Origin of the sequence: Sphingomonas sp. GV3, assembly GCF_031082075.1 — a bacterium.
Taxonomy (GTDB): domain Bacteria; phylum Pseudomonadota; class Alphaproteobacteria; order Sphingomonadales; family Sphingomonadaceae; genus Sphingomonas; species Sphingomonas beigongshangi.
In genome coordinates, this window is the sequence record NZ_JARWLE010000003.1 from 56,346 (window position 1) to 108,310 (window position 51,965).

A 51,965-nucleotide genomic window follows, 5' to 3' on the forward strand; every position below is an offset into this window, starting at 1 on the left:
GACCGGCTACGACCACGGCATCCCGGGCAATCTGCCGCCGTCCATGGCGCCCGACGTCGTCGGCGCGTTCCGCTTCATCTGCACCGCCGGCCAGATGAACTACGACGACCCGATCCTCTACCCAGGCGTCAAGGGCGGCTCGCCGCACCTCCACCAATGGTACGGCAATACCGCGGGCAACTACGCCTCCACCTATGCCACGCTGCGGGCGTCGGGGGACAGCACCTGTTCGAACATGCTCAACCGCTCGGCCTATTGGGTGCCGGCGCTGATGAATGCCGCGGGCAAGGTGATCCAGCCCGACTATCTTTCGATCTATTACAAGCGGCTGCCGGACGGCGACCCGATGTGCCTCAAGGAATCGGCCAAGGGTTGTACCGGCATCCCCACCGGGCTGCGCGTCGTGTCCGGCTATGACATGAAGCGGATGGGCGAGGCCCAGCCGGAGAACATCACGTTCACGCATCGGTGCATTTCGCCAGGCAAGCCGTCGATCCATCGCCAGACGCTGGCGGACGCGATCAGCGATTGCGGCGGCTCGGGCCAGATCATGACCGCGATCAACTTCGGCAACTGCTGGAACGGCCAGCTCGACAGCGCCGACCACCGCTCGCATCTCGCCCACGCCACTTATCAGGGGCAGGTCTATCCGGAATGCCCGGCGACGCATCCCTACCTCATCCCCGAGCTGACGCAGCAGATCGCCTATACGATCGCGGCCGACGACGGCGACGTCTGGTTCTCGTCCGACCGCATGAACGGCATGACGATGACGGGCGGCACGACCTTCCACGCCGACTATATGGAGGGCTGGGACCCGCAGACGCGCGACACCTGGACCAGCCAGTGCATCGGCAAGATGCTCAACTGTTCCGATGGCGAGCTTGGCGACGGCACGATGCTCAAGCGCGGACCACTGCCGCTCATCGCTTCGCCCAGGCTGGTGACACCGCCCGCACGCTCCTGAGGACAGGATCCGGGCGGACCACGGGTGCGCGGGGGCGGAGCGGTCCATCTCCGACACCGGCCGCCCCTGTCCCTCCAAGGGTCATCCGTCCTCTACCCGGCCCTTTTCCCGCATTGCACGACCCTGTCGAGTGATGATACGGCCGTACCGGCATTTCGGCGCTCGTTGCGCTTCTCCCGCCGAACAGCTTCACTTCACCGGCTTCGTTTCTCGAACGCTGCCACGATCCAACCACGCTGCCTGGCAAGCCGGCGCCACATGCCTCAGCAACGGGCGATCCGGCGATGCACCAGCGGCGCATGCGGTAAGCCGACGCAGGTCCGACTTTGCTGTTTCGCCCTATCGACATCCTGTGCGCCGCCTTCGGTACGGCCGTGATCGCATGGCCGGGCGCCGCTAGAGGCCATCGCCGATGACGACGGCGACAACGACTATGCCGCGCGATAGGCTGCTCGACGGGTTCCGCGGCGTGGCCGCGTGCGGCGTCGTCTTCAGCCATGCGCTCGCCTATCGCTTCGTCAATCTGGGTATCCCGGGTCTGCATACGATCGGACGGTTCGCCGACCCCGTATCCGAGGTGAGCGTCCAGATCTTCTTCGTCATCAGCGGCTATATCATCACCACCCTGCTCCTGAAGGAGGAGGGGAGGGACGGGCGCCCGAACCTGGCCGCCTTCTACGCGCGTCGCATATGCCGCATCCTGCCGCCCTTTCTCGTCCTGGTCGCAATCGTCTGGCTGCTCGACAGGGCGGGACTGGTCCGGCTCAGCGCCATGAGCGCGCTGCAAGCCGTGACGTTCACGTGCAATACCAGCCTTCCCGACTGCGACTGGTGGGTCGCGCACAGCTGGTCGCTGGCGGTGGAGGAGCAATTCTACCTCGTCTGGCCCCTGTTGTTCATCCTCACCCCACCGCAATGGCGCGCCGGATTGCTCGTGGTCATCGTCGGCGTCCTGCTCGGCGTCTTCCTCGCCCGGCCGCCGACATTCCATGCCAATGCGCTCTCGTTCGCCTGCATCGCCACCGGTGCGTTCCTGGCGACGAACGGCCGCGCGATGGCGCGCCTGGAGAAAGCGTCGCATCCGATCGGCTGGGCCATCGTCGTCGTGTTGCTGATCGTCGGGCCGTTCACGGGGATCGCGCGCATCGTGGCGACGACGACGCCCTTCCTGATCGCATATCTGGTTTTCACGGCGCGCCGAATCCCGATCGTGCACAGGGCGCTCACCAGTCGTCCAGTGCTGATCATGGGGGCCGGATCCTACAGCCTCTATCTCTGGCAGCAGGTCTTCTTCGCAAGACAGGACCTGTATCTGCAGGCCCAGTTTTCCCTGGTCCTTCTCCCCGTCGCGGTGGTCGCGTCCGTCCTGCTCGTGGAGAAGCCGTTCATCAAAGTGGGTCAGCGCTGGTCCCGCGCGCTGAAGAGGCGGGATGTCCGATCGACGGCCGAGGCCGAGAGGGTCGTCGGCCCGGGCCTGTAATCCGAGGGGCCACTAGTGTGCGATCCAGCAAAGCTGGATCGGCGCGGTACCGGCCCTCACCCCCACCCGACCGCCCACTCAGCGTATTCTGGATGGGCGGCCGGGTGGGGGTGAGGGCCGGTACCGCTTCCACGCACGTGGATCAGACTATGGGGCAAGACGCGGCAACGCCCAGGCGGCAAGTCATGCCGCCATGCGGGGCGCGGCGCTCAGATCGCCAGCCAGATCAGTCCCAGCACCGTCCACGGGATCACCGCCGCGGCGCCGATCGCCAACAGGCGCATGCGGCCGGACAGCGACCATTCGGGCTCGACCGAAACGCCGGTTCCAGGCTGCTGGACCAGTCCCTGGCCGGGAAAGACGATCGGATCGGGCGGGGTCAGCCCGCCGAGCGCCGAGGCGAGTTCCTCGGCGGTGAGCGGCGCGACGAACTGGCAGCCGTAATGGCCGTCGCCAGCGCGCTGCACGCGCGCCGTGCGCAGGCCGACGCCGAAGATGCCGAGCGTGATGGTGTCGCCCACCGCGAGCCCGCGCGCGGTCGCCGTGCGGAAACCGCTGGCGGACAGATCGTCGATGACGACGTCCTGCGGCTCGGCCTGCGGATTGCGCAACGTGCCGTCCAGCAGCACGGGATACCGTTCGGCCGAACGATCGTCATCATAGAGCTTGGCAACGAACGGCATGCGATACCCCGGCATTATCCAGGGACATGTTCGCCGCAAATGGTTGACAACCGGTTATCGGTCGCGGGGCCGGCACCACCGGTTGGTGTGCGATCCAGCAAGGCAGGATCGGGGCGGGCCGGCACCGCGCCCCGCACGTGGATCAGCCCCTAGAGGAACCGTTGCCCGGCGTGATCCTTGAAGAGCTCGGCGTTGCGGACATAGTCGGACAACACCTGCACCGACTTGTGGCGGCTGACCTCCTGCAGCTTGAAGATCGTCGCACCCTGCGCCGCGCCTTCGGTGATGAAGCCGGCGCGCAGCGAATGGCCGCCGAATGCCGCCGGATCATAGCCCGCCGCGCCGGCACAGGCCTGCACCAGCCGCGCGATCGCGCGGTCGGACATCGCGGCATCGGTCAGCGCGTCGCGCCGCGACAATCGCCGGAACAGCGCCCCTCCGTCATGGCCGGCCGCGGCCATCCAGGCGAGCAGCAGCGCCTTGGGGCGGATGCGCGAGCCCTCCGGAATCGCGATCGTCGCGCCCTCGCCGGCGCGATCGGTCTTCGAACGCGCGATCGTCAGGCGCAGGCCTTCGGGCGCCAGCGCGATGTCCTTGACCTGCAGCGCGACGATCTCCGACCGGCGCAGCGCGGCCGCCATACCGATCGCGAGGATCGCGCGATCGCGCACCGCGCGCAGGCCGTCGCCCTCGATCGTCGCCAGCATGTTGCGCAACGCCGCGGCATCCGCGGGCGCCTTGCGCCGCTTTGCCCGGCCGTGTTCGGCGCGGATGCCGGCGAGCACCTCCGCCAGTCGCCCGGCGTTCGGCAGCGCGGTCGGCGCGGGATACCCCGCTGCACGGTGATGATGGCCGATCGCCGCGATCCGTCGGTTGATCGTCGCCGGATTGCGCCCGGCGACCGCCTGATCGCCCGCGAACACCGCGACGACCTCCGGCGACGCCGGCAGCGCGTCGAGCCCGTGCGCGCGACACCAGTCGGCGAAGATCGCCCAGTCGGACGCATAGGCCCGCCGCGTCGCCTCGGACCGCGCCGCCTTCGCATAGGCTGCCGCGCGCTCGATCTTTTCGTTGAGGATGGCCGGCAGGACCGGCTGCCGCGATGCGACGGGCAAGGCCGGCGGCCGATCGCTCGATAGGTCGGGAGGCACGGACGCGGTCATCGCCCCCCTGTGCCACGCCGCGGCACGTGACGCCAGCGCGACGTCCGAGAATCATTGTTATCGGACACAACAAGGCTACCGGGTGCCATCGCCGGCAGCTTGTGCCAAGTTCGAGCATACCGCCATTGTGAAGAATCGAGGCGGTGAGCGCATACCTGTTCACGGTACAACGGCCATGAAACCCGGCGATTGTGCCATCGCCATGAGTTTCCACTCCTAATGCGCTGACGGACTTGGCAGCATCGACGACGATGCAAAATCCCGTGGCGGTAACGAAACCGGTGAGATCGATACGGGGTGCAGGTGGTTGCATCGTTCCAGTCGGTTGGGTGAGGGCTACGTTGCGTAGTGGTCGGCGTCGGCAGTCAACCCCGTCGTAACACAGCCCGCTTGCTTACGCCTGCATGTACCGTCCCTTCGCAGCGAAATAGGAAGGGCCCCGCCGGTCAGACGATCCGGGCATGGAGCTTCAATATATTCCCGTCCGGCGTCTCGTCATGCGCGCGGGTGGTAACCCGATAGACGACGCCCTCATTGTCGAAGGTCAGGTTAATCTGTGGCTCGCCGTCGAAGTCGTGATCGAAACTCCGGTCGTCGCCTTCGACCATCACGCGATAACGGGTCATAAGCGCCTCCTTATATTGCTCCCAACGCACGATCCTGCAATCCGGATGCAGCTGTTCTCTGCGCTGCGATCACGGCTGGACTGTCTCCTATAATCAACTATCAGCCGACCGACATGGCCACCATTACCTTAAACACCGGGCGCAGTTTCGCCGCGGATTCGGGCATCTCGATCCTCGACGCCGCGCGCAACGCCGGAGTGACGCTTGAGTATAGCTGCCGCACCGGGCGCTGTGGGATCTGCCAGGCACCAGTACTGGCGGGCGAGACGACGGTGCTGCGCCCCGAGGAAAGCCTCGATCCCGGCGACGCCGAGCGTGGGATCATCCTCACCTGCTGCAGAGCCGTGACGGGCGACGTTGTGCTCGACGTCGAGCCACTCGACCGGCTCACCGGATTCGAGATACGGACGATGCCGGCGCGGGTCGTCGCGATCGACCGGCTCTCCCACGACATCGTCAAGGTCGTGCTGAAAACTCCGCCAGCCTCGCCGCTGCGCTTTCTACCCGGCCAATATGTGGACGTCCTCGCCAACGGGGTGCGACGCAGTTATTCGCTTGCCAACGCGCCGCGCGCCGACAACCTCCTCGAATTGATCATCAAACGCTATCCCGGCGGGTGCCTCAGCGAATATTGGTTCGAGCGCGCTCAGCCCAATGACCTCGTCCGGATTGAGGGGCCCTTTGGCACCTTCTTCCTGCGCGATGCGGCGCCGACCACCATCATCTTTCTAGCGACCGGCACCGGGATCGCCCCGGTCAAGGCACTGCTTGAGGAACTGGCCGCCGATCCGACGCGCGCCGCCCAGCATCAAATCAGCGTCTATTGGGGCAACCGCGCGGCGGACAGCTTCTGCTGGGACCCGGTCAACCTTGGGCTCGACGTAGCTTTCCATCATTTGCTATCGGGGCCGGACGCGAAATGGGGCGGCAAGCGGGGATATGTGCAGGAAGCGGCGATACGCCAGGGATTCGATCCCAACGATAGCGTCGTCTATGCCTGCGGGTCCGAGGCGATGATCGCATCGGCGCGCCAAGCGATGATCGCCCTGGGCCTGCCGCCCCTGCGCTTCTTCTCCGACGCATTCGTAAGCTCGAACTAAGGTTTTCCGATCATGAAGGCAGTCATTCTGGCCGGTGGCCTTGGCACGCGGTTTGCCGAGGAAACGAGCCTCCGCCCCAAGCCTATGATTGAGATCGGCGGTCGCCCGATCCTGTGGCACATCATGAAGATCTATGCCGCCCATGGCGTCACCGACTTCGTGATCTGCTGCGGCTACAAGGGCTATGTTATCAAGGAGTATTTCGCCAACTACTTCCTCCACATGTCGGACGTCACCTTCGACATGAAGGCGAACGAGATGATCGTCCACGAGAAGCGCGCCGAGCCGTGGCGGGTAACGCTGGTCGATACCGGCGACGACAGCATGACCGGCGGGCGGCTGCGCCGGGTCGCAGACCATGTCCGGGACGAGGAATTCTTCTTCTTCACCTATGGCGACGGGGTGGGGAACATCGACATCACGGCATCCGCGGCATTCCACCGCGAACATGGCCGCGCCGCAACCCTGACTGCGACCTATCCCCCCGGTCGGTTCGGCGCGCTCCACATGGAGGGGCAGCGGATCCTCGACTTCACCGAGAAGCCGCAGGGCGACGGCGGCATGATCAATGGCGGCTTCTTCGTCCTCAGTCCCAAGGTTCTCGACTATCTGGAAGGCGATGCGACGGTGTGGGAGCAGGAGCCGCTACGCCGCCTCGCCGCAGATAGCGAACTGATGGCGTATGAACATCACGGCTTCTGGCAGCCGATGGACACGCTGCGCGACAAGCAGCATTTGGAGGGGCTGTGGAGCAGCGGCAAGGCGCCCTGGCGGGTATGGTGAGCGGGACTGTCGACCCCGGCTTCTGGGCCGGCAAGCGGGTATTCCTGACGGGGCACACCGGATTCAAGGGCAGCTGGCTGTCGCTCTGGCTTCAGACGATGGGGGCGAAGGTGACCGGGTTTGCGCTTGCGCCGCCCACCACCCCCTCGCTGTTCCAGGTGGCACGCGTTGAGGACGGCATGACCTCGATCATCGGCGACATCCGCGATGCGGCCGCATTGAAGGATGCGCTGGTCGCGGCCGATCCCGAGATCGTCCTACACATGGCCGCGCAGCCCCTCGTCCGCGCAAGCTATGACGACCCGGTCGGCACCTATGCGACCAACGTCATGGGCACCGTCCATCTGCTTGAGGCGGTGCGCGCCGCGGCCGGCGTGCGTGCCTGCGTCGTTGTCACCACCGACAAATGCTACGAGAACCGCGAATGGGCCTGGGGCTATCGCGAGGACGAGGCGATGGGGGGATACGACCCCTATTCCAATTCCAAGGGGTGTGCCGAACTCGTCGTTTCTGCCTATCGTCGCTCGTTCATGACCGCGCAGGGCGTTGCACTCGCCAGCGGGCGGGCGGGCAACGTCATCGGCGGGGGCGACTGGGCAACTGACCGACTGATCCCCGACATCCTACGCAGCGTCGAGGCGGACAAACCTGTCCTCATTCGCAACCCGCTCGCGATCCGGCCGTGGCAGCATGTCCTGGAACCGCTGTCGGGCTATCTGGTCCTTGCCGAAGCTCTGTGCCGCGATCCCAAGGCCGCGGCCGATGCGTGGAATTTCGGACCTCGCGACGACGATGCTCGTCCCGTCCAGTGGATCGTCGAGCGGATGTGCAAGGCGTGGGGCCAGGGCGCCGATTGGACCCGTGACGAGAGTGTCCAGCCGCACGAGGCGCATTATTTGAAGCTTGACATCTCCAAGGCGCGCGCCGGGCTCCACTGGCAACCACGCTGGCCCCTCGCCGAGACGCTCGACGGCATCGTCGCCTGGCACCGTGCCTGGCTGGCCGGTGCCGACATGCACGACTATTGCCAGGGCGAACTGGCGCGCTTCATCAGCGCCGACGCCTCCCTTGCCGCCTAGGCCCCATCTTTCCGTATAGGATCACCCGATGACTTCCCCGACTGCAGACGACCTTCGCCGCCAGATCCGCGCCCTCGTTACCCAATATGCCGAGGCCCAGTTCGCGCCGCGCCCCTTCGTGCCGGGCGAGAGTGTGATCCCCCCCGCCGGCAAGGTGATCGGCGCACCCGAGATTGAGCTGATGGTCGAGGCTTCGCTCGACGGCTGGCTGACCACCGGGCGGTTCAACACCCAGTTCGAGGCGGGACTGGCCAAGATCACCGGCGCGCCCTTCGTCCTCACTACGACTTCGGGCTCGTCGGCGAACCTCCTCGCGCTGTCGTGCTTGACCAGCCACAAGCTCGGCGACCGCCGGTTGAAGCCGGGGGACGAGGTCATCACCGTCGCGGCCGGCTTCCCGACCACGGTCAACCCGTCGATCCAGCATGGCCTCGTCCCCGTCTTCGTCGACGTGGACGTGCCGACGTACAACATCGACGCTAGCCTCATCGAGGCGGCGATCACCGAGAAGACCGGCGCGATCATGATCGCCCACACCCTCGGCAATCCGTTCAACCTCGCCGAGGTTCGCCGGATCTGCGATGCGCACGACCTATGGCTGGTCGAGGACTGCTGCGACGCGCTGGGCGCCACCTATGACGGCAAAAAGGTTGGGTTGTGGGGCGACGTCGCCACCCTCTCTTTCTATCCCGCACACCACATCACGATGGGCGAAGGCGGCGCGGTGTTCACTCAGAGCGCAGAGCTGCGTCCAATCATCGAGAGCATCCGCGACTGGGGCCGCGACTGCTATTGCGCGCCGGGCTGTGACAATACCTGCGGTTCGCGCTTTGGCCAGCAGCATGGAACGCTGCCGTTCGGCTACGACCACAAATATGTCTACAGCCATATTGGCTACAATCTGAAAATCACCGACATGCAGGCCGCCTGCGGCCTCGCCCAGCTCGACCGGGTCGACGATTTCGTCGCCGCCCGCCGACGCAACTTTGACCTTCTGACCCAGCGGCTGAAGGGGATGGAGGAAATCTTCATCCTGCCGGAAGCGACCCCCAATTCGGATCCGTCCTGGTTCGGCTATCCGCTGATGCTGCGCGACGGTGTCGATGCCAAGCGCGTCGACGTCACCCGCTTCCTAGACCAGAACAAAATCGGCACCCGTCTCCTGTTCGCAGGTAACCTAACCCGCCAGCCTTATTTCCAACATGTCGATTACCGGGTCGTCGGCGACCTGACGAATACTGATCGGGTGATGAACAACACCTTCTGGCTCGGCCTCTTCCCTGCGCTTGGCGCCGAGCACTTCGACTACGTCGGGGAAAAGCTCGAGGAGTTCTTCGGCCTCAATTTCTAAGGCACATGACCCGCCTGTCGAATGTTGGCATCGACAAGCGGGTTACCTTCAGCGGGTCACTGGCTGACCCGCGGTGCGCGTCTGCTCATCGGCAACCGCGAAGGGCGAGGCAGCGTCGGCTTGGGGATTGTAGAACCGGTCGATCCGGTTTCGGATGCGTGACTGAACGCGGTTCTGGATCCGGTTGTCGATCCGTGCCATCGGCCGGATCCCGGTCGCCGGATCGGCACGGGTTTCTCGCTGGCCGACCTCTCCGACCGCGCTGTCTGCAATGCGGCCGTTCTGCTAAGTCTGCGCGACAGCTGGGGCGACCAGTGCGACGGAGGCGACCAGCACCGCGGCGCCGGCCCACAGCGTGGCCCCGAACGGATCGTGCGGCCGGTGGATCATCATCGTCAGGCTTCCTGATAATCGGGCCGAGGGTTATCCCGCGTCATGGCGGCTCCCCCTCGAATGGCGGTTGGAGGACGCGCCCTGCGGTTCGATACTGAAGATGACCGGCTCGGTTCCCCGCGCCAGCCAATAAGCGGCGAGCGCGACAAGCCCCATGATGAGCGGGGTGCGTGCTGGATAGTCAACGATGCTCGCTCCCGTCACAAGGAGGATGATCGCCGAGCCGAGTTGGCCGAGGATCACCGTCTCGCTGCGCGCCGCACGCCAGACCCGCACTGAGGCATAGGTCCACCAGCCGAGCGCCGCGACGAGGAGGACGAGTCCCGCGATCCCGCCATCGAGCACCACCTCGATCAGGTCGTTATGGACCCGGTTGAAGTAGGTCGGTTTGAGGAGCCCGAACGGCTCATGAATGCGGAAAGCTTGGTCGAAGCTGCCAAATCCGGTGCCGACGGGAAAATAGCCCTTCACCATCGCGGTCACCGTGCCGAACGCGGCGAAGCGCAGGTCGTCATCCACACTGACCGCCATCGCACGCTTGATAGATTCGGCGCGATTCGCGTGAATGCTGAGCAGCCCAAACAGCACGATCACCGCAACCGCACCGGCCGGTGCCGCGATCCGCAGCCAGCGTGGCAACGCGAGGAGCTGGCGCTTCATGCCGCGCAGTCCAATCGCAACCCCCAACCCGGTTCCGGCGACACCGAGAATCAGCCCTGCGCGCGATCCGGTCGACAAGATGACAAACAAGAACGCGGCGACGAGGCCGAACCCAACCGATAGTCGCCACCCCTCCCACCGGCGCGGGCGGAACGCCCAGATTGGAGCGATAAGACAATTCAGCGCCAGGAACAGCGCGAAGTGGTTACGGTTCGAAAAGATCCCCGCCAATTCGCCGCGGCGGTCGTTGACGAAAGGATTATTGGCATCCGCGCCCGCGAACTGGAGTGCGCCGACCAACATCGACAGCGCGCCTAGGATCAGGATCACTGCGAGCATTCGGTTGTGCTCGCGCGCCTTCACCCCCGTGGCGAGGGTCAAGACAGCGACGGGGACAATCAGCGCGGTCGCGGCGTTGATCGTCGCGCCCGGGGTGATCGACAACGGTCGCCACGGCTGACCGGGAAGCGCGCCGGCCAGCATCGCCCGCCCGGGCAGCGTCTGCCACAGCCTTGGCGGCAGCGGCACAAGCTGGGCTAGCGGCAGCGCGATCGCAGCGAGGAGGAGGATCCAGACCCAGCGCACTTCACCGACCCGGGGCGGGGGGGCGAAGAGCGCGGCAGCGACGAGCGCAATCGTGCTTGCCAGCCGGACCACAACCTGTCCTGGCACATCGGGGCGCGATGCGCCGCCCGCCAACACAAGGATCGCGATGAGGGCACACAGCCCTGCCAGGCCGGCGCTCGGCCGTTCGAAACCGAAGGGACGACGCTGCATCACCAAGTCACTTCGCCCCAAAGCCGTTAAAGATCGTCTTGAACGTCTTGGCTATGATCAGGAAGTCAAGACCCACCGAAAGATACTTGATATAGTAGAAGTCGTAGTGAAGCTTGACGTAGACGCTGTCGATATCGGCAACATGGCCTTGATTTACCTGCGCCCAGCCGGTGATGCCGGGCCTGACGATATGGCGATAAGAATAGAAGGGCAGCTCACCCATGTACCAGTCGGACAGGCTGATCGCCTCAGGCCGTGGTCCAATCCAGCTCATCTCGCCGCGCAGGATGTTCCAGACCTGAGGCAGCTCGTCGATCCGAGTGCGACGCAGAAAAGCGCCGAACCGGGTGATCCGCGGGTCACCGGTCTTGGTGATCGCAGCTAGACGCATCTCCTCGGCAGAAACGACGATTTCTTTCATCGTTCGGAACTTCAAGACGGTGAAGGGCTCGCCCTTGTAGCCGCGGCGGACCTGCCGGAACAGGATCGGACCGGGCGACTGCATCTTAATGACGATGCCCACAACAACCCCGATCAGCACGATGAAGGGAAGAGCAAGAAGTGCAAGGATGAAGTCGATCCCGCGCTTCACCTTATTGTAGCCGTGATTAGGAATAAGGCTGCCGAAGCTGTTTTCGGACAGATGTTCAATCTCGACTCGACCAGTCAGAGATTCGATCACCTGCTTGGCGTGATAGACAGGGATACCCTTCACCGCGGCGGTCGCGATCAGCCGCTCCCACTCGTCATCGAAATCCTCGCGCAAGTCGACGATCAGAACCGCGTGCGAATCCTTAGGAAGCTCGGGTTGCGACAGGCGTATCCACTGGATGCCGGGGACCTCCTCCAGCCGGCAGGTCGCTGGTGAGGCGATGAGGTGGAACGCCTGCCCCATGCTCGCCCGGCTACGCAGCCCCAGCATGAAGCAGAAGATGAGCCCGCCGACGAAGCTGCCGAAAAAGATGCCACGGCTATAGCCAAGACGGAAGGCGAACATGATGGTCATCACCGTGCCGAACGCGATCATCGCGGTCGTCGCAACCTGGCTGATCACCCCGACGCCAGGCAGCGTCTCAGCGCGGCGCAAGAAGACGAGCATGATGAAGAGCGCGGCGCAGCTGGCTAGGACGGTATTCACCCCGAATGGCGAGGACCAGATCGTCGACAGTTCGGTGATGTTGAACAGGATGCTGGGTCCAACAACGACGAGGAGAATACCGAGAAGCAGCCGGTAGCGAAGCCGCGCCAACCCGCGTCGGGGGGTGACGCCTAGCAGATTGCCCGCCCCCGATGCCCCGAGCAAAGCATCACCGAGGCTGGCGTTCAGGCCGAGTGTTCTGGACTGCATATCACCCTCTTTACGCGCGTCTTCACTCACGCTCTTCCTGCCTTCCGGCCCCTCCCTTTCGTAAAACCCTCTGCAACCGATCGTGGTCACGGTCACCACATCCGTTACGGTCAGCTCTCTCCAACCGTGCGGCGTATCCGTTCGGTGCCATCCTTGCGTGTTGCCGGTAGTGCGCAAATCACGATCTTCCTACCGAATTTCGGCAAGGTGTAATATTTCTAAGTCTCTATTCGGCCAAACCGCCGTCCGCAGCAAGCTCGCTCTGTCCCGTCTCATTCTGTCCGGCACCGGAATGCCGCCTGGTGGGCGCGCTAGGTTAGTTGCTTGACGACGCCACGAGCACCACGATAGTTTTCCGACCTTCCGCTACAGCACAACGATCGGGGATACCGGGCGTGATTCCGAGGATTTCCATCGTCACCGTCTGCTTCAACGCGGCTGCCACGATCGGCCGGACGCTAGATAGCGTCGCCATGCAGCAGGGGGTTGAGTACGAGCATTTGGTCGTCGACGGGGGATCGCGGGACGAGACGATGACGGTGGTTGACCAACACCGCCATGACCAGCTGTCCGCGGTCAGCGAACCTGACCGCGGCATCTATGACGCGATGAATAAAGGGGTGGCGCGCGCGCGCGGCGACTATCTCCTGTTCCTTAACGCCGACGACTATCTTGCCCGCCCCGATAGCCTGAAGCTGGCCGCCGACGCGCTCGCCGAAACGGAGGCCGACTGCCTGTTTGCCGATACCCAATTCGTCGGCCCCGACGGCACCACCGCGGGGCAACGGCGCTATTCGGCGCGGCGCTTCGCCCGCTGGTGGCTACGGGTCGGGGCACAGCCGCCGCATCCCTCGATGCTCCTGCGACGCAGCTTGGTTGAAGAGCTGGGCGGCTATGACACTAGTTTCCGGATTGCAGGCGACTTCGATCTCGTCGCGCGGGCCTTGCTCGGCCGGCGCGCCAGCTTTGCAACGCTGCCCGTAGTGTTGACCCATTTCCAGGTCGGCGGGGTGTCGACCGCCGGAATGGGAGCAAAGCTGGCGCTCAACCGCGAGCTTGCGCAAAGCCTGCGCGGGCTCGGCCAGCCCTTCCATCGTGTCGCGGTGCTACTGCGCCTGCCGCTAAAGCTCCTCCAGTACCGCCCCGCCTGATAGCGCTTTGCTCATAGCCCAATATTTGGGCGGGGGCTTTCCAATACTCCCCGAGCCAACTACCGGAGCAGGCAGCGGTCCGGCGACACCGGTACCCAACGATCCGATTAGGCCATGCCCCCTGCATGGCCTGGTCCCCTGAGCTAAGCCGAGGGAAAATGACGGCAATGACCTGCCAAGCGACGTCCACAAAGGCGGCGCGATGACCGCTCCGGTCATCACTCCGGACGCCATGCCCGATGCTAATCCCGGCTGGCTGCCTAACGATGCCTTCGATCCCCGCTCGCTGCGCAAGACAGTGCTGGCGATGGCGCGTGCCGGATCTTCGGGACATGTTGGCTGCGCCTTTTCGATCATTGAGATCATGGCGGTCCTGTACCGCTCGTTCCTGCGCTATCCAGGCAACGATCCGCGCCATCCCGACCGCGACTATCTGGTGCTGAGCAAGGGGCACGGCGTGATGGCGCAATATGCCTGCATGCGCGAGCTCGGCTGGCTCGACGACGAGCGGCACATCCAGCGCTATTTCGGCGATGGCAGCGACCTCATGGGATTGTCGGATTCACGCACCCCGGGGCTCGAGGTGTCGTCGGGATCACTTGGCCATGGTTTTTCGGTCGGGGTCGGGATCGCCGAGGGGCTGCGCCGGCGCGGGACCGACCAGCGCGTCTATGCGATCGTCGGCGACGGCGAACTCAACGAGGGTCCGATCTGGGAGGGGATGCTGTTCGCCGCGCACAACCGGCTCGGCAACCTCCTGCTGATTGTCGACGCCAACGGCTTCCAGGCGATGGGCCGCACCGACGAGGTCATCGCGCTCGGCTCGATCCGGCAGAAATTCGAGAGCTTCGGCTTTGTCACCGCCGAGGTCGATGGCCATGACGAGGCCGCGCTCGACACCGCGATCAGGACGTTGTTCGCCGGCGACCCCGACGCCCCCAAGGCGATCGTCGCGCGCACCACCAAGGGCAAGGGCGTGGGGTTCATGGAAGACGACAACCAGTGGCATTACCGCCATCTGTCGGCACAGGATTACGAGGCCTCGATCGAGGCGCTGCGTGGGGAGAATGCGCGATGAGGAGCGCCTTCTCCGCCGCATTGACCCGGCTCGGCCAGCGTGACCCCAACGTCCTCCTCCTGACCGGCGATCATGGCTATGCACTGTTCGACGAGTTCCGGAAGGGCTGCCCGGGGCAGTTCATCAACGCCGGCATCGCCGAACAGAACATGGTCGGGATGGCCGCGGGGCTGGCGCGGGTCGGGTTCCGGCCCTTCGTCTACGGCCTCAGCGCCTTCGTGCCGATCCGGGTGATCGAGCAGATCAAGATGGATATCGCACATGACGACCTACCGGTCGTCCTGCTCGGCGACGGCGCCGGCTTCGTCTACAGCCATCTCGGGCCGAGCCACCAGTCGGCCGAGGACATCGCCTGCGCCCGCTCGGTCCCGGGGCTCACCGTCCTGTCGCCCGGCGACCGGTTCGAAATGACCGCCTGCATGGACCTCGCCTACGACCTCGCCCGCCCGGTCTATCTCAGGATGGGCAAGGCCGATCGCGGCGACGTCCACGCCGGCGATCTCGCCCCACTCGCGGTCGGCGAGCCGGTGCAGATCCGCGAGGGGTCGCCCGACGCGCCCGCGCTTATCGCGACCGGGTCGATGCTGACCACCGCGGACCGGCTCGCCGCGGAGCGCGGTGGGATGGCAGTGTGGAGCGTCCCCTCAATCAAGCCCCTGTCCGCCGACGCCATCACCGCGATTGCCCGGTCGAGCCGTGGCCTCGTCGTCCTCGAGGAGCATTCGGTCCATGGCGGGCTTGGCGCGGCGGTGACCGAAATCGTCAGCGAAACCGCGCCGTGCCGGGTGCTGCGGATCGGCATCCGCGACCGGTTCTCCGAGCATTGCGGCAGCTACGATTATCTGCTGCGGGAGCACGGCCTCGACCTCGCGGCGGTTGCGGAACGGGTGGATGCCTTCGTTGCAGCCGCCTGAGCTATCGTTGCCTGGGCCGTTGCCGTTGCCGTTGTCACCGCCCCTACCGCTCGCCGGCCGCCGGATCCTCCTGACCGGCGGCACCGGGTTCGTCGGCCGCTCTATCCTTGACTATTGTGCTGAAAGCGCTGTGGGTGATGGAGCGGATTTTTCCGTGACCGTGCCGTCGCGCGCGCCTCACGCCTTCCTCGCCGCACATCCTGGCTATGCAGACCTTGCCTGGCTGCGCCTTGTCCCTGGCGACCTCGCCGCGCTGCCCGACGTCGGCGGATATGACGCGCTGATCCACGCCGCGGCCGACACCCACTGCGCTGGCGATCCGGTCGGCTGGTTCGACCAGCTCGTCACTGGCACCCGCCGGGTGCTCGACCATGCCGTCCGCGCCGGGGCGACCCGCGCGCTCCTCGTGAGTTCGGGCGCCGTCTATGGCGGCGGAGTAGACCGCCCGGCCGAAGCCGACGACGGGCTTGCCCCTCGACCCGGCGATACGAGTAGCGTCTATGCGCAAGGCAAACGCGCGGCCGAGCATCTCTTCGCACTCTACGGCCGCCAGTATGGCATCGAGGGAGTCGTCGCACGCCTGTTCGCTGTCATCAGCCCACACATGCCACTCGATGGCCCGTATGCCGCAGGCAACTTCATCCGCGACGCGCTGGCGGACGATCGGGACGCGATCCGCATTGCTGGCAATCCCGCGACGTTGCGCTCCTATATCGACGGGCGCGACATGGCGCACTGGCTGGTCACTCTGCTGCTGCACGGCGCGGCGGGGGAAGCGTACAATGTCGGCTCCGACCAGGCGATCACGATCCCCGACCTCGCCCGCGCGATCGCCGCGGCGCTTAGGACGGACAAGCCGGTCGTGCTCGACCCAGCGGGCGCTGCGCGGCCCACGTCGAACTATGTCCCCGCGATAGCCAAGGCCGCAAGGCTTGGTCTCAAGATTGAAACTTCGCTACCCGCCGCCATCGTCCGCGCTGCGGCTGGGAGGGGCCGGCGGGATGCAGGGAACGAACCGGACGGAACAGGCGGGGCGGCGCCGCAACGGGTGATCAGGATCGGATGATGGCTGGCAGCAACGACGGTGTCTTCCTTACCGGGGCGACGGGGTTCTTGGGTAGCGCCCTTCTTCACGCCCTCGTCGAAAGCGGGCGCCCGGTTTTTGCAATGGTGCGCCCGCAGTCGCGACTCGATCGGATCGCGGTGCTGCAGGACCGGCCCAACCTGCGACTGATCGACGCCAACCCTGACGCGCTGGAGACAGAGTTCGCGCGCCGGTCGATCGGCACGATCATCCATGCCGCGACCGAATATGGCCGCGACGGGGTGCCGATTGCGACCATCCTCGACGCCAACCTGATCCTGCCGGTTCGCTTGGCAGAGCTGGGTATCACCCATGGCGCGCGCGCCTTTATCAACATCGACTCGTTTTTTAACAAGTTCCATGGGTCCTATTCAAACCTGCTCAACTATTCGCTGTCGAAGCTGACCCTGCTCAACTGGTTGGAGAAGCTGTCACCGCGTATTACCGTCGTTAATGCCGTCCTCGAACACATGTACGGACCGGGGGACAGTGGGTCGAAATTCATCGAGATGATGATCCGGTCGATTGCAATCGACCGGGTCGCGGCAGTCGACCTGACCCATGGCCACCAGAAGCGCGACTTTGTGTACATCTCCGACGTAGTATCCGCCATCCTCGCGATCCTCGCCCATGTCGAAGAGCATGCCCTGCCCTTCAAGACGATTGGAATCGGGACGGGTGAGGCGATGCAGGTGCGCGACATAGTCTCGCTGATCGCGACCCTGTCCGACAGTCCGACCGAACTGCGCTTCGGGGCGGTTCCCTATCGCGCCGACGAGATCATGAGCTCGCATGCCGATACGCGCGATCTCGATGGACTCGGCTGGCGGCCGCGAGTTACCCCGGAAGCGGGGATCGCGGCGATCCTGACCCGCTATCAGGGCCACGGGTCGTGACGTTTGCCACCCGGCTTGCCGACATCGCGGGGCGGCTCGCGGTCAACCCGGCGCTGCGCTACACCGCGCTTAACCAACTCGTCCGGCTGATGCTGGGACCGGCAGTCCTCGTCGCACTGCCGGTGTTCCTGACCGCCGAGGAACTCGGCTTCTGGTATGCAATGACCGGTGTCGCGGCGATCATGGCGTTCGCCGACATGGGGCTGTCGACTGCAGTCCTCCAGTTCAGCGCCCACGAATATGCCGAGGTCGAGGCGGCGCGGGCCGCCGCAGGCGGCGACGCATTTACCGACAGCCGCCGCCAGGATGCGCTGTTCCTGTTCGCAATGCGGCGGATCGGGCGGGTTTGCCTGATCGGCCTGCCGCTAGTCTTCGTGGGTGGGTTGTGGAGCATGGGCAACCACCATGGCGGAGGGGCCGGCGGATCGGTCGGGTGGATCATACCCTGGACCCTATTCTGCCTTGCCTCAGCGCTTGCGCTGATGGTGTCGGTGATGCTCGCTTTTCGCGAAGGGCAGGACGGAGTCTGGCTGGTCCAGCGGCTGCGCGCCGCGATGTCGTTCGTCACGCTGGCCGCTACCATCACCGGCGCGGCATCGGGGCTCGGCATCTGGACTCTGCCGCTCGCCAGCCTGGCGACCTCCGCGGTCGGGTTCGCCGTCCTTGCCCGCGGTCACCTGCCTGGGCCCCTCCGGTTGCGTGCGGTCCCGCAAGAGGCGGTACGCGACTGGTCAGCAAGCATGTCGACGATTCTCAGCCGCTACAGCCTGAGCTGGATCGGCGGTTATGTAATGTTTCAGCTGTTCGCGCCGATCACCATGTATCTGAAGGGACCGGTACTGGCCGGGCGGGTTGGGCTGACCGTGTCGGTGTTCACTGCGATCTTCTCGCTCGCCAATGTCTGGCTCGCCTTCCGGCTGCCGTTGATGTCGATGGCGGTCGCGGTCCGCAACGCCCCGATGCTGCGCCGCGTGTTCCTGAGCGGGCTGGCGGCGGCACTCCTGTCCTATCTTTTCCTCGCCGGGGTCGCGCTCGCTGCCTATTTCACATTCGGCGACATCCCCACGGTCGCGCGCCGCTTGCTCGCTCCGACCTCGGTCGTCCTCCTCGCGGTAGGCTGGGGCCTGCAAGTCGTTGTTCACAACAGTTCATTATTTATCAGGGCATTCAAGGTCGACCCGCTGGTTGTCGTGACCTGGGTCGCGGCGATCCACACTGTGATTGGCACTGCCGCCTTCCTGTATTTCGGCCGGCCGGACCTCATGTTCGTGGCGTTCGTCTCCTCCTATGTCTGGACCTTGCCGGTCGTCTACCTCTTGTGTCGCCGGCGGATGCGCGACATTGCAGCCTGGCCGGACCCTTCGTAACGGCGCGCGACACCTCCGACATACGAGCAGCGATCACGATGGCCATGCTTGCGATCTGTATCCCGACCTTCAATCGTGCCGCCCAACTTAAAGCAAACCTTACACATTTAGCTGATCTGTTGTCGCGCCACGACGTCGAGGTCCATGTCTCCGACAATTGCTCGACCGACGACACCGGGGCGGTGGTGGCGAGCTTCAGGGAACGGTCCCCACGGATATTCTACCACCGGAACGCAACCAATGTCGGGATGGACGGTAATTTTGCGGTCGCACTGGGGCTAGCGAACACGCCCTATGTCTGGCTGCTGGGGGACGACGACGTCGTCTCCGAAGTGACGCTGGGCGGTGTCCTCGAACTTCTAGCTGACGAGACATACGACCTCATCCTGCTCAACGGTGGCCACCCCGATCCCGATCGCGGGCGCGTTCAAGGCGAACCGTCGCGCGATTTCCACGATCCCGAGCGGCTGCTGGTCGAACTCGGCTGGCACGCGACTTGGATCAGTAGTCTGGTAATCGGCCGCCGGCTGCTCGGCGCGATGGATGTGCCCACCTATGACGGCACCTATTTCTCGCACTTCATCGCGCTGTTCGGCGGAATGGCGGCGATCGGCCAGCCACGCGTGCGCTGGCACGCCCCCTCCTCCTTCCACCCCTCGCACCTCGCTTCCTTCTCATGGACGCGGCGAGTGATCGAAATCTTCGCAACCCGCTGGTCGCAGGCAGTCCGGGCAATCCCCGGGCCCTACAGCGCCGAGGCGCGGCAGGCATGCATCCGTGCCCACGGGGTTCGCACCGGGCTCCTCACGATGGTCGGCCTCTTGAACCTGCGTGCTAAGGGCGGGCTTGACCTTGCCGAGGTACGCCGGCACCGCGAGGCGCTGGCGCAATGCTCGCCCTGTCCCTGGCCGCTGATCGTCGCGATCGCGGCAATCCCACAATCCTGGCTCGGCACCGTGCGCAGATTCGCGCTGCGGCTGCGACGCCCGCCCTCGCCCGAGGCTCCCCCCGCGCCGGCAGAGGCAGTTGAGACGGCGCGTTTTCCGTTTCGGCAAACGGCTCTCGATCGGCTAACAGGAGATCATGCTCGATCTGCCGAACGATAGGGGGTGCCGGTGACGCCCCAGCCCGTCCCCCCCGCCCGCCCGCCCGCCCGGGCGAGCCTCATCCCCTATCCGCTGATCTTTCTCGCCTACGGCCTGTTCGCGATCTATTTCTATTTTGCCGTCGTCGCCCCCTATCTAGCGACGTCGGATCTCTTCGCCCCACGCATCCTGGCGGACGCAATAACCTACGAAGCGATCTGCGTCGTTAATTCGAACTTCTTCGACCAGACGACGCTACGCGACATCGGCCCGTGCGTCGGCTTGCGGCTCTTCTCTTATAATTCTGGGCTATTGTCGGTCTTTAACGCCTGCGTCATCTTGGGGGCGACGCTGTGGTTGGCGCGGGTCTATCAGCGGCCATGGCGACCACTTCTCACCCTTATCCTTATCAATCCAATCACCTTCCTCAGCATCTTCGGCCCCAACAAGGAGGTTTTCGGCCTCACCGCGCTGACGACACTGGCTATCTTCATCCGCTCGCGTTCGCTCCTCGCGCTCGGCATTTGCCTCGTCACCGCGCTGTTTACACGGCTGCCCGCTTTCGTCATCGTTGCCGCCTTCTGCGTGTTGCTAGTCACTGCACTGCCCCGGCAGGGCGTCCTTCCGCGCGCCACGATCCGCCGCTACTGGCTGATGATGATCGGGGCTACAGCGTTCGTCTCGTTAATCGCAGCAATAGTCGGAGCGGAGCTCCAGTATAATCTTCTTGGCGACTTCTCACGGATTGATGATATCAGTCAGTCGACTGGCATCTCGTTGGCGGTCGATTATCTCTCAGGGTACGGCCTTTACAGTCTGCTCTACGTCTTCAGGATGCTGCTCAATCTTTACAGCGGGATGATCGGGCTTGTTAACCTGTTGCAGGGTGACAGCGCCAACTATTATACCGTGGGCGTCGCCGGATCGTCGGTTATGTTCACGATGCTGAGCGCCGTGATCGCCTTCGGCAAGCGGCCCGATGATATGGTGCGGACCGCGACAGCGTGGAACATGATCCTGTTCGCAGTGCTGTTCACGCTGATGATCTGCCTGTCACCGGTCATTCAACATCGCTATTTCTATCCGCTTTACGTCTTCATGATCCTGTTCGTCATCAAGCGCGACCCGGCACTCGTCGCGGCCGAGCTACCACGGGGCAGCCCCGCCGAGACGCCCCCACTACCGGTGACGCAGTCATGAATAGTAACGACACCGCGATGCCCCCCCTCAGCGTCGTCATGACCACCTACAACGGCGCGGCCTATCTTGCCGAGCAGCTCGGCTCGATCCTGCCGCAGCTCGACGAGGCGGACGAGCTGGTGGTCAGCGACGACGGCTCGACCGACACGACTCAGGCGCTGCTGCGCGCCGCAGCACAGGAAGATCCCCGAATCCGGATCGTCGCCTCGCCCGGTGGGCTGGGGCCGATCCGCAACTTCGAGCACGCCCTGGGCCATGCCCGCGGCGCGGTACTCGTCCTGTCCGACCAGGACGATAAATGGTTGCCCGGCCGGCTCGACCGGGTGCGCCACCATTTCGATAGGGCAACGACATCTTTCGACCTCCTCGTCCTCGATAGCATCATCGCCGACGGGTCGCTGACGCCAACCGAGGGATCGCTGTTTGCATATCTCGACGTCGGCACTGGCCAAGTTAAGAACATCGTCCGCAATACCTATGTCGGCTGCCACATGGCATTCCGGCGCGAGCTGCTCTCGGTCGCACTGCCGTTCCCGCAGGCAATCTCGATGCACGACGTCTGGCTCGGCCTCGTCTCTGAATTGGTCGGGCCGGTCACCTTCGCGCCCGGGGCAACGATGCTCTTCCGCCGGGGGGGACACAATTATACCCAGGCGCGCTATTCGTTGATGCGTCGGCTGACCTGGCGGGTCGGGCTAGTTCGCTCGCTCCTCGAGTTGCGACTGAGCAAGCGGTTTCGCCGCGCTCGCGCCGCGGCAGGAATGGCGGCGTGAGCGCACACCCGCCGATCATCGGGGTCGTGCTGACCCGCAACGAGGCAATCCATATCCGCCGCTGTCTGGAAAGCGCGCGACGGGTGTGCAACGTCATCTACGTCGTCGACAGTCGCTCCGTCGACGGGACCGCCGCGATCGCCGAGACGGAAGGCGCGATTGTGATCCCCGGCGATTTCACCTCGTTCGCGCAGAAGTTGAATTGGGCGATCGACATGATCGAGGTTCCCACCGACGGCTGGATGATGCGGATCGATGCCGACGAGGTCCTGTCTGAGGCGCTGGTGGCGGGGCTGCCCGACTTCCTTGCCACCCTCCCCGCCTCGGTCAGCGGCGTCCATGTGCGGCGCCGGCTCTGGTTCATGGGCCAGCCGATGCGGTTCGGTGGGGTCTATCCACGCCATTCGATGCGGCTGTGGCGACCTCGTGCAGTGCATTGTGAGATCCGTGCGCTCGACGAGCACATGTTGCTCAAGACTGGCACCGCAGCGACCTTCGAGGCTGATGTCGACGACATCCCGTTGACCAGCCTGTCGCTGTGGATTGCCAAACACAACGAATATTCGACGCTGGAGGCATCGACCGCGCTCGCCAGCCGGGATGTAGCCGGAACGGCGGGTGGAGCGGCAATGCTGACTCCCCGCCTCTTTGGCGATCGCAACCAGCGAATCCGCTGGTTGAAAGAAAAGCTGTTTTACCGAATTCCGCCCTTCGTGCGGCCGTTCCTGTATTTCTTTCACCGTTACGTCATCCTGGGCGGCTTCCTGGACGGCAAGGCGGGGTTGATCTTCCATGTCCTCCACGGTTTTTGGTACCGTTTCCTGGTTGATGCGAAGATCGTCGAAGCCCGCGGCCACGACCCCGCGAGGCATTAATCGCTGGCTTCCGATCGCTAGCTTTACCGGTGGGGGACCAGCTTCTATAGGCGTTGGGTCCTCATTTCGATCTGTTCGAAAGCTCTTCCGACCGTATGCGCATCTTTTTCGCTGCCCTGTTCATGATGATGTCGCTCTCGGGATGCGGAGGGCGGGAGCCACTCGTCTCGACCAGCCGGCTGACCGTAGTGGAAGACAGCAAGACCCTGCCCGCCCCCAGCCGGCAAGATTTGACCGCTGGGGATCGGCCCTCGCTGATCGGGCCGCTCGATACGATCCAGGTCGACGTCTTCAACGTTCCTGACCTCTCACGCGAGGTGCAGGTCGACGCCAGCGGGCGGATCGCGATGCCGCTGATCGGCGCGATCGATGCACGCGGCCGCACCGCGCAGGAACTGGCCGCCGATATCGAGCGCGGCCTGCGTCGCCGCTACATTCGCGACCCTGACGTGACGGTCAATATCAAGAGTTCGGTCAGCCAAGTCGTGACGATCGACGGACAGGTCGTCGAGCCTGGCCTCTATCCCGTCACCAACCAGATGACGCTGCTCCGCGCCCTTGCCTCGGCCAAGGGGATGAACGAGTTCGCTCGGACCGACGAGGTCGTCGTGCTGCGTACCGTGCAAGGACGCAAGATGGCCGGGCTCTACGACGTCGGGGCGATCCGCCGCGGCGCCTATGACGATCCCGCGATCTACGCCAACGACGTCATCGTCGTCGGCGATTCTCCGCAGCGGCGCCTGTTCCGCGATTTCGTCTCGCTTTCGCCGCTGATCGCGGCGCCCCTAATCGCCATCCTGCAGTAAGGCACCGTGGGCATGAACTTTCACACTCCCCAGCTGCAAGGTGCGGCTCCCGGCCCGCTGACCGCCCCGGTCCTCGCTTCCGGCGCACCGGCCGGCGAGGGCCTGCAAATCCGCCAATATCTGCGGATGGCGCGGCGCTGGCGCTACCTCATCATCGGCGCGACTGTCGCCTGCGTTCTTCTTGGTCTCATCGCCACCTTGCTGATGACGCCGAAATACACCGCGGTTGCGACAGTAGAGATTGCTCGAGAGTCAGCGCAGGTTACCAATTTCCAGGGGGTAGAGCGCGAGAGCAGCCCGATCGACCAAGAATTTTATCAGACTCAGTACGGTCTGCTGCGCTCACGTGCCCTTTCGGAATCGGTCGCCAATCAGGTCCGTCTCGTCGACGATCCCAAATTCTTCTCGCTGTTCGGGTTCAAATCTGATCTTCCCGCCTTTCAGCTCGTCAACGGCCGCTATCCCGCCGGCGGACGCGCCGAGCGGCAGCGGGTCGCGGGTAAGATTTTGCGCGACAACCTGTCGGTGAATCCAACCCGACTGTCGCGGCTGGTCGACATCGGCTTCACCAGTCCCGACCCGGCGCTATCGGCGCGGATCGCAAACGCCTGGGCGGAAAATTTCATCCGGACCAATCTCGAGCGGAAGGTCCAGGCCAGTTCCTATGGTCGCAACCTGCTCGAGCGGCAGCTGACAATCCAGAAGGAGCGGCTTGACGAGAGCCAGCGCCAACTGGTCGGCTATGCTTCGCAGCAACAAATCATCAACCTCCCCTCGCAGACGGGGGGCGATGGGAAGACCACCTCCGAACGATCGATCGTCGCTGATGACCTCGCCGCGCTTAATACGGCCCTGGCGCAGGCGACCGCAGACCGCATTCAGATGGAAGCACGGTTCAACCAAGCCGGCCGCTCGGGCGCCTCGGCCGAGGCGTTACGCAACGCTGCAATCAACAATCTCCGCCAGCGCCGCGCCGAGCTTGCCTCTGATTACCAGCGGATGATGGTCCAGTTCGAACCGGGCTACCCCGCCGCCAAGGCAATCCAGTCGCAGATCGATCAGCTCGACCGATCGATCGCGCGCGAGGAGAGCCGTGTCTCGGGTTCGCTTGAGGCGGACTATCGCGAGGCGCGCGAAAGGGAAAACTCGCTCCAGGCGCGGGTTGACAAGCTCAAGTCGAACTATCTCGATCTGCGCCGACGCAGCATCCAGTACAATATTTACCAGCAGGAGGTTGATACCAACCGCTCGCTCTACGACGGCCTGCTCCAGCGCTATAAGGAAATCGGGATTGCCGGCGGGGTCGGAGTCAACAACATCTCGGTAGTCGATGCCGCTGACGTGCCGCAGCGCCCGTCGAGTCCACGCCTCTTCTTCAATCTGCTGATCTCACTCATCGCCGGGCTCGGCATCGGCGTCGGTCTTGCCTTCGCGCTCGAGCAATTGGACGAAGCCATTGCCGATCCGGCGGAGATCGAGCGCCGCCTCGGCCTACCCCTGCTTGGCTCGGTCCCGAAGGTCGAGGACGGGACGACCCCACGAAACGAACTGCTCAATCGCAAGTCGGACCTTGTTGACGCCTATCTGGCAGTCAATACCAACCTCGGTTTCACCACCGAACACGGTGTGCCGCGCTCGTTCGCCGTCACCTCGACCCGGCCGGCGGAGGGCAAGTCGACCACCGCACTGGCGCTCGCGACGATGCTGGCGCGTGCACAACGCCGGGTCATCTTGGTCGACGGCGATATGCGTTCGCCCTCCGTCCACCATCTCGGCGGAGTCAGCCACGACCACGGACTGAGCAACTTCCTCGCCGGCGACGACCGGATCGATACGATGACCTTCGAGATGGCGGATCTCGGCATCACCGCAATGTCAGCGGGTCCGATCCCGCCCAACGCGGCGGAGCTGCTGACCAGCACTCGCCTGTCGCTGTTGATCGAGCGTCTGCTCGAGCATTTCGATCACGTCATCATCGATTCCCCGCCGGTCATGGGACTGGCCGACGCGCCGCTGATAGGCAGCCGGGTCGAGGGCGTGATCTATACCGTCGAATCGCACGGTATCCGGTCGAGCTTGGTCAAGACCGCACTCAACCGACTGGTCAGCGCCAATGCCCGCATCATCGGCGGTATCCTGACCAAGTTTGAGGCGCGGCGGGCACATTATGGCTATGGCTATGAATACGGCTATGGCTATGGGCGCGATGCCAAGGATCGGAGCTGACCCTGTGACCGGCCGGCGTAGGGTGGCGCGGCGGTCGTCACGCGAATGGGCCGTACGCGGGGTCCTGGCAGTGGTACTGGCTGCGACAGGGTATCTGGCGATCAGCTTCTCCGTCGCGCAAGTCGCGGCTCGAATAAGCCCGGAGTTCGCTTATCGCCTTGCACCTTATGATGGGCGGATCGCGGCGCGGATCGCTGCGATGATCACTGATGGCGAGGCCGATCCCACCGAGCGGGTTCGCGCCGATGTGCTTGCGCGAGAGGCGCTACGACTCGACCCGACTGCGGTTGCCGCGCTTTCCACGCTTGGTATCGACGCCGATGTCCGAGGCGACCGCCAGAGCGCGCGCCGGCTGTTTGACCAAGCAAACCGTCTGTCACGCCGTGATCTCAAGACACAACTCTGGAAGATAGAGGACGCAGTCGGTCGCGGTGACGTGCCGGGGGCACTACGTGCCTATGACATCGCACTGCGTACGCACCCCTATCTTTCAGAACTTCTCTTTCCGGTACTGGGCGGGGCGAGCGCCGACCCTACGATCCGGCAGCAGGTAGTCCGCACTCTGGCTACGCGCCCTGCTTGGGGCGCCGACTTCGTCAACTTCGTCGCGGCAGGCGCTGTCAACCCTGATGTCACCGCCAGCCTCCTTACCGACCTTGCACGCGCACGGGTACCCGTGCCACCGACCGCCAGGCGCGATGCGATCGACGCACTGGTCAAGGCCGGGCGGCTCGACGCGGCATGGCGTTATTACGCCTCGACCCACCGCGGTGCTGACCGCCGGCGAGGACGTGACCCGCGCTTCGCTGCGCAGACCGATACCCCATCGGTACTCGATTGGCTGCCAGTCAACGCTGACGGGATCGTCGCCACAACCGGGGACGGCGGGCTTAATTTCAGCGCGCCAGCGAGCCTGGGCGGCGCGGTGATCGCCCAGGCCCAGTTGCTTCCCCCCGGTCGCTATCAAATCGCCGGGCGAGCGAGTGGGATAGCTGACAACGCAGCGGCTGAACCTTATTGGGTTTTGCAATGCCGCAACGACGCGCGTGAACTCGGACGCGCCGTGCTGAGAGCGGGCAACGGGCCGTTCGCGGCCGAAGTAACCGTTCCAACTGACTGTCCGATTCAGACGCTCGCGCTCATAGTGCGCCCCTCCGATGCCATTGGCGGGACGACCGGCCGGGTCGAGGAGGTCGTGCTGACGCCGGTGCATATGGGCAGCGATGGACGATAACCAGGACGATCGGTCCGGGATAACTCGGCGAACAACGCTGAGCTCGTTCCGTGCGCTTGCGGTACCCTATCTCGGCTATCAGGTTACCGCAGCGCCGCGCGTTCGGGTAGAGAGTGGCAACGGGTTCCTCCAGGCGGGGCGTGGCGCGCAGCCGCGCAGCGTCGACAGCAAGCTGCGCGAAACGGTGTCGGTCGCCGACTTCGGCGCGCGCGGCGATGGCGTCACCGACGATACCACCGCATTCAACGCCGCGATCGCGACCGGCAAGTCGGTCTTCGTCCCTTATACCCCAGCCGGCTATGCGGTGGCCGGGATCGACGTAATCAGTAACATGCAGATCATCGGCGAAAAGTCGGGGATGGCGCGGGCGCCACTGCTGATCGTGACCCGGTCGGGCAGCTCGGCCTTCCGCAACGCCTCGCGTGACCATGTCTTCCATTGCGTCTTCGAGAACCTTGCCTGTACCGCAGCACCTGGGGTTACCAATGCCGGCTTCTACGCGCAGGACAGGCGCACGCATTATTCCGGCTATTTCACCTTTCGCGCGATCGAGACCTATCTGACGCTGCGGACCAGCTATCGTGGCCTGTTCATCTTCGTACTATGGGATCGGTGCCGCGATGGCTATCTCGGCAGCGCGACCGACAGCGGGCATGGCGCGATTGCGGCGCTGGCGGACGCTTATGGCCAGACCAACCAGCAGAATTTGAACCGGGTCCGAGACACGATGATCTTCAACGCCTTCGGCTGCGAGGCCGCGGTAGTCGGGTCGTTCGGGATCCAGTGGAGCTTCGAGAACACCAATTTCGAGGCACTGCGCACTCGCGCGATCGCCGCTTATAATCTTCTTCAAGTTGGGTTCTCGAACTGCTGGTTCGAGGATATCCGCGCCGCTGCGATCGCCCATGTCGGAGTCTATCCCGGCACCGCGGCCGCCTCGACGATCCGGTTCGACCATTGCCATTTCGTTCTGAACGGTACGGCACCCTTCGTCGCTGTGGTTGATAACCCGGGGACTGTGTCGGTTCGCGACAGCCTGTTCAGCCTGGTCAGGACCGGGGTGCGATTGTGCGACGATGGCGCACGGGTCGCGACCAATGAGGGTAATTTGGCGGTTTCGGGTCCTGGCGCGGCAGGATTCTTTCTCGGCAACCATGCCGATACGGTTGCCGGCGGGCGTCGTTTTCTCAACGGTGCCCCAGACAACCGGATAGCGGCGATCACCCTACAGAATGGTGGGGCGATCGCGGCGACTGACGGCTTTCTGTCGCGCACCGACATCCAGGTTGGCAGAGAGTTCACAACGATCGCAACCTCGCGCACGGGGCTTGGCGGAACCTGCATCGTCTCAGGCTATGACCCGACAGGCGGCGCCCAACTGCGCCTGATCAAAGACTGGCAGGGCGGCACGGTGCGCGACGTCGTCGCGCCACTCAATGCGACCGGACGGATACTCGCTTTCCGAACCAGCGGCGCCGAACTTCAGATGCGGGTCGAGGGAAATCCTGTGACCGTGTTCACGACTCTCCTTCATTGATCCAGCGCCGTATGCCGACCCTTGGTAGTGCTATCTCGCCATCCCGCGCGCCGCACCGCCCGTCTCCAAGAACCAGCGATACGCGTCGGTGATCCCCTCATACAGACCAATACGCGGGGCCCACCCCATACCGCGCAACTTCCCCGCATCCATCAGCTTGCGTGGAGTGCCGTCGGGCTTGGTGGGATCGGTGCGAACCTCACCGTCGAGGCCGACCACTGCCATTACCATCCGCGCAACCTCGAGGATCGTCACGTCGTCGCCAAACCCGACATTGACGTGCTCGTTCTCCGAATAGGTCTTGAGGAGAAAGACGCAGGCGTCAGCAAGGTCATCAACGTGGAGGAACTCGCGCCGAGGGGTGCCGGTGCCCCAGATGTCGAGTCCGGATTGGCCCTGCATCTTGGCCTCGTGTGCCTTGCGGATCAGCGCAGGCAGGACATGGCTGCCCTTCAGGTCGAAATTGTCGCCGGGACCATAGAGATTGGTCGGCATCGCCGAGATATAGTCGCGTCCATGCTGGCGGCGATAAGCCTGGGCAAGCTTGATCCCGGCGATCTTGGCGACCGCATACCATTCATTGGTCGGCTCGAGCGGACCGGTGAGGAGCGCATCCTCGGTGATCGGTTGGCGCGCGAGTTTGGGATAGATGCAGGACGAGCCAAGGAACAGCAGCCGACCAACGTCGCTGCGATGCGACGCCTCGATGACGTTCGCTTCGATCATTAGGTTGTCGTAGAGAAAATCGGCCGGCCAGGTGTCGTTGGCGAGGATGCCACCGACCTTCGCCGCGGCGAGGATTACCACATCGGGGCGCTCGACTGCAAACCAGTCGCGTACAGCACGCTGGTCAAGAAGATCGAGCGTCTCGCGTCCAGCGGTCAGTACCTCGCAATTCTCACGAGCGAGGCGCCGGACAATAGCCCCGCCGACCATCCCGCGATGCCCGGCAACATAGACTCGCTTACCGGTGAGATCATATCCCTCGGTCATCACGCCCCCTTGGCGATCGGCGCGTGCTGCATCACCTCGAGGTCGGCGAGCACCATCTCACGGGCGAGATCGCGCGGGCTCGTCTCATGGGTCCAGCCCAGCTTCTCGTGCGCCTTAGTCGGGTCTCCAATTAGGAGGTCGACCTCAGTCGGACGGAAATAGCGAGGATCCACCTCTACCAAGCATTGACCAGTTTGGCTGCAATAACCCTTCTCGCGCTCGCCCTCCCCTTCCCAGCGTAATGTTATGCCGACGTCAGCAAATGCCCATTCGACAAACGTGCGCACCGAGGTTGTTACCCCAGTCGCCAGTACATAGTCGTCAGGCTTGTCTTGCTGTAGCATCAGCCACATGCCGCGAACATATTCACGGGCATGACCCCAGTCGCGCTTAGCATCTAGGTTGCCGAGCCAAAGCTTATCTTGCCGGCCAAGCTTGATTGCAGCGACTGCACGGGTAATCTTGCGGGTTACAAAAGTCTCACCACGCAATGGACTCTCGTGATTGAATAAAATTCCGTTCGATGCATGCATCCCGTATGCTTCGCGGTAATTGACCACGATCCAATAGCCATATAGCTTGGCGACGGCATAGGGGCTGCGTGGATAGAAGGGAGTTGTCTCCTTCTGCGGCACTTCTTGAACGAGGCCATAGAGCTCGGACGTCGAGGCCTGATAGAAGCGCGAAGTCTGCTCCAGCCCAATAATCCGCATCGCCTCTAGGAGTCGCAGGGTCCCGATCGCGTCGGCATTAGCGGTATATTCGGGGGTTTCGAAACTAACTTGGACATGGCTCTGCGCGGCGAGGTTGTAAATCTCGTCGGGGCGGACCTGCTGTACCAGCCGGATCAGGTTTGTGCTGTCAGTAAGATCGCCGTAATGGAGGTGGAAACGTGCTCCCTCCTCGTGCGGATCCTGATAAATATTTTCGATCCGCCCAGTGTTGAACGACGACGAGCGTCTCTTCAACCCATGGACCTCATAGCCCTTCGAGAGCAGCAGCTCAGCGAGATAGGCACCGTCCTGCCCCGTTGTGCCAGTAATCAGCGCAACCTTGCGTTCACTCACTAACCAAACTCCCTGATCCTTAGCACGACACCCGCGCCTGCCTGACGACTTGGCCTACTACCTCCGACCGCCATCACTGCCGGACGACTGGTAGGGTATGGCTACCCCGCAGCGAAGCACGGTATCGTTGAAAGCCGCTGCATCGCAGAAAGGGACGGGGCGGACAAGTCATCGACGCTGCCCGCTGCACTGGCTAACCAACAGGTTTTTCGCCATACTCATACCTTTAAATGCCTCCGCGTTAGCGTTTGGAGTTGCTGCTCCGGGGAGCAGCTGAGCGTACCGGAGGCACGCAGCACGTGAGGGATGAAAAAATTCGGCGATCTGCTTTTTCCTTCGCAGCCGGCAAGCGGGGTATTGTATGCCAGTCGTGAAGACGACCAAGGCGGGTTTGCGGAACAGCTGAACGAGCCTTCGCCGTGCCCCGAAACGCTGAAGGTTAAAGGCGTTTGGGCAACAAGGAATTGACACCCAGCCCATAGAGGCATGCAATTTGCGCAAGGCCATACTTCTGCATCGCTGGCGATTGCCGATCCGCAAACCAGCTTCTATTCGCAAATCGCTATGCTCTCCCCCGTCAAGCTCATCCCTCCTACGCGGTTCGGCGATGCACGCGGCTGGTTCACGGAGGTTCACTCAGTCCCTGCCTTCGCTGCGCTGGGAATTGACATAACTTTCGTTCAGGACAACCACTCGCTGTCCGTCCCTGCCTTCACGCTACGCGGGCTACATTTCCAGACCCCACCGCGCGGGCAGGACAAGTTAGTGCGCTGCATCCGCGGGCGAATCTTCGATGTCGCGGTCGATGTGCGGCGGGGTTCGCCGACCTATGGCCGCTGGGTGGGCACTGAACTTTCGGCCGATAACGGCTACCAGCTGTTCATCCCGATCGGCTTCGCCCACGGCTTTGTGACGCTCGAGCCGGATTGCGAGGTGACGTACAAATGCTCCGATACCTATGCGCCTGAAGCGGATGGTGGCATCCGCTGGGATAGTGTCGGCATCGACTGGCCATTACCCGCTGGCGTGACGCCGGAACTTTCGGGAAAGGACAAGGTGCAGCCGACGCTCGCCGAGTTCGATAGCCCCTTCCCCTATGACGGCCGCCCGCTCGCGCCGCTCGCCTGAGGACCCATACGCAATGCGCATCTTCGTCACCGGCGGGGCCGGCTTCATCGGCTCGGCGCTCGTCCGGCATCTGATCGAGAACACGGACCATGAGGTCCTGAACTTCGACAAGCTGACCTATGCCGGCACGCTGTCGACGGTCGAGCGGGTCGCGGGCAGCAACCGCTATCGCTTCGTTCAGGGCGATATCTGCGATGCGGAGGCAGTGCGTGCCGCAATCGTCGAGTTCAAGCCCGATATCATCACTCACTTGGCGGCCGAAAGCCATGTCGATCGCTCGATCGACGGGCCCGGCGCGTTCGTGCAGACCAATGTCGTCGGCACCTATACGATGCTCGCCGAGGCGCGCGCCTATTGGCTGGGGCTGGACAATGCCGCCCGCGAGGCGTTCCGCTTCCACCATATCTCGACCGATGAGGTTTACGGCTCGCTTGGCGATACCGGCCTGTTCACCGAAGAGACGCCCTACAATCCACGCTCGCCCTATTCGGCGTCGAAAGCCGGCAGCGATCACCTTGTCAGCGCCTGGGGCCATACCTTCGGTTTGCCCGTGCTGATCACCAACTGCTCGAACAACTACGGCCCCTACCACTTCCCTGAGAAGCTGATTCCGCTGATGATTGCCAAGGCCTTGGATGACCAGCCGCTGCCGATCTACGGCAAGGGCGACCAGGTTCGCGACTGGCTGTACGTCGAGGATCACGTCCGCGCCCTGCAGGCAGTGTTCGAGCGTGGGCAACCTGGGCGCACCTATAATGTCGGCGGGCACAACGAGCGCCAGAATATCGAGGTCGTGAAGACACTTTGTGCGATCTTAGACGAGCTACGCCCGCGCGCCGACGGCAAGTCCTACGCTGACCAGATGACCGAGGTCACCGACCGCCCCGGGCACGACAAGCGCTATGCAATCGACGCGAGCCGCATTGGCGAGGAACTCGGCTGGACGCCGGCCGAAACGTTCGAGACGGGTATCCGCAAGACGGTTGAATGGTATCTCGCCAACGAAGACTGGTGGCGTCCGCTGATCGCGGCAAAGGCGGCCGAACGCCGCGGCATGGCCTGACATGACGACCTGTATATGTGTCGACACGAGATTGCCGCGATGAATGATGTGGTGCGTCATATCCTTGTTACCGGTGCGGGCGGTCAGCTTGGCACCGAATTACAGCGCTGCGCCTGGCCCGAGGGGTGGCGGGTGACCGCGCTCGATGTCGCCGATCTCGACCTGCGCGATACGGCTGCGATCGAGCGGATGGTCGCCTCACGCCCCTGGGCGGCAGTGATCAACGGCGCCGCCTATACCGCAGTAGACAAGGCGGAGACCGACGTCGTCACTGCCTGGGAAGTCAACGCGATGGCGCCCGCCGCCTTCGCGCAGGGTTGCGCTGAGGTGGGCATCCCGCTCGTCCAGGTCTCGACCGACTACGTCTTCGCCGGCGACAAGGCGGGCGCGTGGGAGATCAATGATCCGGTTGCGCCTTTGGGCGTCTATGGGGCGTCCAAACTGGGCGGGGAACTCGCGGTGCGGACCAGCGGGGCACGCCATGCGATCGTCCGCACCGCCTGGGTGGTGAGCGCGCACGGCAGCAATTTCGTGAAGACGATGCTTCGCGTCGCCGAAGGCCGCGACCGGCTGACCGTGGTCGACGACCAGCGCGGCAGTCCGACGAGCGCGGCCGACCTGGCCCAGGCGCTGATGACAATCGCCGTCCGCCTCGCCGACGATGCGGACGCGCCGACCGGCACCTTCCACTTCAGCAATGCCGGCGATATCAGCTGGGCGGATTTCGCCGTCGAAATCTTCCGCCAGTCGGCGCAGCGTGGCGGCCCCTCGGCCGAAGTCACTCGGATTCCCAGCAGCGATTATCCGACCCCGGCACGCCGTCCGGCCAATTCATTGCTGAGCCATGACGCTATCCACGATGCGTACGGCATCACCCCCCGGGACTGGCGCGAGGCGCTTAGCAACATTCTCGACGAACTGATCGGAGCTGAACAGTGAAGGGCATCATTCTCGCCGGTGGCTCGGGTACGCGGCTCCATCCGGCGACGCTCGCGGTGAACAAGCAGCTGCTTCCCGTCTACGACAAGCCGATGATCTATTATCCGCTCAGCGTTCTAATGCTGGCGGGGATCCGCGATGTCCTGATCATTTCCAGCCCCGAATTCATCGACAATTACCGCCGCCTATTCGCTGATGGGTCGGCGTTCGGACTGACTATCTCTTACGCCGAGCAACCGAGCCCCGATGGTCTCGCCCAGGCATTCACTATAGGCGCCGACTTCATCGATAACGACCGGGTTGCCCTGGTGCTGGGCGACAACATCTTCTTCGGCGCAAATCTCACCACCCTGCTCAACCGCGCTGTCGCGCGTGAGAGTGGCGCGACAGTGTTCAGCTATCAAGTCGAGGATCCCGAGCGCTACGGCGTGGTGGGCTTCGGCGAAGGCGGCCAAGCTGTTAGCCTAGAAGAAAAGCCGGTTCAACCGAAGTCTAATCATGCGGTGACCGGTCTGTATTTCTATGACAACCGCGTCGTCGACTATGCGCGCAACCTGAAACCATCGGCGCGTGGTGAACTCGAGATTACCGATCTGAATCGGCTCTACATGGAAGCGGGCGATCTCTACGTCGAGCAGATGGGGCGCGGTTATGCCTGGCTCGACACCGGCACGCACGACAGCCTGTTGGAAGCCGGTGAATTCGTCCGCACGCTGCAGCATCGCCAAGGCGTTCAGATCGCCTGCCTCGAAGAAATCGCCTTTGAGATGGGCTTCATTTCCGCTGAGCAGGCTCGTACGGCCGGTGAGCGCTTCAAGAAAACAGCATATGGTCGGGCGATTCTGCGAGCTGTAGACAGCGTCTGATGCTCTACAGCTTGACTGACTCTGTCACACGCTGCGGGAAGTATCTTTGATATCGTGGCCGACGAGCAGATCGAACGACATGCCTGTCTCGTAACGCTTTACCGTCCGGTATCATCGATATTTTGTTGCTGCGGCGGTGAGATTACCGGAGCCGAACGACTCTTATCGTCCGTTGTCGTCTTGAACGCCGCGCCCGGGTCATTCGTCGCATCGACGCGGTAGCGCTCAATCCGCAGATCAAGGCGGTTCTCAACCCGCGATGCGATCCGATTGTTGATCCGTGCGGGATTGAGATTGGCTGGTTGGCCCTTTGCGTTAAGCCGGGCGCCATATGCCGTCGCTGTATCGCGCGCAGAACGAGTCTGAGCGCCGGAAACCGACGGAAGGGCTATGACTGCCAGGAGGGGGGCCATCAAGAGGGGGCGCATAACGCGTTCGGATCGCATGGCGCTCAATGTACCGCCTTTTGTAGCGGCCGTCATCACGCTTGCGAGACCAGCTGTTGTATTGGCTCATTTAACTGTTCAATCGTTAATCCGTCTCTCATGGTGTTTGCGCGCCGTGTCGTTGAACGCCTCTTGGCCATAGCCGCCTGAATGTTTCTGCAGGCCCCGGGGCCTACATGATATACGCCAAAGGCGTCACCAGCCTTAAGAATGTATCAGTCGTGTGAATGTCGCGCGCCAGTTACCCGCCATATCACTGAAACCGTACAATGAAGCGTAGCCATTGTCGGGGTGAACCCGTCCAAATGTTTCAGTCTAGACACATTTGTATCTCGCACATAATGTGCCGATAGTAACCGGGGATTTTCATGACTGTTGCGAAGACGATGCCGCTTGGCCGGCGGGTACGCGTGCGTGCGCTTCAAACGAGTGCAGTATTGGGGGCGATGCTCGTAGCGGGGCCGGCATTCGCGCAATGTGCGCCCGATCCGACGATCACCAACGGTACGACGACCTGCACCGGTACCGACGGGGACGGACTGACAGTCGCCACGAACAATACGCGTGTCGTCGTGGCGCCGGGAGCGGTCGTCCGGCCAGGCAATGGATCCGCGGCCCTCCTGTCGACTTCCTCTAACGCGACCTTCCAGATTGGCGGAACGGTTGATGGCGGCAACACCAAGCCTGGTCTGTTCGTGTCTACCGGCCCCGCCACGACCGGACCATGCGACCCTTATGCCGGCGCTTCGGTGGGCAGCTGCATTCCGGGCAGCATCGTGAGCGTCAGCCCGTCCGCAAGTGCGACGATCTCCGTCCTTCAGGGCGGAATACTCAGCGGCGCACAGGGGCTGCTGATCCGGCGCGACGCCGGAAACCCGAACGGATCCATCTACGCAACGCTTAGCAACGCAGGCACGATTACCGGCACCAATGGCCCGGCAGTCGTGGCGGATCAGATGGGATTCGGCTCGCTGTCGGTCACCAACGCGGCCACCGGAACGATCGGCGGCATCTTGGGCACGATAGCCTACGTCACCAACGCAGGCACGATCGATGGCGGCGGCAACAGCGCCGTCGCCACGACGCTGTCGGGTATGAACATCGCCAATACCGGCCGGATCGTCTCGGGCAGCGGATCGACGACGCTGAGTGGCACCGGCTATCTCTACGTCACCAATGCGGCCGGCGCGACGATCGGCGGTGGCGCCACCGCAATCCGCACCACCGGAGCATTGTCGCTGAGCAATGCGGGCACGATCAACGGCTCCGTCATCTCGACCGCGCCGGCCGGCCAAGGCAGCACGATCGATACGCGTGCCGGCACGATCAACGGCAACGTCACGCTGGGTGCGGGCGACGACACGCTGCGCGCGCGCTACGACGCGGTGACCGGCAAGATCAGTTCGATCACGGGCACGATCGACGGGGGCGCGGGGATCGACACGATCGCGCTCGGCGTCGATGCCAACACGACGTTCCGCAGCATCGTCCTGCCGACGAACTTCGAACGGCTCGGCCTCGACCTCAGCAACAACGCCATCGCGACGCTCGCCCCCGGATTTTCCACGGGAACCGCGATCCAGCTCGGCGGCAACGGCACACTCGTCAACCAGGCGGCGCTCGTCACGACCGGCCAGGCGATCAACGCGGGCTTCGCCTCGTTCGGCCTCGCGGTCACCAACCAGGGGTCGATCAGCGCGACCTTGAGCGACACCGGCAGCTATGCGGTCGGCACGCCCGCAACGCTGACCAACAGCGGTACGATCAGTGCCACCGGTGGCGGGGGCGTATCGGTGTATGGCACGCTGACCAACACCGGCACGATCAGCGCGACCGGAACCGGCGCCGCGATCACGTCGGGCACGCTGGCGAATACGGGCACCATCCGCTCCACCGGCGGCATCGGCGTCTCTGCCTATCTCTCGAGCGCTTCGACCAATGCGGGCACGATCACCGGCGCCACGACCGGTCTTGCGCTTACGAGCGGACGGCTGACCAACAGCGGTTCGATCAGCGGCGGGACGACCGGCATCCTGCTCGGCTATGGTACGACGTTCATCAATGCCGCAGGCGGTACAGTGGCGGGCGGCATCGCGAGCAACGGGCCGACGATTGTCGGCAATGCGGGACGGATCACGGGCAACGTCAATCTTGCCCAAGCATCCAGCTTCGATTCGAACAACGACGTCTACATCGACAATGGCGGCAGCGTCAGCGGGGCGATCCGGCTAGGCGGCGGTGACGACCAACTGGTGGTCGACCTGGCGGCGACGGCGGGTCGCCCGCTTGCCGGCGCGATTGGCGGAGTCGATGCCGGGGCGGGCTGGGACACGATCCGCTATCGTGTCGGCGCGGATGCGAACGCGACACTCGCCCTGCCGAACAGCTTCGAAGGACTGGCCTACGAAGTGTCGAACGGCGCGGCACTGACTCTGACGAGCGTGTCCCCGATAACGACGACGATCGGGCTGACCGGCAAGGGGTCGGTCGCGCTGAACGCCAATGTCTCGATCACCGACCGGACCCTGATAGATGCGACGATCCCGTCGACCGACCAGCTGGCCGGGATAGCGACCAACGTCGTTCCGGCGCTGTCGATCAGCAATGCGGGCACGCTGGCACTGACGGCAACGACGCAGAACCTGTACAGCACGCTGAGCGCGATCAACGCCGGCAGCGCCGACGTCACCAACACGGGCACGATCAGCGTCGCCAATGCGACCGGCCGCTATTACCCGGCAATCGCCATCCAGGGCGGGACGACCGTCACCAATGCCGGGACGATCAATCTGGTGGGTGCCGGCACCGCGATCAGTGGTGCACGCACCATCGTCAACAGTGGCACGATCACCGATACGGTCGGGTCGAATGCCGTCGGCGTTACCGGCTTCACGACGCTGACCAACAGTGGAACGATCCGCACCGATGGTATCGCGGTGCAGGCCAATTCCTATTATGCGACCGCATCGATCGCGAACAGCGGAACGATCGAGAGCCGCAAGGCCGCCGCCATCAGCCTGGGTTATGGTACCAAGCTCGTCAACGAGGCGGCGGGAATCATCCGCGCCGCCACCGCAATAGATGCGTCTAATGGCGGCCTGATCGTCAATCGCGGCGCCATCGTCGGCAACGTCACGGCATCCCCCAATGCCTATGGTTCGGTCGCCTACATCGCGGACGGCGGCACGCTGACCGGCAACCTGACCTTCGGCCAGGGCTATGACTTCTTCCTGCAGAAGGGCGACACGACCGGCGTGTCGGGGACAATCGACGGCGGGAACGGGTTCGACACCTTCGGCTATTCGCGCAGCACCAGCGGCAGCATCGCGCTCGACAAACGGCCGGGCATCAACTTCGAAGCGGATTATGTCGAGGCGCTCGGCGCCGATACGCGCGTCACGCTCACCGCGACGCAGCGCATCGGCAACGCCGTCTATCTCCAGGGCGACGGTACGATCATCAACGAGGCGATGATCGATGGCGGCGCGTCGACCTATCTGTTGACCGGCATGTCCGGCGTCGGCCAGGGCAACACGCTCGCTGCATTCATCAACCGCGGCACCATCGCCGGGGGCATGAGCGGCGCGCTGTCCTCGCTGACCAACAGCGGTACGCTGGGCAGCAAGACGCTTGCCGGCAACGGCGTGTACCAGGTCCTCAACGCCGGGACGCTGGCCTTCGACAACAGCGGAACTGTCCTCTCGTCGGGGGTCTATGACGCCGTCACCCTGACCGGCTCCGGCCTCGCCGGGATCAGCGCCGGCAACAGTGGCACGATCGACGGCGGGATGGCCGTGTCGGCGACCTTCGCCACGCAGCAGACGCCATCGCTCCTCAACCTTACCAATACCGGCACGATCACCGCGGCGAACGGCGATGCGCTGTCGGTCACCGCCGGCAGCTCCTACTATACGACCAATGCCGCTGCCGTGACGCTGACCAACAGCGGCGCGATCACCGCGAGTGGCGACCGCGGTTCGGCCGCCTCGGTGCAGGTGATCGGCAGTGCCGCATCGACCTACGCCATCGATAATAGCGGTACGATCCGCGCGACCGGCAATGGCGGTATCGTCACCTATAGCTATTACCCGGGCAGCGTCGTCACCTACAAGGTGACCGATCCGGTCGCGGGCCTGGACCTGTACACCGATCCCGGGGTGAGCGGTGCGATCGCCAACAGCGGGACGATCGAGGCAAGCGGCACCCGCGCCGTCGCCCTGCTCGTGTCCGGTACCGCGCTCAACCTTACCAACAGCGGCACGATCCGTGGTGGAACCGGCACGACGCTCGATGCCGACGACCTGTTCGGCCAGTCGAACGGCATCACGACGCTTGCCGGTGCGATCCAGACGCTGGGCAACAGCGACGACCGCATCGTCAATAGCGGCACGATCATCGGATCGGTCGATCTCGGCCGTGGCAACGACCGGATCGAAAACCGTGGCCGGATCGAGGGCAACGTCTTCCTCGGCGATGGTGACGATACCTTCGTACAGGCAGCGGACGCGGTAATCGTCGGCACCGTCGATGGCGGCGCGGGTACCGACAGCCTCGTCGTCGATGCGACGCGTGGCGGCGCGGTCAACGGCGACCAGTTCATCAACTTCGAGCGATTCAGCCAGATCGGCAACGGCACCGTCGCCTATTCCGGCAGCTTCCGCTTCGATGCGATCGGCGTGTCGGGCGGCACGATCAGCGTCGCGGCGGGACGGACGCTGTCGAGCACGGGCACGACGACGATCGCGGGCAGCGATGGCGCCGAAACGGTGCTCAACGCGGGGACGATCGCCGGGACGATCGATCTCGGGGCCGGCAACGACCGGGTCGTCAACACCGGCACGATCGGCGGATCGGTGCTGCTCGGGGCGGGCGACGACCAGTTCGTCGAAGGACCTGGCAGTCGGGTCGTCGGTATGGTCGATGGCGGTACCGGCGACAACCTGTACACGGTGCAGCTTGCAGGGGACCGCAGCGGGATCGGCCGGCGCGTCAATTTCGGGCGGCTGTCGGTCGAAGGCAATGGTACCTTGGCGCTGACGCTCGACCAGAGCTTCCGCTCGATCGGCCTTGCCGGCACGGGACTCACCCTGGCGCTCAACGGCCTCGGCGTCGGCACCGTGACGGGATCGGATGCGGCGGAGACATTCGCAGTCGATGGCGATGTCGCCGCGGCGAACATGGGCGCGGGCAACGACACGCTCGCGCTCGGCACGACGCGCGCGACGGGGCTCTACATGGGCGGGACGGGCACCGACACGCTGCGCTTCACCGCCAGCGCACCCGTGACGCTCGCCGGCATGGCGACCGGCTTCGAACGCGTTGCCCTTGCGGGCGGCGCACTGACGGTCATGGGTACGCTCGGCACGGCAGGCGATGCGATCGCCTTTGCCGACGGGAATACAACGCTTGCCGTCGCCAACGGCGGCACGCTCGCCGGAACGATCAGCCTGGGATCGGGCAATGACGGCCTGTTCCTCGCGGCGGGATCGACGCTTGCGGGCAGCGTCTCGGGCGGCGCAGGCACCGACACTGCGACGCTCGAGCTGGCCGGCAACCGCACGCTGGCCAGCGGCATCCTCACCGATTTCGAGATCCTCGGTACGCAGGGCAATGGCACGCTGACGCTGAGCGGCAGCCATCGCTACGACCGCATAGTCGCCGACACCGATCTTGCCGTGGCCGCCGGATCGTCGCTCACCGCACCCGTCATGTTCGGTAGCGGCGCCAACCGCTTCACCATCGCCGGCACCTTCACCGGATCGGTCGATGGCGGCGCGGGCAGCGATACGATCCAAATCTCGGGCGGCACCAGCGCCGCTCCTGTCGCCTTCAGTGACGTCACCAACGTCGAGGCGCTATCGATGACCGGCGGCTTCGCGACCGTGTCGGGTAACGCCAGCTTCGGTGCTGTCGACATGTCGGGGGGGCGACTGGTCGGCTTGACGGGGTCGACGATGCGCGCGAGCCAGTTCGTCGTCCGCCAGGGCGCGACGTTCGGCTCGGCCGGCACCGTGGTGGGCGACATCGCGGTCGCCGGCATCCTCAGTCCGGGCGCATCGCCAGGAACGATGACGGTCAACGGCAATGTCTCACTTGCGGCTGGCTCGACCTCGCTTTTCGAGATCACGCCCACCGTTGCCGACCAGCTGCGCGTCAACGGCAGCGTCGCGATCACATCCGGCGCAACGCTGAAGATCGTCGCGGAGGGACAGATTCGTCCCGGCACCTCCTACGACCTCATCGTTGCGAGCGGCGGGATCACCGGCAGCTATACGACGATCGACAAGGCTGCCTCGCTGTTCGGTTTCATCGTCCAGCGTGCCGATCGCATCCAGCTGCTCGGGCAGTTCCTGGGCGATGCATCGTTCAGTCCGCAGGTCGCGCGCAGCATCGCCTATGCCAATACCGCGATCCAGGTGCAGCCGGCGACCAGCGCCCTGTTCGACGCCCTCCCCTCGTTGCTGCTGGCAAGTGGCGCCTCCAATCCGCAGGCCTTCGCGCGGCTGACGCCCGAACCCTATGCATCGGCGAAGCAACTGGGTGTCGACCAGGCGCTGACGCTGGTCGATACGGCACGCGGCCCCGCCTTCGCCACGACGGACCGCGACGACATCCACGCCTTCACCTTCGCGCAGGGGCTGGGCCAGTGGCACAGGCTCGCCGGTAACGGCACGACCGGAACATCGACGGCACAGACGAGCGGCTACGGCTTCCTGGGCGGCATCGGTGTCGGCAACCGCGCCTGGACGGTCGGTGCGTTCGGCGGCTATCTCGACAGCCGCCAGCGGATCGACGCCCTCGCCGCGAGCACGCGCACCGATGGTTTCGTAGCCGGCATCCATGGCCGCTATGCAGTCAACGGCCTGTATCTCGCTGCCTCCGTCCTTTACGATGGCGGCGATGCCACGACGATGCGCACTTTGCCCAATGGGGTCGGTGCATCGGGCCGCTATGGCCTGCACGGCTGGATCAGCGATCTGTCGGCAGGTTACGCTATCCCGGCTGGCGACGACTGGGTGCTGACGCCCAAGGCTGGAATCACCTATGTGGATCGGCGTGGAAAAGGGACCCCGGTAGCGGGGTGATCGGCGTCGAAAAGGGACCCCTCATCCCGGTGGTCTAGGCTGTTCGCTTGGCGTGTGTCAGGCGGCGAGATCGGGATGCTGGTATTGGAGACGGTGTTGAGGATCCGGCGCGAGCACGCGTCGGGGAAGGCCATCAAGGCGATAGCGCGGGACTTGCACCTGTCGCGCAAGGTGGTGCGCAAGGCGATCCGGGCGCCGGAGGCGGACATGGGCTACCGGCGGGAGGTGCAGCCGCTGCCGAAGCTGGGGCCGTTTCAGGCGCGACTGGATGCGTTGCTGGAGGAAGACGAGGCACGACCGCGGCGCGAGAAGCTGCGCCTCACGCGCATCCACGACCTGCTGCTACGCGAGGGGTTCGACGGCTCGTACGACGCGGTGCGGCGTTATGCGGCTCGCTGGCGGCAGGCGCGGCGTCGCGATGTGATGGATGCGCCGGCGTTCATCCCGCTGCTGTTCCGGCCGGGCGAGGCGTATCAGTTCGACTGGAGCCATGAGGACGTCGAGATCTCGGGCAAGCCGATGCGTGTAAAGGTCGCGCATGTGCGGCTGTGCGCATCACGGGTGATGTATGTGCGCGCCTATCCCCGCGAGACACAGGAGATGCTGTTCGACGCGCATGCGCGGGCATTCGCCTTCTTCGGAGGCGTGCCGACGCGCGGCATCTACGACAACATGAAGACGGCGGTGACGAGCGTGTTCACGGGCAAGGAGCGGGTCTTCAACCGGCGCTTCCTGGTCATGGCCAACCATTACATGGTCGAGCCGACCGCCTGCTCACCGGCGTCGGGCTGGGAGAAGGGTCAGGTCGAGAACCAGGTGCAGACCGCGCGCGGCCGCTTCTTCCAGCCACGCCTGCGATTTACCAGCCTCGAGGAGCTGAACGGTTGGCTGGAGGCCGAGTGTCGGCGCTGGGCCGACATGCACCGGCATCCCGAGCGGAAGGAACTGACGGTCGCCCAGGCATGGGCAGCCGAACGGGCGGTGCTCCAGCCTGTTGTCGCGCCCTTCGACGGCTTCCACGAGAGCGAGCACGCGGTAAGCGGCACTTGCCTCATCAGCTTCGACCGCAACCGCTACTCCGTTTCTGCCCGGACGGTTCGGCGCGTTGTGCAGGTCCGTGCCTATGCCGACCGCATCCTCGTGCGCTGCGACGGTGAAGTCGTCGCCGACCATCCCCGGTTCTTTGGCCGGGACCGGACCATCTACGACCCGTGGCATTATCTGCCGGTGTTGGCGACCAAGCCGGGCGCCCTGCGCAACGGCGCACCGTTCCAGGGCTGGGAGTTGCCGCCTGCGCTGTCACGGCTGCGGCGCAAGCTCGGCGCCGGCGACGACGCCGACCGGCGGTTCGTGCGGGTGCTGGCGACAGTGCTCGATGACGGGCTCGAGGCGGTGGAAGCGGCCGTGCGCGAAGCATTGCTGGCCGGCACCGCCAGCGACGACGTCATCGTCAACATCCTGGCCCGCAGGCGAGAACCGCCACGACCGCTAACCATTGTCACCCCCGAGGACCTGGCGCTGCGCCATCCGCCCCGCGCCGACTGCAACCGCTATGACAGCCTGCGAGGTCTCCATGCAGCGGCATGAGATGATGACGGCCATGACCGAGTTGGGGCTGAAGGGCATGGCTGGCGCCTTCGACGAGGCGGTCACCACCGGTCTCCAGCGCAAGCGCACGACCATGGAGGTCCTGACCGACCTGCTGCGTGCCGAGGCGACGCACCGCCATGCAGCGTCGGTCCGTTACCGGATGTCGGCCGCCAGGTTGCCCGCGGTGAAGGACCTCGACGCCTTCGTCTTCGATGACACCCCCATCAACGAGGGACTGGTGCGCTCGCTATACAGCGGCTCGTTTCTTCCGGGCCGGCGCAACGTCGTGCTTGTCGGTGGGACGGGCACAGGCAAGACGCACCTCGCCACCGCCATCACCACCAATGTGGTACGGGCCGGCGCCCGGGGGCGCTACTTCAACACGGTGGACCTGGTGAACCGGCTTGAGGAGGAAACGCGTCTTGGCAAGGCCGGCACGCTGGCAGCCCAGCTCTCCCGGCTCGATCTGGTGGTGCTCGACGAGCTTGGCTACCTGCCGTTCGCCCGCTCGGGCGGCCAACTGCTCTTCCACCTCGTCAGCAAGCTCTACGAGCAGACCTCGGTCATCGTCACGACGAACCTCGCCTTTGGCGAGTGGCCGACCGTCTTTGGCGACCCCAAGATGACCACCGCGCTGCTCGACCGCATTACCCACCATTGCGACATCGTCGAAACGGGCAATGACAGCTGGCGCTTCAAGCACCGCAGTTGACGCCCAGGACCACCGGCAGAGAACGCTTCGCGCTGGTTGCGCCTCCGGTCGGGCTACGCCCGCCCTACGCCGCAACCAGCGCGAACAAAGCGCCCGTCATACCCGTCACGCTGCTCGACGAAGGGGGTCCCTTTTGCACGCCGATAGGGGGTCCTTTTTGGACGCCGATTGACAATCACCTATATCCGCACGACGCGCGACCGTACTGTCGAAACCGGGGGCGTCTTCGCGCTTACCGTCGCTCGCGACCGCCATGTCGCAGGCTTTGCGGATGCTGGCATCAGCTTGGGGCGAGCCGATACGTCGGACGCCGCATTCCGGCCCTATGTCGGTCTTGGTGTACGTACACAGATCGAAGGTCGCACCGCGACCGCGGTCGCCGGCTATGCTGGTGCGCCCCTATCGCTGGTCGCGACCGGCGCGCAGCGCGCGCAGGTGGTCGGAACGGCATCAGCCGGTCTCTCCTATCGCATGACGAGCGGCCTCGAGCTCTTTTCCACCGTCGAAGCGCAGACCGGCCGCAACGATCATCGCGAAAGCATCAACTCGGGCGTGAGATTACGCTTTTAGCGCCAATCCGCGATCCGGGAGCGAGAGGAGGCGGTTCATCGGCGGAGGTTGTGGCGGCGGCCTGGCGGGGCAGACCGTCGTCCATCAACCGGGTCGGAAAGGCTATCGAGTAGCGCCCGATCAACCGCGCTGAACGCGGGCTGCGCCAAAACCGGCGAACGATCGTGAAAGCATCGCGATGGCAGCATGTTTAGCGCACCGGGCCGCTCCCGTCGTCCAAGCTGAAGCCTTGCGTGTTCGCCTGTCCTGGCGGGGCCAAGAATGATGGGATGGCGATCAAAATCGATGATCGCCCTGTGTGGCGGCAATCGTTCGCACTATCGGTGGCTGATTGCCCAGGATAATTCCGCCCGCTCCGCCCTGGGTGCTGGCTAAACGAATGAGCGTTGCGGCCCGGCGACGCAATCTCTCCGCTTCTACCGGAGCGGCCTTACGGGCGAGATGCAGTGTCAGCAGCGCCTCGTTCTCGAGTTCATCGATCGTCATGTCTCAACGCTAACGTCGTTACGTTCGATTTCTGCTGTAATACCTAGTGAACGCGTATTAAACAAATGCAGTTCTCGCCCATAAAAAATCCCCACATGCTTAACAAATGATCAAAGGTCGCTGGTTGTCGCTATGATGATCCCGCGAAGAAGCAGATGCGCGACCATGTGGGTACGATCCCGCGCTAGAAGCCTGTTCCTCATGTTCACGATATGCTGTTCGACAGTTCGAGGGCTGCTACCGAGCCCCTTCGCGATCTCCTTGGCGGAATACCCCTTCATGACGAGGCGGGCCACCTCTTCCTCGCGCTGCGTCAACGTGATGTGCGGGTAAGACGTCATCTTCGATTTTCCTGGATCTGTTTGCAGACCCAAGGGCGCCCAAGCCCCGTGCAGGCAGGCGCTGCCTGCCTGTCCATCCGTACTTTTACGTATCCGTCCGCGCGGATTCACAGGCCCACTGGGCCTGTTAGCGTCGCGCGCATCTAACGCGGAGCGACCATGAACCGACCAACACACGCCGTCAGCGATGCCATGCTGGAGCGCCTGCGCCTGGAGATGTCGCACTATTCGAATTTCATCGACCTCATTCTCGACGATCCGGATAACCGGTATGGCGGCGAAGACGGTCGGAGCACGCTGGTCGAGATGCTCGGCCTGCTGATCGGGCTCACCGGGTCCGAGGACGATGCCATCGCCTGGCTGATCAACTCGCGCGGGTTCAACGACGCGACGAACGACGATGTCTGCGTGGGCCTGGCGCACGGCAATTTCTGGACGCTGGCGGCCCATACCGACTGGCTGCGGGTCATCGACACCTATCGCGATCTATGCCCTGCGTTGATCGAGACCGTCTTTCGTAAGGGCGCTGCCCCCACGGGTGATATGCCGTGACCGTATCCGATCTGGGGCTGGGGCTGCTTCTGAGCGGCGCGATCTTGCTGGCGGCGGGTGAGATCGGCAAGCGCCGACAGGTGCGGACCATCGGCCTGGGCGCGCTGTTCACCGGTTGCGCTATGACCGTCATCGGCCTGCTGGCCGGATCGATCCCGACGGGGGCGTGACGATGGCGAACACTGGCGATCGATCTCCCACGGCGCACGATATGAACGAGGCAGAACGCCTGCTCCGTGCGCATCATTACGCCGAGGTCCTTCGCAAACGCCCCGAACTCGTGCTCGAGGCGGCAACCCGGATCGCCAAGGTCGTCGGGGCTGGCGAGGCCACGCTCGGTCAGCGGTTGTGGCATGCACTTCTCGGTAAGCCCCTCGACATGATCATCCGGTGCATGATGGCGGACGATGCCGACGGGCGACTTTTGCGTTCGAACAACCCGTTCTCGATGCTGATCGGGCAAGCCGACGTCGCGGCGCGCCGCCAGATCCGCCAGGATGCTCGAGAGCAATGTCAGTGACCGAGCGATCGACAGTCGCTGTGATCGACTTACAACCTCCGATCCTCGTTAGCCAACCGACGGTCGCCTAACGTCCATGTCCACCCTTGCCGTGGAAGAGGGTGGGATCGGCGTGGTTGGTGTGATCGGTGTTCCTTCCCTTCGGCCTTGCGACCTGTGCGTCGCCCCTGAGGACGTCCGCCGCCTGACTAAGCAACCCACGCCTGGGCGTCGAGCCAGTGGGAGCGTTCCGCGTGGGTGATATCGGTGCGTTACCTTGTGCATCGCTTATACGATCGGCTGATGCATCTCGCATCGGGAGATGAATCTTTGATCCTCCCCGAACGTCACCGCCGCTAACTCCTGGCAAAACGCCGTTGGTTTCATCCGGGGGATGGCGGCGCGATTCACGATACTGCTCCTTGCTGCGGTGAACGTATTGGGATGGTGAGTGATCGGTCACCGTTGGTATCGTCCAAACGTCGGGTCGGTCACTGGTCCGTTTCGCCGGTTCGGCGTCATATTGCAGGGTGTCGCCTGTGCTCACCGACCCAGCTGCAAGCTTTTCAGTGGCCAATTTCTTTTTGGCGATGGCATCAATGATTATGGACGTGGCGCGCAAAGCTTTTTCCTCGTCTCTCGCCGCGATCGCGCGGCTGAGGCGGAGAGCGGCCGCTGCATCGGCGTCGTTGCCCGCTCCCGTGGCGGCGTCCATCTCCGGTTCGTCGGCAATGGCAGCAGCGTCATGCGCTGTTGCATTACGCTTCGATCGTTTGGGCCATTCCCACTGGTCGACCGGAATCATGGAGACCGGCGACGGGCCGGGAAGTTCAAGCTTGCCTTTCGCCGACGCAGCCTGTGACATGAGCCGAACTTCTCGTCGATGCCGCTCCGCCGACAACAAGCGTTGGAACGATGGTTCTCCGGCGAAATGGCGCATCAGCGTGTCGATGGCAGGAGGCACGTTCTTGCCAAGGCGAACCTCGCCATCCGCGAAGGTCAGCAGATTGCTGTCGGCACGATGCTTGCGTAGCCAGAGCGACAATCGCTGGCGCCGTTGCGGATCGTAGCGCGAGGCGCGTGGCGCAGCGGCGACCCTGTCCCGGTTACGAGGCAGATAGCGGATCGGTGCAGAAGCTTCGACGCCACCCGCATGGGCGGCACGTGACGTCGCTGCGACAATAGTCGACCATTCTTGTGCGGCACGGTATTCGAGCCGGGCAAGAACGCGTCGCTCCGCCTCGCGTTCGGCCGGTGACGGGCTGTTCTGCTCCACCCAGGCGATATGCCGCTTCGCCTCGACGAGCAGTTCCACATCGCCGCTTAGGAGCTTGACCCTGTGACCAGGCATCGGGGTAAGCGTCTGGATTACGGCATCCGCGCGAGACCGTGCCTTTGCAATCGTGACTTCCGCCAGCTCCGCCTGGAGGCGTCGCCGAATAAGCCGACGCTGCAGCCGTTCATAACGTTCGAGCGCCTCCAGCGCCCGAACGTCATCCGGCACGGCAGCGCGGATCAGGGCGTTCTCGCCGGCCAGCGCCGCTTCATCCTTACGCACGCGTGCCTCACAGGCCGCTGCTTCATCGCCAAAGATGCGCTGAGCGTTGCGCGAACCGATCTCGGTTTCCAGCCCGCGCTTCTCGAACGCCATCGCCCGGTTTCCCATGTGCTCGAGCGGCGTCAGATCGATATTGTTGTCCTTGTAGGTACCGTGCAGATAGCGGACGATGCCGGGGGCGCCGTCTACCACCGCGTTTACGACATCGATGAAGCGTGTGCGCATCAATGCGGCAACGTCCACCTTACGCTGCTTTCCGTCCGTCGTCAGGCCACCGTCATAGCGGACCTTATTCTGTCGATGCGGGTGCACGCACTTGCCGTTCCGGCGCTCGACACGCTCGAAATCCCAACAGCCTTTCCCGACGTCGCCTATCGGTTCCAGCCACACAGCCTTGCGATCGTATAAGTCGATATGGATGTGGAAGTTGCGCTTGTCATTGGTCGCATCGGGTTGGTGGATGGCGCCCGCAACCATCCAGCCGTCCTTGTCCAGTTGGCCGCAGAAATCGGCGAGGATGTCGTAACGCTGCCGGGCCGACAGGCCATCGGGCAGTTCGCCAACGAAGCGATATTGGCAGCGCTGCGTTCGCCCCTGCCGCCACTCGAACAGCCCTTCATAGGCATCGGCATGGAGGTCCAGCCAGGCGAGCCGTTCATGCGCGACATCCGGCGTCACCCGGTCAAGAACGATCGGATTACGCTTTCTGATCGGGCCGGCCGTAGCGGACGTCCGGCGTTCCTCGTCAAGCGCGGCCTCCAGTCGCTCTTTCATCGGTCGCAGCCATTGGGGTGCATCCTTGAGCATCAACGCCAAGCGGAACGTACACGGATAATCCGTCGTAATGAGTTCGTACGTCTTGGGATCGGGCACGGTGCGTTCCGCGGCTTCGAACAGACTGCGTGCTGCAGACCAACCGCCGGGGATATTGGTATAGCGGCTCAATGCGTTCTTCTCGGCGCGTTCTGCTTGCTCGTCGAGCGCGTCCAGTTTCAGCTCGCCGAGCGAATCTGCGCTCCCTGTATCACGGCTGATATAGTCGAGATGTGATGCGATGGTGACGGCCGCGCCCTTGCCGACATAATCGAGATGCTCGGCCGCAGTCATTTGTGTCGCCCTGTGCGCCCGCACGACCCCATCCCTGCTTCGGGGCGGCCGGACCGGGGTGATCGGCTTGAAGTCGACATGCGGTATCCGGACGCCGCCCGACTGGCGATCGCGACCGGTCAGCGAACTAGGCCGGAAGAAGTCGACGGCCCAACCATAGGGCGGTGCTTTCCGAACCGTTTCGCTATCCTTGGCCCGCTGGTCGCGAAACCCGCCTCGCAACCAGTTCTTACCTACGGCTTCGTGCTCTGCCTGTTTCATCCGCGCCTCGAGCGCACGCACGTGATGCGCATAGACGGGTCGTGCCGGATCAGAAGCGTTGGCAGCGTCCATGTGGCTTAGTGTCCGGGTCACCCCGGTCAAAGGCAATACCCCCCACAGGCACGCCTTCCGCCTTCCGGAAAACCGCAGGTTGGAGGACCACGCCCCCTCCCCCACTCGGGTCCGGCATTACGCTTCAATTTGGCGCTGCCGCCAAATTGCGTTGTTGCGCCTCAAATTTCCTCCCCATCGGATTGAACTGGACTGGGTTTATCGAAGGCTCTGTTTTCTTGAGAAGGCGGAGGTTGTATGAACAAGACGCCGAACGAGGGCACGGCTCCGGCTGAGGGCGAAATGACACCGTAGGCTAGGGCCTCCCGTTCATAACCCTACGATGACAGAGAAGAAACGGTCGGGCGTCAGGCGTAGCGAGTAGCAACGCGTCGCGGATCTCTTCGAAAAGGCGCACGGGACGAGCAGCTTCATCGGCTGCTTCTCGACCTGCCTCCGTCACATCCGGACCGCGAGCAGTGGTGCGTCTGGATGGATGGGCGCGCCGCACCCTGGGTCCCGCGGACGCTCGTCGAACCCGATCTGAATTGCCCGTCGCGAGAGGACAGCAGGAACGTCTCGGCAGCGCGTTTCTACCCGCAGGCGGAAGGGCACGAAAAAGCCGCCGTCCGGTCTGACCAGACGGCGGCTTTCCTCGCCTATCGAAGGGTAGGCCTTCAGGCGAAGCGGACCACCACGTTGGTGTTCGCATTCTTGCGGCGACGCATCGCGAAGCCGACCGCGCCCATGCCCAGGATCATCAGCGCCCAGGTTGCGGGCTCGGGCACCGCGGCGACGCTCAGGATCGACGGAGTGCCATTCTGACGCGAATAGGTCAGCGTGATCGGACCCGTGTTCGTCAGGGTCACGGTGTCGGTGACTTGACCGGTCGGCCCCGAAACCGTGTTGCCAATGCGCGTGCCGTTCTGGAATACAGCGGCGCCATCATCGTGCGTGATGGTGAGCTTGTCCCCGGCATTGAAAGTGCCAAGGTTGAACGTGAAGAACGAGCCATAGAGCTGACCAGCGGCGCTGGCCGACGAGCTCAGGAACGAGGCGAGGCTGCCAAAGTTGGCGACTTGCGTCCCGTTGTACAGAACGGTTCCCGAGCCGGTGTAGCCGCTGATGTTCGCGGTGCTGAAGCCAAAGCTCGAGTTCAGATCGCCGCCAACACCGGCTTGCGGGGCATTGTTCAGGAAATTGAGGAGCCCCGTGTAGAGGAAGGAAGCCGACGCCGTGTTGGCGCCCGAGAACGGATTGCCGCTGGCAGTGTTAAAGCCGGCGCCATTGGTGACACCTTCGCTCACGGTCACCTGGTAGCTGCCGGAAAGCACGCCGGCTTCTGCGGGAGCGGCCGCTGCGGCAGCGATGCCGACAATTGCTATAGCAAACATCTTCCTCATGGCATCAGTTTCCTTGGTAAAGGGGGCTAGCGGTGATTCGCAAACGCCAACGTTAACGCCTGATTAATCCGAAAAAATGGTTTGTAAACCGCTTTCTAGACGGTGTTTCAAAGTGAAACGGAATGACGAGCTACTCGAAATGGCGCCTTTTGCTTGCGCGGCCGAGGAGTTCGAGTCGTCGCTAAGTTTGGCAAGCGAGTAACCAGATAGGTCAGACAAGCGATTGTCTTTAACAAATGTCATCTTTGCTTACCCAATCGAACGATCTCGAGATACGATCAGGGTCCGCACCCCTTTGTAAGCGTCGCGAGTCGACCAAGGCCTCGCGAGCAGACGGGGATGCGCGACCGGCTTGGCCGCTGAAGAGCAGCTCGAGCGGCTGGGGCCGTCTCTTCAATGGACCATGGTAAGCCTCGGCTGGACGACCGGCGGGCTGCACCCAGCATCCATGGTCCTCGCAAGACGCAGTACAATCGGTGGAAGCCTTGCGTGGAGCCTCGCGTTTCCACGCGCATCATGCCGGGACTGGCTGCGAGCGATGCCGAGCCGAGGACCGTCATGATCGACGCGACCCGGGCCCTCGCCAAGGCAGGCTCTACTTCGAGGCGCGCC

43 protein-coding genes (1 of these 43 only partly in view) are annotated in these 51,965 nt (G+C 64.0%); 31 read left to right on the top strand and 12 right to left on the bottom strand.

Annotated features, from left to right (window positions below):
• Together RF701_RS17190 and RF701_RS17195 are read left to right on the top strand one after the other, a co-directional pair.
• Positions 1-967, top strand: the 3' portion of a protein-coding gene (locus tag RF701_RS17190) for a DUF1996 domain-containing protein (RefSeq protein WP_308815755.1). Its footprint begins 296 nt before the window's first position; the window shows 967 of its 1,263 coding nt (coding positions 297-1,263); its start codon lies beyond the left edge, outside the window; the stop codon is at positions 965-967.
• A gap of 412 nt (positions 968-1,379) precedes the next feature.
• Positions 1,380-2,447, top strand: coding sequence for an acyltransferase (locus RF701_RS17195; RefSeq protein ID WP_308815757.1), 1,068 nt, complete (start codon positions 1,380-1,382; stop codon positions 2,445-2,447).
• A 209-nt stretch (positions 2,448-2,656) separates the two neighbouring features.
• On the opposite strand, the gene RF701_RS17200 is transcribed toward RF701_RS17195, so the two are convergent.
• The 3 genes from RF701_RS17200 to RF701_RS17210 form a co-directional block, all read right to left on the bottom strand.
• Positions 2,657-3,130: a PilZ domain-containing protein gene (locus tag RF701_RS17200; RefSeq protein WP_308815758.1), complete on the bottom strand. Its 474-nt coding sequence runs from the start codon at positions 3,128-3,130 to the stop codon at positions 2,657-2,659.
• Positions 3,131-3,279: 149 nt separating this feature from the next.
• Positions 3,280-4,293 carry a site-specific integrase gene (locus RF701_RS17205; protein WP_308815760.1) on the bottom strand — a complete coding sequence of 338 codons (1,014 nt, stop codon included), beginning with the start codon at positions 4,291-4,293 and terminating at the stop codon, positions 3,280-3,282.
• A 446-nt stretch (positions 4,294-4,739) separates the two neighbouring features.
• Positions 4,740-4,919 carry a hypothetical protein gene (locus RF701_RS17210; protein WP_308815761.1) on the bottom strand — a complete coding sequence of 60 codons (180 nt, stop codon included), beginning with the start codon at positions 4,917-4,919 and terminating at the stop codon, positions 4,740-4,742.
• A gap of 113 nt (positions 4,920-5,032) precedes the next feature.
• Here RF701_RS17210 and RF701_RS17215 point away from each other — a divergent pair, with 113 nt between their 5' ends.
• Genes RF701_RS17215 through rfbH form a run of 4 tightly spaced genes read left to right on the top strand, consistent with a single transcriptional unit; the run spans position 5,033 to position 9,232 of the window.
• On the top strand, positions 5,033-6,019 hold the full coding sequence (locus RF701_RS17215; protein WP_308815762.1) for an FAD-binding oxidoreductase: 987 nt from the start codon (positions 5,033-5,035) through the stop codon (positions 6,017-6,019).
• 12 nt (positions 6,020-6,031) lie between these two features.
• A complete protein-coding gene (gene rfbF, locus RF701_RS17220) occupies positions 6,032-6,802 on the top strand; it encodes a glucose-1-phosphate cytidylyltransferase (protein WP_308815763.1) in 771 nt (256 codons plus the stop codon).
• Positions 6,799-7,881 carry a CDP-glucose 4,6-dehydratase gene (rfbG, locus tag RF701_RS17225; RefSeq protein ID WP_308815765.1) on the top strand — a complete coding sequence of 361 codons (1,083 nt, stop codon included), beginning with the start codon at positions 6,799-6,801 and terminating at the stop codon, positions 7,879-7,881. The genes rfbF and rfbG overlap by 4 nt, the downstream gene beginning before the upstream one ends.
• Positions 7,882-7,909: 28 nt before the next feature.
• On the top strand, positions 7,910-9,232 hold the full coding sequence (gene rfbH / locus RF701_RS17230; RefSeq protein ID WP_308815766.1) for a lipopolysaccharide biosynthesis protein RfbH: 1,323 nt from the start codon (positions 7,910-7,912) through the stop codon (positions 9,230-9,232).
• A 48-nt stretch (positions 9,233-9,280) separates the two neighbouring features.
• Here rfbH and RF701_RS17235 read toward each other — a convergent pair whose 3' ends face one another.
• From RF701_RS17235 to RF701_RS17245, 3 genes are all read right to left on the bottom strand, one after another.
• Positions 9,281-9,433, bottom strand: coding sequence for a hypothetical protein (locus RF701_RS17235; protein ID WP_308815767.1), 153 nt, complete (start codon positions 9,431-9,433; stop codon positions 9,281-9,283).
• 222 nt (positions 9,434-9,655) lie between these two features.
• Positions 9,656-11,062: an O-antigen ligase family protein gene (locus tag RF701_RS17240; protein ID WP_308815768.1), complete on the bottom strand. Its 1,407-nt coding sequence runs from the start codon at positions 11,060-11,062 to the stop codon at positions 9,656-9,658.
• Between the two features lie 7 nt (positions 11,063-11,069).
• Positions 11,070-12,587 (bottom strand): sugar transferase, encoded by a 1,518-nt coding sequence (locus RF701_RS17245; protein ID WP_308815769.1) that lies wholly within the window; start codon positions 12,585-12,587, stop codon positions 11,070-11,072.
• Positions 12,588-12,805: 218 nt separating this feature from the next.
• Between RF701_RS17245 and RF701_RS17250 the strand changes: the two genes are divergently transcribed.
• From RF701_RS17250 to RF701_RS17315, 14 genes are all read left to right on the top strand, one after another.
• Entirely contained in the window at positions 12,806-13,561 is a 756-nt protein-coding gene (locus RF701_RS17250) for a glycosyltransferase family 2 protein (protein WP_308815771.1), read from the top strand.
• 202 nt (positions 13,562-13,763) lie between these two features.
• Positions 13,764-14,639 carry a transketolase gene (locus tag RF701_RS17255; protein ID WP_308815773.1) on the top strand — a complete coding sequence of 292 codons (876 nt, stop codon included), beginning with the start codon at positions 13,764-13,766 and terminating at the stop codon, positions 14,637-14,639.
• Positions 14,636-15,553: a transketolase C-terminal domain-containing protein gene (locus RF701_RS17260; protein WP_308815774.1), complete on the top strand. Its 918-nt coding sequence runs from the start codon at positions 14,636-14,638 to the stop codon at positions 15,551-15,553. The genes RF701_RS17255 and RF701_RS17260 overlap by 4 nt, the downstream gene beginning before the upstream one ends.
• The gene (locus RF701_RS17265) at positions 15,531-16,619 is read left to right on the top strand and encodes an NAD(P)-dependent oxidoreductase (RefSeq protein WP_308815775.1); all 1,089 of its coding nucleotides are present in this window, start codon (positions 15,531-15,533) and stop codon (positions 16,617-16,619) included. The genes RF701_RS17260 and RF701_RS17265 overlap by 23 nt, the downstream gene beginning before the upstream one ends.
• Positions 16,619-17,533 carry an NAD-dependent epimerase/dehydratase family protein gene (locus RF701_RS17270; RefSeq protein WP_308815776.1) on the top strand — a complete coding sequence of 305 codons (915 nt, stop codon included), beginning with the start codon at positions 16,619-16,621 and terminating at the stop codon, positions 17,531-17,533. Before RF701_RS17265 ends, RF701_RS17270 begins: the two co-directional genes overlap by 1 nt.
• Positions 17,530-18,900: a hypothetical protein gene (locus RF701_RS17275; RefSeq protein ID WP_308815777.1), complete on the top strand. Its 1,371-nt coding sequence runs from the start codon at positions 17,530-17,532 to the stop codon at positions 18,898-18,900. The genes RF701_RS17270 and RF701_RS17275 overlap by 4 nt, the downstream gene beginning before the upstream one ends.
• 38 nt (positions 18,901-18,938) lie before the next feature.
• A complete protein-coding gene (locus RF701_RS17280; RefSeq protein ID WP_308815778.1) occupies positions 18,939-20,006 on the top strand; it encodes a glycosyltransferase family 2 protein in 1,068 nt (355 codons plus the stop codon).
• A 9-nt stretch (positions 20,007-20,015) separates the two neighbouring features.
• On the top strand, positions 20,016-21,185 hold the full coding sequence (locus tag RF701_RS17285; RefSeq protein ID WP_308815779.1) for a hypothetical protein: 1,170 nt from the start codon (positions 20,016-20,018) through the stop codon (positions 21,183-21,185).
• Complete coding sequence (locus RF701_RS17290; protein ID WP_308815780.1) at positions 21,182-21,958, top strand: glycosyltransferase; 777 nt, start codon at positions 21,182-21,184, stop codon at positions 21,956-21,958. Before RF701_RS17285 ends, RF701_RS17290 begins: the two co-directional genes overlap by 4 nt.
• Entirely contained in the window at positions 21,955-22,833 is an 879-nt protein-coding gene (locus RF701_RS17295; RefSeq protein WP_308815781.1) for a glycosyltransferase family 2 protein, read from the top strand. Before RF701_RS17290 ends, RF701_RS17295 begins: the two co-directional genes overlap by 4 nt.
• Positions 22,834-22,928: 95 nt before the next feature.
• Positions 22,929-23,639 (top strand): polysaccharide biosynthesis/export family protein, encoded by a 711-nt coding sequence (locus RF701_RS17300; RefSeq protein ID WP_308815782.1) that lies wholly within the window; start codon positions 22,929-22,931, stop codon positions 23,637-23,639.
• 12 nt (positions 23,640-23,651) lie between these two features.
• Entirely contained in the window at positions 23,652-25,865 is a 2,214-nt protein-coding gene (locus RF701_RS17305; RefSeq protein ID WP_308815783.1) for a polysaccharide biosynthesis tyrosine autokinase, read from the top strand.
• A gap of 70 nt (positions 25,866-25,935) precedes the next feature.
• Positions 25,936-27,099: a hypothetical protein gene (locus tag RF701_RS17310; protein WP_308815784.1), complete on the top strand. Its 1,164-nt coding sequence runs from the start codon at positions 25,936-25,938 to the stop codon at positions 27,097-27,099.
• Positions 27,089-28,636 carry a glycosyl hydrolase family 28-related protein gene (locus RF701_RS17315; RefSeq protein ID WP_308815785.1) on the top strand — a complete coding sequence of 516 codons (1,548 nt, stop codon included), beginning with the start codon at positions 27,089-27,091 and terminating at the stop codon, positions 28,634-28,636. Before RF701_RS17310 ends, RF701_RS17315 begins: the two co-directional genes overlap by 11 nt.
• A gap of 30 nt (positions 28,637-28,666) precedes the next feature.
• Here the strand turns inward: RF701_RS17315 and RF701_RS17320 are convergent, their stop codons facing one another.
• Positions 28,667-29,629, bottom strand: coding sequence for a GDP-L-fucose synthase (locus tag RF701_RS17320; protein ID WP_308815786.1), 963 nt, complete (start codon positions 29,627-29,629; stop codon positions 28,667-28,669).
• Complete coding sequence (gene gmd / locus RF701_RS17325; protein WP_308815787.1) at positions 29,629-30,696, bottom strand: GDP-mannose 4,6-dehydratase; 1,068 nt, start codon at positions 30,694-30,696, stop codon at positions 29,629-29,631. Before gmd ends, RF701_RS17320 begins: the two co-directional genes overlap by 1 nt.
• A 486-nt stretch (positions 30,697-31,182) precedes the next feature.
• Between gmd and rfbC the strand changes: the two genes are divergently transcribed.
• The 8 genes from rfbC (at position 31,183) to RF701_RS17365 (ending at position 45,095) form a co-directional block, all read left to right on the top strand.
• On the top strand, positions 31,183-31,824 hold the full coding sequence (rfbC, locus tag RF701_RS17330) for a dTDP-4-dehydrorhamnose 3,5-epimerase (protein ID WP_308815788.1): 642 nt from the start codon (positions 31,183-31,185) through the stop codon (positions 31,822-31,824).
• 13 nt (positions 31,825-31,837) lie between these two features.
• Positions 31,838-32,887: a dTDP-glucose 4,6-dehydratase gene (gene rfbB, locus RF701_RS17335; RefSeq protein WP_308815790.1), complete on the top strand. Its 1,050-nt coding sequence runs from the start codon at positions 31,838-31,840 to the stop codon at positions 32,885-32,887.
• Between the two features lie 51 nt (positions 32,888-32,938).
• Positions 32,939-33,826 (top strand): dTDP-4-dehydrorhamnose reductase, encoded by an 888-nt coding sequence (gene rfbD, locus RF701_RS17340; RefSeq protein WP_308815791.1) that lies wholly within the window; start codon positions 32,939-32,941, stop codon positions 33,824-33,826.
• A complete protein-coding gene (rfbA, locus tag RF701_RS17345) occupies positions 33,823-34,692 on the top strand; it encodes a glucose-1-phosphate thymidylyltransferase RfbA (RefSeq protein ID WP_308815792.1) in 870 nt (289 codons plus the stop codon). The genes rfbD and rfbA overlap by 4 nt, the downstream gene beginning before the upstream one ends.
• 856 nt (positions 34,693-35,548) lie before the next feature.
• Positions 35,549-42,223, top strand: a complete 6,675-nt coding sequence (locus tag RF701_RS17350; protein ID WP_308815793.1) for an autotransporter outer membrane beta-barrel domain-containing protein — start codon at positions 35,549-35,551, stop codon at positions 42,221-42,223.
• Between the two features lie 75 nt (positions 42,224-42,298).
• Entirely contained in the window at positions 42,299-43,810 is a 1,512-nt protein-coding gene (gene istA, locus RF701_RS17355) for an IS21 family transposase (protein WP_017977238.1), read from the top strand.
• Positions 43,797-44,525: an IS21-like element helper ATPase IstB gene (istB, locus tag RF701_RS17360; RefSeq protein ID WP_017977237.1), complete on the top strand. Its 729-nt coding sequence runs from the start codon at positions 43,797-43,799 to the stop codon at positions 44,523-44,525. Before istA ends, istB begins: the two co-directional genes overlap by 14 nt.
• A gap of 168 nt (positions 44,526-44,693) precedes the next feature.
• Positions 44,694-45,095: an autotransporter domain-containing protein gene (locus tag RF701_RS17365; RefSeq protein ID WP_308815794.1), complete on the top strand. Its 402-nt coding sequence runs from the start codon at positions 44,694-44,696 to the stop codon at positions 45,093-45,095.
• Between the two features lie 276 nt (positions 45,096-45,371).
• Here the strand turns inward: RF701_RS17365 and RF701_RS17370 are convergent, their stop codons facing one another.
• Together RF701_RS17370 and RF701_RS17680 are read right to left on the bottom strand one after the other, a co-directional pair.
• Positions 45,372-45,581: a hypothetical protein gene (locus tag RF701_RS17370; RefSeq protein WP_308815795.1), complete on the bottom strand. Its 210-nt coding sequence runs from the start codon at positions 45,579-45,581 to the stop codon at positions 45,372-45,374.
• A gap of 110 nt (positions 45,582-45,691) precedes the next feature.
• Positions 45,692-45,922, bottom strand: coding sequence for a helix-turn-helix transcriptional regulator (locus RF701_RS17680; RefSeq protein ID WP_288937362.1), 231 nt, complete (start codon positions 45,920-45,922; stop codon positions 45,692-45,694).
• Positions 45,923-46,114: 192 nt separating this feature from the next.
• Here RF701_RS17680 and RF701_RS17375 point away from each other — a divergent pair, with 192 nt between their 5' ends.
• Genes RF701_RS17375 through RF701_RS17385 form a run of 3 tightly spaced genes read left to right on the top strand, consistent with a single transcriptional unit; the run spans position 46,115 to position 46,994 of the window.
• A complete protein-coding gene (locus RF701_RS17375) occupies positions 46,115-46,474 on the top strand; it encodes a hypothetical protein (protein ID WP_308815796.1) in 360 nt (119 codons plus the stop codon).
• Complete coding sequence (locus RF701_RS17380) at positions 46,471-46,644, top strand: hypothetical protein (protein ID WP_288937358.1); 174 nt, start codon at positions 46,471-46,473, stop codon at positions 46,642-46,644. Before RF701_RS17375 ends, RF701_RS17380 begins: the two co-directional genes overlap by 4 nt.
• The gene (locus RF701_RS17385; RefSeq protein WP_308815797.1) at positions 46,641-46,994 is read left to right on the top strand and encodes a hypothetical protein; all 354 of its coding nucleotides are present in this window, start codon (positions 46,641-46,643) and stop codon (positions 46,992-46,994) included. The genes RF701_RS17380 and RF701_RS17385 overlap by 4 nt, the downstream gene beginning before the upstream one ends.
• A gap of 67 nt (positions 46,995-47,061) precedes the next feature.
• On the opposite strand, the gene RF701_RS17390 is transcribed toward RF701_RS17385, so the two are convergent.
• Positions 47,062-49,971, bottom strand: coding sequence for a MobA/MobL family protein (locus RF701_RS17390; RefSeq protein ID WP_308815798.1), 2,910 nt, complete (start codon positions 49,969-49,971; stop codon positions 47,062-47,064).
• Positions 49,972-50,627: 656 nt separating this feature from the next.
• Positions 50,628-51,353, bottom strand: a complete 726-nt coding sequence (locus RF701_RS17395; protein WP_308815799.1) for a PEPxxWA-CTERM sorting domain-containing protein — start codon at positions 51,351-51,353, stop codon at positions 50,628-50,630.
• Positions 51,354-51,965 lie beyond the last annotated feature (612 nt).

Bases quoted from the DNA above. Each gene is read 5' to 3' on its own strand.
- RF701_RS17205 (WP_308815760.1), bottom strand. From the start codon at position 4,293: ATGACCGCGTCCGTGCCTCCCGACCTATCGAGCGATCGGCCGCCGGCC.
- RF701_RS17195 (WP_308815757.1), top strand. From the start codon at position 1,380: ATGACGACGGCGACAACGACTATGCCGCGCGATAGGCTGCTCGACGGG.
- RF701_RS17305 (WP_308815783.1), top strand. From the start codon at position 23,652: ATGAACTTTCACACTCCCCAGCTGCAAGGTGCGGCTCCCGGCCCGCTG.
- RF701_RS17375 (WP_308815796.1), top strand. From the start codon at position 46,115: ATGCTGGAGCGCCTGCGCCTGGAGATGTCGCACTATTCGAATTTCATC.
- RF701_RS17370 (WP_308815795.1), bottom strand. From the start codon at position 45,581: ATGACGATCGATGAACTCGAGAACGAGGCGCTGCTGACACTGCATCTC.
- RF701_RS17680 (WP_288937362.1), bottom strand. From the start codon at position 45,922: ATGACGTCTTACCCGCACATCACGTTGACGCAGCGCGAGGAAGAGGTG.
- rfbF (WP_308815763.1), top strand. From the start codon at position 6,032: ATGAAGGCAGTCATTCTGGCCGGTGGCCTTGGCACGCGGTTTGCCGAG.
- RF701_RS17215 (WP_308815762.1), top strand. From the start codon at position 5,033: ATGGCCACCATTACCTTAAACACCGGGCGCAGTTTCGCCGCGGATTCG.
- RF701_RS17255 (WP_308815773.1), top strand. From the start codon at position 13,764: ATGACCGCTCCGGTCATCACTCCGGACGCCATGCCCGATGCTAATCCC.
- RF701_RS17265 (WP_308815775.1), top strand. From the start codon at position 15,531: ATGCCTTCGTTGCAGCCGCCTGAGCTATCGTTGCCTGGGCCGTTGCCG.
- RF701_RS17260 (WP_308815774.1), top strand. From the start codon at position 14,636: ATGAGGAGCGCCTTCTCCGCCGCATTGACCCGGCTCGGCCAGCGTGAC.
- RF701_RS17210 (WP_308815761.1), bottom strand. From the start codon at position 4,919: ATGACCCGTTATCGCGTGATGGTCGAAGGCGACGACCGGAGTTTCGAT.
- rfbC (WP_308815788.1), top strand. From the start codon at position 31,183: ATGCAATTTGCGCAAGGCCATACTTCTGCATCGCTGGCGATTGCCGAT.
- istA (WP_017977238.1), top strand. From the start codon at position 42,299: ATGCTGGTATTGGAGACGGTGTTGAGGATCCGGCGCGAGCACGCGTCG.
- RF701_RS17315 (WP_308815785.1), top strand. From the start codon at position 27,089: ATGGACGATAACCAGGACGATCGGTCCGGGATAACTCGGCGAACAACG.
- RF701_RS17395 (WP_308815799.1), bottom strand. From the start codon at position 51,353: ATGAGGAAGATGTTTGCTATAGCAATTGTCGGCATCGCTGCCGCAGCG.
- RF701_RS17270 (WP_308815776.1), top strand. From the start codon at position 16,619: ATGGCTGGCAGCAACGACGGTGTCTTCCTTACCGGGGCGACGGGGTTC.
- RF701_RS17320 (WP_308815786.1), bottom strand. From the start codon at position 29,629: ATGACCGAGGGATATGATCTCACCGGTAAGCGAGTCTATGTTGCCGGG.
- RF701_RS17235 (WP_308815767.1), bottom strand. From the start codon at position 9,433: ATGGCACGGATCGACAACCGGATCCAGAACCGCGTTCAGTCACGCATC.
- RF701_RS17300 (WP_308815782.1), top strand. From the start codon at position 22,929: ATGCGCATCTTTTTCGCTGCCCTGTTCATGATGATGTCGCTCTCGGGA.
- rfbB (WP_308815790.1), top strand. From the start codon at position 31,838: ATGCGCATCTTCGTCACCGGCGGGGCCGGCTTCATCGGCTCGGCGCTC.
- rfbH (WP_308815766.1), top strand. From the start codon at position 7,910: ATGACTTCCCCGACTGCAGACGACCTTCGCCGCCAGATCCGCGCCCTC.
- istB (WP_017977237.1), top strand. From the start codon at position 43,797: ATGCAGCGGCATGAGATGATGACGGCCATGACCGAGTTGGGGCTGAAG.
- RF701_RS17280 (WP_308815778.1), top strand. From the start codon at position 18,939: ATGGCCATGCTTGCGATCTGTATCCCGACCTTCAATCGTGCCGCCCAA.
- RF701_RS17240 (WP_308815768.1), bottom strand. From the start codon at position 11,062: ATGCAGCGTCGTCCCTTCGGTTTCGAACGGCCGAGCGCCGGCCTGGCA.
- RF701_RS17290 (WP_308815780.1), top strand. From the start codon at position 21,182: ATGAATAGTAACGACACCGCGATGCCCCCCCTCAGCGTCGTCATGACC.
- RF701_RS17390 (WP_308815798.1), bottom strand. From the start codon at position 49,971: ATGGACGCTGCCAACGCTTCTGATCCGGCACGACCCGTCTATGCGCAT.
- RF701_RS17200 (WP_308815758.1), bottom strand. From the start codon at position 3,130: ATGCCGTTCGTTGCCAAGCTCTATGATGACGATCGTTCGGCCGAACGG.